The organism is Idiomarina aquatica, from assembly GCF_004362895.1.
Taxonomy (GTDB): Bacteria; Pseudomonadota; Gammaproteobacteria; order Enterobacterales; family Alteromonadaceae; genus Idiomarina.
On sequence record NZ_SNXI01000018.1, the window covers coordinates 1 to 49,311 of the forward strand.

Consider the following 49,311-nt stretch of genomic DNA (forward strand, 5'->3'; position numbering starts at 1 on the left):
TATGCTAAATAACTATGTGCATGAGCCGTATACGAGGCCCGTATGTACGGTTCTGTGAGAGGGATGAGGCGGTGACGCCTCACCCTACTCGATATTTCTCCAGCGAGGTGTTTTTATGGAGTGCCGTGTAGGCTGTGGTGCTTGCTGTATCGCACCTTCGATTAGCTCGCCAATTCCCGGTATGCCAAATGGTAAAAAAGCCGGTGAGCGGTGTGTACAGTTGGACGACAATAATCTCTGTAAACTTTTTGGCGATCCACGCAGACCGGCAGTCTGTGAACAGTTCAGCGCCGACCGAGATGTTTGCGGCACCTCACGCGAGCAAGCGTTACTATTACTCACTAGCCTCGAGCAGTCGACGGGATAGAGGCCTTTTGGAAGGCTTCGCTAACTCACTTGCGAAGACGAGAGTTATCCCCTGAGCTTCGAGCTTGGGTATTTCTTGTTTAAGGAAGGCTAGCGTCTCAGGGTAAGGGTGGCCAATACCAATGGCTTCGCCTGTTGCTAATGCCTGGTCAATGAGTTGCTGCCATTGTTGCTGCAAATAGGTTAGCTCAACGTCATTATCCAAAAATACGTGGCGGTGATTGGTTGCTACCTGTAAGTCTTCTGCTAGTTGTTCGGCCACGCTAAATTCCGAGGTGCGACTGTCAATAAAATACAGTTGCTTATACTGCAGTGTTTCTAACACCGCCCGCATCGAACTCTCAACTTGAGTAAAATAACTACCCATGTGATTGTTTACGCCGACTACATAAGGCACATCGTCGAGTGCGCGTTGTAATTCGAGCTTGATTTCGGCGCTGCTCATCTCGGTAGTGAGAGCTCCCGGGCCCAGGCGATTACCTCTCACCGCCTGCATCGGCGCATGCAACATTATTTGTTTGCCCTGATGATGGGCTCTCAGTGCAAACGAACGTGCGTGAGGGGTAAATGGCAGTACAGCGAAAGTCACATTGCCCGGCAGTAAAGCCGCGTTAAGGTCACTGCGATTATTACCAATATCGTCAATAATTATTGCAACTCTGGCGTTAGCTGATAGCGCCGTTGGGGCGGTTAAAAAAACACTGACGAAGACGAAAATAGTGACGATTAGGGCGCGCATTTAATCTATCCATCGGGTTGGGTTTTGCGCATCGCCCCGATAACGTATTTCGAAATATAAGGCAGCGTCTGAGCGGCCACCGGATTGCCCCATTAGTGCGATTTCTTCGCCCATTTTAACTTCTTCGCCTACGTCTTTTAGTAGTGATTGATTATGACCATAGAGGCTCATGTAACCTTCCCCATGATCGATAACGGTAACTAGCCCGAAGCCTCTCAACCAATCAGCAAAAAGAATACGACCGTCTGCTATCGTCCGCACTGGTTGACCATTTCGGCCTTCAATCATAACACCTTTCCAGCGCAACGGCCCTTCCCGGGACTGACCAAATAACTTTCTTACACGTCCTTCCGCCGGCCAGGTTAGGCGAGACTTTACCGGTGTAAGCCCAATTAACTGTACGTCAGCTTGTAATGCCGATTCAATAGCGCTAATGACTTGCTCCAGCTGCTCGCGGCTTTGCTCCAATGCTTGCAACCGCTGCTGATCAGAACGCTGTCGTTGTTGCAGCTCGGCAATCAGTTCTTCCTGCGCACGTTGCTGCTGAGCGAGTGCATTTTGTTGCTGCTTCTGTTGCGTTGCTAACGCAGCGAGTTCGTCTTGTTGCCTAACAAGCGTCTCTTGTACTTGGGTAAGTTGCGCTGTGGTTTTCTTGAGTGCTTCAATTTCTGCAATTCGGGCTTGGTTAAAGTAATGGTAGTAACTCAGCATGCGTTCTATAGTCGCAGGATCTTGCTGGTTAAGTAATAACTTTAAAAAATCGTGATCGCCATTAGCATAGGCGTTGGCGATTTGCTGCTCCAGCGCTTTGGCTTGCTGTCGCTGTTGTTGTTGCAACTGACGTTGTTGTTGTTCATTACTACTAATCCGTTGCTCGAGTTGCCGGATTTCTGCGCGAGTCGCTTGCAAACGCCCGGCAACACTAGCCGTATCACGTTCCAGCGTTTGCAGTTTCTGCTCGGTATCAGTTAACTTCTGTTGCCGTGATTCTAAAGTCGCTAAACGCGATGCAATTTCCTCCTGTACAGCTTCAAGCTCGGCTTCTTTGCGTGCCTTTTCGGCTTCACTGACGTCAGCTTGCGCAAACGCAAAAGTAGGCGCTATCAGCGTTACAGTCAGGGTCAACAAAAGAGGCGGCATTAGCCGCCGAAAACTGCGCATCATGACTACTTAGTCTTAAGAGTCATCAGCGTCTTACCGGTCATTTCATGTGGCTGCTCCAGCCCCATGAGGTGCAACATGGTCGGTGCAACGTCCGAGAGAATACCATTACGCGGCGATGCGTCACGACCGACATAAATAAAGGGTACTAACTCGCTGGTGTGCGCGGTGTGCGCCTGGCCGGTGCTGGCATCACTCATTTGTTCAGCGTTACCATGATCCGCTGTAATTAACGCCTCACCCCCAATCGCTTGCAACGCCTTTATAACGCGACCGACAGAGTGGTCAACGGCTTCACAGGCTTTAACCGCAGCTTCGAAGTCACCGGTATGCCCAACCATATCGCCGTTTGGATAATTACAAATAATGGCGTCAAATTCGCCGCTTTCTATTGCCGCAATCAACTCATCGGTTAACTGCTCGGAACTCATTTCCGGCTGCAGATCATAGGTTTTAACTTGCGGCGAAGGAATCAATACGCGCTTCTCACCGTCGAACTCTTGTTCGCGCCCCCCGCTAAAGAAGAAGGTGACATGTGCATATTTCTCAGTTTCTGAGATACGTAACTGAGTCTTGCCTTGTTTTGCTAACCATTCGCCAAATACATTATTCAGCGGCTCTGGCGGGAATGCACAAGCGGCATCCAGATCATCTGCATATTGAGTTAGCATGACAAAAGCGCTGAGTGGCTGTTGAGTGCCGCGTTCAAAAGTGTCCAGCTCACTATCAGTAAATGCACGGGTCATTTCACGTGCGCGGTCTGCACGAAAGTTCATAAATACCACGGCATCGTTTGCCGCAATACTAACCGGCTGACCAATAGTCACTGGCGCGACGAATTCATCACTTTGACCACGCTCGTAAGCGGCATCCAGTGCTTCTAACGCATTGACGGCGCTGTGTTGTCCGCGACCGTGATAAATTGCATTATAAGCCTGCTCAATACGTTCCCAACGGTTATCACGATCCATTGCATAAAAGCGACCGCTTAGTGAGGCGAAGCGGCCTACACCAAGGCGCTCAAACAGGGCTTCAAAACGCTCAATGGACGGTTTTGCTGAACGAGGAGGCGTATCACGGCCATCTAAAAATGCGTGTAGGTAAATGTTTTTAGCACCTTTTTGCGCGGCAAGCTCTACCATTGCCACAATATGATCTTCGTGGCTGTGCACGCCGCCCGGGGATAGTAATCCCATGATATGCACGGCGCCGTCTTTATCAACGGCTGCCTGAACGCTGTCACACAGCACCGGATTGTTAAAAAACTCGCCGTCCTGGATGCTTTTTGAGATGCGGGTGAAGTCCTGAAATACGATACGGCCGGCGCCAAGGTTAACATGACCTACCTCGGAGTTACCCATCTGACCTTTTGGCAAGCCCACGGCATCACCCGAGCCATCAACCAATGAATGTGGGTAATTTTCCCAAAGTTCATCCATTACCGGTGTATTTGCCGTTGCGATTGCGTTATCCGGTGCGGCCTCTCGATAACCCCAACCATCTAAAATCATCAAAACTAACGGTTTTTTACCTTGGCTCATGCGCATTGCCTTTTCAGTTGCTGTGCAAAATTAAATATCCCCAGTTTACGTGATTTTGCCTTAGTTCGCATCCATTTGAGATTTTGCTGGCAACTGAATTTTGTACAGGTATACTTTGTGCCCTTAAATACCCAATCACTCGATAATCTAAAGTAGTCAAAACCATGCAAGAGATACTAGAATTCGCGCGTCAAAATGCTTTTATGAGCGGCCTCTGGGTAGTTCTTTTGGTTGCATTGATTGTGACCTGGATCCGTTCGACATCTTCTCCGGTAAAGGATATGTCGACTCATCAAGCGACCGTTTGGGTCAATAAAGAAAATGGCGTTTTTGTTGATATCCGTAACCAGGACGACTTTCGTAAGGCACATATACACGGCGCAAAATCTTTGCCGCTAACACAAATTAAACAAAAAAACGTGTCAGCGATTGAAAAGTATAAAGATGCCCCCATTGTTGTTGTATGCAACTCCGGAGCAACCGCTCGTGGCGCGGCAATGCAATTAACGCAGCAAGGCTTTGCTAACGTTGCGGTATTAGCAGGTGGTATGAACGCCTGGCGTAACGAGAAGCTGCCAGTAGCATCAGGAAAGTAGTTTTTAGTTCAAAAATTCGGTACAGTCGTGCAACGTTTTTACCGACTTTAATTATTAGTTCAATATAAGTAATAGGAAGTATCATTATGGCTGAAGAACAGCAAGCAAATGGCGCAGCTGCCCAAAACGAACAACAATCACAAGTGCAGTTCGCTATTCAACGCATTTTTACTAAAGACGTTTCGTTTGAAGCGCCAAACTCACCAGCGATTTTCCGCAAAGAGTGGAAGCCTGACCTGAAACTGGACTTAAACGTAAAACACGAAAAAATTGAAGACCGCGTATATGAAGTCGTGTTGACGCTGACTGCGACTAACAAAGTCGAAGAGGAAGTGGCGTTTTTATGTGAAGTACATCAAGCCGGTATCTTTACTATTGGTGAAGAAGTACAAGAAGGCCAATTGGCGCATATGTTGGGTTCTTTCTGCCCTAACATTTTGTTCCCGTATGCACGTGAGTGCGTTGCGAGCCTGGTAAACCGTGCAACTTTCCCACAATTGAACCTGGCACCGGTTAACTTTGACGCAATCTTTGCACGTCATATGCAACAGCAAGCGGAACAAGCAGGTCAAACACAGCAGGCAGACGCTTAAGCGTCAACGCTCATCAAACTGATGAAAACTGCAAGTGTTGCAATACTAGGGGCGGGCTCTTACGGGACCGCCCTTGCTATTTGTTTTGCCCGTAAAGGCATAGCCACCACTCTTTGGGGGCGTGACAAAACGCAAGTCGCTGCAATGCGCGAAGCGCACGAAAATGCACACTATTTGCCGGACTGCCCGTTTCCCGAAACATTGCAGGTTACAGACGACTTAGCGGCAGCCGTAAAAGACGTAAAAAACGTGTTGGTGGTAGTGCCCAGCCATGCATTTGCTGACCTACTACGTGCGGTAAAACCAAGCTTGAGCGCAGATGCCCGTGTTGCATGGGCGACCAAAGGTCTGGAACCCGAAACCGGTCGTTTGTTGTACGAAGTTGCTGAAGAAGAACTCGGCAACCAGCACCCGTTAGCCGTGTTGTCAGGCCCAACGTTTGCCATAGAGATGGCAAAAGGTCTGCCAACCGCTATTTCGATGTCGTCGACTGATCAGGCATTTGTCGATGAACTGTCCGAAATGCTTCACTGTGAGCGTTCATTCCGGGTTTATACTAACGATGATTTTATCGGTATTCAGCTAGGCGGGGCGGTTAAAAACGTCATAGCGATTGGTGCCGGAATGGCTGATGGTATCGGCTTTGGCGCAAATGCACGAACTGCATTAATCACCCGGGGGCTGGCAGAGTTAACGCGTTTAGGACTAACGCTGGGTGCGAAGAGCGAAACATTTACCGGCATGGCAGGTCTCGGTGACTTGATCCTGACTTGTACGGATAACCAATCGCGCAATCGGCGTTTCGGTCTGGCATTGGGAGAGGGTAAAGACGTAGAGCAGGCGCTGGCATCAATCGGGCAGGCGGTAGAAGGTTATCGCAATACCCGAGAGGTAGTGGCGTTAGCAAAGCGTAACGGCGTAGAAATGCCCATTTGTGAGCAAATATACGCCGTGCTTTATCAAGGTAAACCACCTCGTCAGGCGGCTATCGACTTACTTAGCCGCAGCCGTAAAACCGAAACCGACTAACTGGCTGATAGTTGGTCAGCAAGCGACTGCCACTGAGTACCGAAGTGCTCGGTGGGCAGGCGTTTGAAATTGGAGCGCACAAACTGAGAAATCTTGCCGTCGGCATAACTCAATAACAAATTGGCTAATATTCCCTCGTCGACCGTAAATTTCTGCTGTTCACGCAACGCCTGTTCACGCAAAACCTGCTTGAGTTGAGCCTCGATGCGGTTAAATAAGTCCTCGATACGAGCGCGTAACCGATCATGTTCGCCCATCAACGCATCGCCGGTAATGACCCGACTAATACCCGGATTGCGTTCAGCAAAGGTTAGAATCAAATGAAGGATCGCCTGACAACGGCCCAACGTTTGTTTTTCTTTTTCTAAGATCAAATTGATACTGGTTAGCAGGGTGTCTTCGACAAACTCGATTAACCCCTCAAACATTCGTGCTTTAGATGGAAAGTGGCGATATAGCGCCGCTTCTGAGACACCTAAGTTGGCGGCTAATTTAGCCGTGGTAATACGTTGGCCGGGACTGGTTTCCAACATTGCGGCAAGCGCCTGTAAGATCTCTTCACGACGATTACGCTTTTGTTGAGCCATGGATTATCCTCTTAATTCAAAATAATGCTGTGCAAACAGCTGATTTAATTCCGATGCAAGCAGCGCTTTTGATTGCGGTGCAAAGTCTTGTTCGCCGTTTTGCCAATACACGGTGACGGCATTGTCATTGCTATTAAAACCAATGCGCGAATCACTCACGTTATTAGCAACAATCAACTTAAGTTGTTTACGCTTCAGTTTATCCAGGGCATGCGCCTTGACGTTCTCTGTTTCTGCTGCAAAGCCAATACAAAACGGCGGTTGAGCGCTAACTGCGATGGTTTTTAAAATATCCGGGTTTTTAACCAATGCTAATTGTGATTCCTCGCCATTGGCTTCTTTTTTTATTTTTTGCTCGGCAACCGTTGCCGGTCGGTAGTCAGCTACAGCAGCACAGCTGATAAAAACATCCATTGAAGAGGCCTGTACCGCGGCCAGCATTTGCTCAGCGGTTACTACGTCAATGCGCGTTACACCAGTGGGGGTAGGCAGGCTTACCGGGCCTGCAATTAGCGTGACTTCGGCACCCATTTTCCGGGCCGCTGCGGCCAGTTCAAACCCCATCTTGCCGGAACTGTGGTTACTAATGTAGCGCACCGGGTCTATAGCCTCTCGTGTCGGGCCTGCAGTAATGGTAATGCGCGTGCCTTGCCAGATATTTTCAGTGCTGGCTTGAGTGGACAGTAAGTCAGCACTTAATTGACGTAATTCAACCGGCTCTAACATTCGTCCCGCCCCAGTGTCCCCGCAAGCCTGCGAACCGCTACCCGGTCCGAAAATAGCCAACCCGCGTTGTTGCAGGCGCGTCATGTTTTCCTGTACTGCCGGTGCCGCCCACATCTGTTGATTCATGGCGGGGGCGATAGCAACGGGGGCGGTACTGGCTAATACTAATGTGGTGAGCAAATCATCAGCCATGCCATTGGCCAAGCGAGCAATAACATTGGCACTGGCGGGCGCGATTAAAATTAGATCAGCCCATTTCGCTAATTCGATATGACCCATAGCGGCTTCCGCAGTAGGATCTAACAGATCCGTACTGACAGGATTTGCAGACACAGCTTGTAAGCTTAATGGCGTCACGAAAGCCTCGCCACCGCGGGTAAGAACAACCCGTACGTTAGCGCCCACTTCTTTTAAACGCCGCACTAAATCGGGTGTTTTGTAAGCCGCGATGCCACCGGAAATACCCAGCAGAATGTTTTTATCCTGTAATGCCTGCATGGTCAAAAACCACTTAAGTTGTCATACGTAAAGAGTTGTAAAGATAACACGCTCAATGCTAACAGGGTAGATCGGAACTACACTGCGAGATCCGTTAAGTTAAGGAGAGCAGGTGATGGGGATCAAGGAATGGCCGGAAATGGAACGACCACGGGAGAAGTTACAACAGCAGGGCGCGGCTGCGCTGAGTGACGCAGAGTTGTTGGCGATACTACTGGGCAGTGGCCAGCGGGGTGTTGATGTCGTTGCGTTCTCGCGTAATTTACTGCAGTCCTTTGAGGGTATTGGCCCGCTACTTAGCGCCCCGGCGGACAAGTTATTGCAATACCATGGTATCGGTCCTGCCAGAGTTAACCAGTTGCAAGTAGTGCTGGAACTGTCCCGACGGTACTTAAAATGGCAGTTGCAACGCGAGGATGGATTCACCGAACCGGCAATGGTAAAAGATTACCTAACATCTCAATTACGGCATCAATGTCGGGAAGTTTTCGTGGTTCTCCTGCTCGACAGTCAACACCGGTTGTTGCGCTACGAAGAAATGTTTCACGGCACCATCAACGCCGCCCCCGTGTATCCGCGAGAAGTCCTCAAAATGGTCATGCAACACAACGCCGCAGCCGTAATCCTTGCCCACAATCACCCATCCGGCATCGCCGAACCCAGCCAAGCCGATCAACGCGTCACTGAGCGCTTAAAAAAAGCCCTTAACCTCGTCGACGTCGCCCTCCTCGATCACTTCATCATCGGCGCCGGCGATCCCGTCTCATTCGCCGAACGCGGGCTGTTGTAGGAGATTCAGGCAGTTCGGTTGTGCTTTGTTCTGAACTCTGGGGGCTTTTGTAAAGCGGGGGAATGGGAAAATGCTTTTTGTCGGGCTGTGGGGGTCTGAGGCAGGAATGTGGGAGGGCATGGATGCCCGGACACAAGCCACACGGATGTGCTTGGAGCGGTTCCTGACTCAGACCCCCTTCAAGCTGATAAAAGCGTTACTGCTCCACCACCGTGGTTAAACAATAACAAAAGAAAGCGCTGGAAGATTGAGCGGATTTAGCGTAGAATTCGCCGCGAATGATCGGAAAGGATCAAAAAACCGCCGTTTAAGCTTGATTAGCGGGCCTGTTTGCTGTATAAAATGCGCCCTCGGATTTCTAGGCAAGGTCAAATTGGGCGACAGGCGAGCTTGCAGCAATTTTGGAGTAAAGACATGTCACAAGTATGCCAAGTTACAGGTAAGCGTCCGGTAGTCGGTAACAACCGCTCGCACGCACGCAATGCGACTAAGCGTCGCTTTTTACCAAACTTACAATCTCACCGCTTCTGGGTTGAAAGCGAGAAGCGTTGGGTTAAATTGCGTATTTCTACTAAAGGTATGCGCATCATCGATAAAAACGGTATCGACTCGGTATTAGCGGATCTCCGCGGCCGTGGTATCAAGGTGTAAGGAAAAGATATTATGCGCGATAAGATTCGTTTGGTGTCGTCTGCGGGTACTGGTTACTTCTACACCACAGACAAAAATAAACGCACCATGCCAGAAAAAATGGAAATCAAAAAGTTCGATCCAGTGGTTCGTAAACACGTGATTTTCAAAGAAGCTAAAATCAAGTAATTGATTTAGAGCTTAAAAAAACCCAGCTTCGGCTGGGTTTTTTATTGTCTGTGATTTAATTAACCCTTAACGGGGTGGATCGACGATACCAGAAACGCTGGCATTAATGCGGAACCAACCGGTTATACTAAGCCGGTCGCGGTTGGAGCGCAGGACTTCGTGGACAAACTTTTCGCTTAAAAAGACCACTAACGTGCCGCGCTCAGGTTTGACGGTCTCTAACACCTTACCGCGTTCGCCATAAATGACTAACTGCCCGCCATCACTATCAGTCCAGTTTTCGTTCAAATACATGACGGTTGTCAGTCGACGGTTACTACGACCTTTAAACGCATCCAGATGCTTTTTATAGAATGCACCTTTGGGGTAGTGGGCAAAGTGGCATTCGTAATCGAATAGACCCAAAAACAGATCGCGATTAATAGCAACCCGCAACTCATCCATCAGCTTAAGGTAGTCATGCTCGGGTTGTGGCTCTTTGCGTAACCACAAGATTCGGTCGGTGCGTACCAGAGTATTAATTGTCTGCTGCTCTGCCCGGCCAATTGCAGCCGTGTTCCAGTGTTGCGCGGGTATGGCGTTAGCGTGATCAAACAATTGCCCGGCCATCTCTTTAGGCAGGAAGTTTGGTACGATGCAGTAGCCTTTATCGCTCAAACTATCGAGAATATGATCAATATGCGTTAACGCGGTCACTGCAATTTTATCCAGACGGAGTTATAACGGGAGCGAAATATAGGTTATTCTAAAGTCATCGACAAGCGCTTTGTGAGCCTGCTATGAAATACAACCAAAAGCGGACTATTTTCGGTATTACCTTAACTAAACGGGCCTGGAATAACATCCTCATTTATGCGGTTCTGTTACTAATGTTCTTACTTTATTATGCATCGCCTCGCGATAACGGTAGTACATCGGAACAGACCAACACCGAGGTTATGGGGTTGATACCCGGACACCTGGATTTGCAGCAAATTATTATTGATGATCAGACGTTAGAGCACAGCAATAACGATTGGCGTTGTCGCCAGCCATGCTCGCTATCTAAACAGCAGTCCGAAAATGTGGCGCGTACCTGGCTTTCACTGCGGATGCAGCCGACTGAGCTGGAGCCTGCGGCAAAAGTGGTCGATGTGTATTTGTATTTTGGGGGCGATCAAACGGCAACTGTGGAGATCTATACGGAGCCGCGTCTGTTGCTACGCTTGCCTCAACAGCAGCGGGTGTTTGAGCCGATGGATGTTACGATAGAGTCGTTGTTAGGTCGATAGTGGTACGAAAAATGAGGGAAGGAAGTACTGATGCCTGAATTACCAGAAGTCGAAGTAAGTCGGTTGGGGATTAGCCCTCATATCGAAAACAAGTTAATCACGGCAATCAGAGTGCATGACGCGCGTTTACGCTGGCCCGTGCCTGAAGCGGTGCAGCAAGTGACGCAACAACGACTCATCAGCGTTAAACGACGGGCGAAATACCTGCTGCTGGAAACTGCCGCAGGGACGTTAATTCTGCATTTGGGGATGTCGGGTAAATTGCGCGTGGTACCGGCTTCAACGACATTGAAAAAACATGACCACATCGAAATTGAGTTTGAACATGGCCAGGTATTGCGACTGAACGATCCGCGCCGCTTTGGGGCACTACTGTTTCATGACCAGAGCCAATCGCCAATAAATGCCCATGAGCTGTTAGCTCGTTTAGGGCCGGAGCCGTTAACTGACGAATTTACGGCTAATTATCTGTTTAATTGCTCACGAGGCCGTAAGCAAGCCATAAAGACGTTTATTATGGATAACCATGTGGTAGTGGGGGTTGGTAATATTTATGCCAATGAGGCGCTATTTAAAGCCGGCATTAACCCAAAACGTCAGGCTGGCAAGGTCAGCAAGGCACGCTATCAGCAATTAGTCCCGTTGATAAAGCAAACATTGCAAGAAGCCATCGCACAAGGGGGGACCACCCTGCGAGACTTTACCAATGTCGACGGCAGCCCCGGCTATTTTGCCCAGCAGCTTATGGTTTATGGTCGTGGCGGCAAACGATGCATGCAGTGTCAAAGTGAGTTAAAGGAAATTCGGCTCGGTCAACGCAGCACTGTTTACTGTACTCAATGTCAACGCTGATGCTGGTTATACAGCAGACAAGAACCTCCGATAACGATTGGCGAAGTCGTGGGGTTGCGAGATAAACGGCATGTGTGCGCAATGAGCGAATACTTCACACTCCGAGTTGGGGGCAAGTTCATCAATCAAGTTAATGGCGGCTGCCGGCACAAGTGAGTCGAGTCGTCCATAAAAACGTATGAATGGTTGATTTATTTCACCTAGTTTGGCTCGAAAATCGGTCTCTTCCAGTAATTTAAGCCCTGCCAACAGGCTTTGTTGGTTTGCCATAGGCTTGGCAAACACCCATTCCCGAACTTGTTTAATCAGCGCTTTGGCATGCGGACTACCCATTGCCTGTACGGCCATGAAGCGCTCGATGGTTTTGCCGAAGTCCTGATCCAATTGTTGGTAAAACTGTTGCATCAACGAGGCTTTAATGCCGGGCCAACTGGACTCTTCAATAAAAAAGGGTGATGAGCCAACTGTAGCGAGTGACAGAACGCGTTGCTGCTGGCTTAATGCAAGCTCTGTTGCAATTAAGCCACCCATAGACCAGCCCAAAATATGAAATGACTCAGGTAGCGCCGGTAAAAGTTGTTCGCATACGGCGGCTACTGAGTCGGCCAATTGTTGGTCATTGCTATCGCCAAAACCTGGCAAATCGACCGAGGTAACGCGAAACGAGTCGCTTAACTCGGGGATTAAGGTTTGCCAGACATTACTATTCATCCCCCAGCCGTGGATTACAACAATATCAGCGCCGGCGCCGTGTACGGATTTGCTAATGGTCACTACAGTTCTCTTTTTTGGCCCTTTGAAAGATGCCTATGCTAGCTTTAATTAAGACACTCGCCAATAGAGTGGGAGCCAATAGTTGTTTGGTGTGCGGCCTTGTAAAAGTCTCAGAATATGGACTCTGCGGTGATTGTGAATGGGTTATCTCGCGCTGGTATCCGCGATGTCTTAAACACCTTGCAGAGCAACCCCCAACCAGCACGCTGACAACGGCTGATTACTGGTTTGCGGCGCTGCGCTGGACACCGATAACGCAACAACTCATTCATCGCTATAAAACCTCCGGGCAGCAATACCTGGCAAGGCCGATGGGACTATGGCTGGCAGCACATCTTGTCCATTGTTACTCGAATCAAGGCATAGCTTGGCCGGACTTAATTATTGCTATGCCGACAACGCAGGCAACCTGGCGGGACAGAGGCTTTCACCATACCGGGCTTTTGATGTTAGAGGTATCAAAACATCTGCAGCTAGCAAATCAACCCGGATTACTGCGGGTTATCCGCAATGTTCCCAAACAAAAGCAGTTGAACCGTGTCGCACGTTGGCAAGAAGCACGTGGTAGTCAGTTCTGTACGGCAGATGTGTCAGGAAAAACGATAGCGGTGATTGATGATTTGATTAGTTCAGGAGCAACGCTGTCGGCAGCGGCTCAAGCGCTTAGGAAGCAGGGGGCTAAACAGGTACATGGCTGGGCGCTAATCTACAACGCCGGTGACTAGCCAGCGGCTTGCTATTACGATAAACTATACCCTAGTAAATTACTCAGGTATAGAAGAGGCGAGCAGTATGATTCGTATTACCGAAGCGGCGCAAAAACATTTTGGCAAACTCCTTTCCGAACAGCCCGATGGCACCGGAATTCGTGTTTTTGTGGTTAATCCGGGCTCACCTAACGCTGAATGTGGCGTATCCTATTGCCCGCCGGATTCAGTCGAAGCAGATGACGAACGTTTGCCGTTTAATGGGTTCGATGCAATAGTCGACTCAGGAAGTGCACCCTTTTTGGAAGATGCGGTGATTGACTTTGAAGAACAAGAACTAGGTTCGCAGTTAACGCTTAAAGCGCCCAACGCAAAAGCGCGCAAAGTTGCAGATGACGCGCCATTAATTGAACGCGTGGAATATGTTATCCAGGCCGAAATTAACCCGCAGTTAGCCAATCATGGTGGCCATGTCATGGTCAATGATATTACCGATGACGGCTTGGCAATTTTGCAGTTTGGTGGCGGTTGTAACGGTTGTAGCATGATCGACGTAACGGTTAAAAATGGCATCGAAAAAGAGCTTAAAGAACGCTTCCCTGAGGAGATAACCGGGGTTCGTGACATTACTGAACATGAGCGTGGAGAACACTCTTACTACTAGGGTAAGGGGTTATACAAGTTGAAAGAAATTAGCAGGAATCGTTCGATTTTTTAATGTTAAGATAATGTGATCCCTCGCGAGTGTACCTAGCGTAGTGATATTTGCCCTAATCATTACGAGGAAATCACTATGCGAGGAATCACTAAACTCAGTGTACTCTCTTTATCCCTTGTTGTCTTGTCCGGTTGTTGGCTGGATGACGATGATAGTGACCAAACCACGGTTACTCCACCACCTGAACCCGAAGTGCAATCAACTTATGTGCGGGTTCACCACACTTCGGCTGATGCGCCCAACGTTAATGTGTTAGCTGACGGTTCGGCTGTACTTGAAGATGTTCCTTATCATGCCTCTTCAAACGTACTTGAACTAGACGAAGGAACCTACTCAATCACTGTCCAGGGTATTTTACCTGACGGCACTACTGCCGACGTTATCGGACCGGCTGATCTGGAATTTTCCGGAGAAACGCGTTACGAGGTATTTGCCCTGGGTCAGGTCGCAGATGAATCATTGGAACCGTTGATCTTGTCGAACCCGGTATCTGCGGTCGCTGACGGTGAAAGCAGAATTCAGGTTGTTCACGCTGCCTACGGAGCACCAACGGTTGACGTTTATTTAACCGCGCCAGAGGACGAGCTAGCCAGCGCATCGCCGGCGGTAACTCTGGAATATGCAGCAGACAGTGGTCAGGTAGAGGTTCCTGCCGGTGACTATCGTGTGCGTTTAACACCAGCGGGCGAAACTACCGTCGTTTATGACTCAGGTACGTTACCGTTGGCTGACGGTGGTGACTATATTGTCGCGGCAACCAACAATGTAACTACAGGTGAATCACCAGTCACGTTACAGATTTCGACAACAGCCACCGGCACCAAAGATGCGGCTATCGGTCCGGTAGCGCTAACATTAGACGCCTTGGGTATTTATACCATTGTGGCAACCGATAGCGATGGCGGTGGTTTACCACCTCAGGTCATTCTGTTAGACGACTTGGCGCCAGCGCAACCTTAACCATAGCGCTTGAAACAGACCGCGCATAAGCAAAAAGCCGCTCAGAGCCAGCCATAAACCATGGTTCTGTAGCGGCATCCCGGCCCACCACAAGGGTAAAAAGCCAAATCCGGCCGCAAGTATCATGGTATTGCGCATGCCCTTGCTCAACGATAAGCCGATATAAACCCCATCAAACCAGTAACTCCAGTGACCGACCAGTGGTAATAGGATTATCCAGGGTAAGTAATTCTCGGCTTTATTGATGATTTCGGGTAAATCAGTAATCAGACCTATGATTTGCGCACCGAAAAGCCAGAATATCAGGCTGTAAAATACGGCGAAGATACAGGACCAAACCAAGGTAAGCTTACACCAGTAACGGATACGTTCAGGTTGTTGTTGTCCTTTGGCGGCGCCCGCCAGAGCCTCAACCGAATAGGCAATGCCATCGAGACCGAGCGAAATTAGCATCAAAAACTGCATCAGTACCGCGTTTACAGCAACGATATCCGAACCATAGCGCGCCGCATAGCCGGTCATTGTCGCCATACATAACTGCAATACCAGACTGCGAATGAAAATATTACCGTTTACATTGAGGTATTGGCTTAGTTTATCGGGGATTATTTTTAATAATGCAGGTGTCCAGTTCAATGCTTTTGCACACCAATAAATACCCACTAACGCAGTGACGTAATCAGCAATCAGGGACGCCCAGGCGGCGCCGGCAACGTTTAAGTCCAGGCCTATGATCAGTACCAGATCCATCATCACGTTAACGGCATTGGTAATAATCGCCAACCACATAGCGCGGCCACTTTGCTGCCGGCCTAACAAAACACCTAATGCGATTAAGATGGTAAGTGCTGCCGGCGCTGACCATAGGCGGATGCCAATATAAGTGCTGGCATAGGGAATAAGTGCGGCGTCCGGCTGTACGACCCACAGTGAGAAGTCAATAATCCATGGGGAAGCTATAGCGATAGCGATACCTAAGCCGATGGCAAGCGTCAAACCATGGTTAAAATGCTGCCGTTGCTCAGCCAGATTATCAGCACCAAAGGACTGTGCAATATAACCCGTTGTGGCCATGCGTAAAAATACGGCTAACAAATAAATAAAGCTAACCACCATGGCACCAATAGCGACCGCTGATAAGTAGATAGCATCGGGTAAATGCCCTATGATGGCGGTATCAACTAAGCCCAGCATGGGGGCTGCGATATTGGATAAGATCATCGGCAGCGCAATCGCAAAGACTTTTTTGTGGTCAGTGATGGTAAAACCAAATAAAGTCGATGGCACGATGTTGTCCTTAGCGTTGTCCAATGTCAGAAAAAGTGGCTATCTGCAGAAAATGGGAGTGTAGCATGAAACTGAAATCACTGGGGCTCGCGTCAATACTGCTGGTGGCCTGCGGCGACAGTAGTTCGCAGGAAGCCTCGTCTGTGGAAACGGCTAAAAAGCAGCCAGACAACAGTATCGCTGTCTTGCAATACCACCATGTGTCGGAGACGACCCCGGCAGTTACATCCATTACGCCAAAGCAGTTTAAACAACATCTCGATTACCTCGAAGAAAACGAGTTTTCGGTATTGTCTATTGAGCAAGCGCATCAACGCATAGAGAACGACGAAGGCTTTCCGGATAAAGCGGTGGTAATCACTTTTGACGACGGTTACGACAATGTCTTCGAACATGCTGCTCCGTTATTGGCTGACTACGATATGCCTTACGCGGTATTTGTTAACCCTGATTTGATGAAAGAGAGTCCATCTGCCTATATGAGCTGGGAACAACTCAAACAAATACAGCAGCAGGGCGCAACTATTGTTAACCATGGTCAAACGCATGCGCACTTAATCCGCCGTCGGGCAAGCGAAACCGAGGAACAATGGCGGGAGCGGATGCATTATGACGTTATATCTGCCCAGCAGGCTATCGATGCAAAACTCGGCGAGCAACCTAAGTATTTTGCTTATCCTTATGGCGAATATGATGCAGAGCTACAGAATTTGCTCGATGAGTGGGGCTTTTTAGGTTTTGCCCAACACAGCGGTCCATGGAGTCCTTACAGTGATAAAACGGCCATTACGCGGTTCCCCGCGTCGGGTATTTATGCCAATTTAAAAACGCTGGATGCTAAGTTGAAGAGTCGGGCTTTACCGGTAGCCGATTACAAACCCAGTGAGCCATTGATCGCTTATGACGATGAACGACCAACCCTGCGGGTGACGCTTGCGCATACGGACGGTCTGCAACAAAAGGCCTTGAGATGTTTTCAGGGGACAGATGTGTTACAGCCTACCTGGCAGGATGAACTCACGTTTAGCGTTAAACCTAAAGAAAACTTACCGATAGGGCGTTCACGGATTAACTGCACAGCGCCGGCAGATGCCGGCACTCCTTACTACTGGTTTTCAGCAGCATTTATTCGTCCGGATGCCGAGGGAAGCTGGCCGGATTAGCCGGCTATAATCGCAAAATCACGTTTAAGTTGTTCCATGTCGACCACCGGAATTTTACCTGCCTGGTGGTCGGCATTAAATATCGCAATGCGGTTGCCATCAGGATTAACCAAAATAATAGCCGCGCTGTGATTCACCAGATAATTTTCCTCGCCTTCTTCCGGAACCGAGTACATCAATCCTAAATCCCTGACAAACGGAAATAACTGCGGATGTTCTGCACGGATACCGACAAATGCATCGCCAAAATAGCCGGTATACTCTTTTAAACGCTCCATTGAGTCGCGTTTAGGATCAACCGAAATCATCCACACTTTTACCGGTGTGTCAGTATGCTGCTGTAAGTTGGGTAGCGCGTTTTTCAAATCGGACATGGTAGTTGGGCATATATCCGGGCAAAACGTGTAGCCGGTAAAGAGTAACGTCCACTGGCCTTTAAGAGCCTGGTTATTGATGGCGTCAGGACTCTCTGTTGACTGCAGCTGGAAGGGGGCAGGTGCCCTTGGCGGTTGATAGACCAAGGCCTCAGGCTCGGCCTTTGGCCAAAGCTGATAACTGGCAACGCCGATAGCAGCCGCAATAACGGCGGCTAACACGATCATTAACTTTTGCATCGATTGTTACCTCAGGCCTTATACGTAATGATCGACCAGTAATATGACGAACAGCAACATCAGGTGCCAAATTGAAAACGCAAACATGTTAAACGCGGTTTTTTTCTTGGGCGCATATTTGAGCTTCCAGGCATAGGCCAGGAAAATGGCATTCAATACCGTAACACCGACAAGATAGATTGCGCCTGACATGCCCACCAGGTAGGGCAAAAAGCAAACTACCGTCAATAACACCGTGTAAAGCAGAATACAGGTTTTGGTAAAGTCGATACCGTGTGTAACCGGTAACATGGGTACTTTGGCGCGCGCGTAGTCTTTTTCGCGGTGTACTGCCAACGCCCAAAAATGGGGTGGTGTCCAGGTGAATATAATCATCACCAATAAAATGGCATGGGCGTGAATATCGTTAGTGACAGCAGTCCATCCTAACAGTGGCGGTGCTGCCCCAGCCAGACCGCCAATGACGATGTTTTGTGGCGTCGCGCGTTTTAGAAACATGGTATAAACCACCGCATAACCGACCATACTGGCGAAAGTTAGCCATGCCGTTAGTGCATTGACCCATACATACAATGTCGCAAAGCCTAACAGACCAATTGTAGCCGCAAAGGTACTGACCTTTAACGGCGATAAATTGCCTTGCGGCAGGGGGCGACGCAGCGTACGTGCCATTTTTGCATCGATATGACGATCGACCAGGTGGTTAATGGCGGCAGCGGCAGCCGACATTAAGCCAATGCCGGCCAGAGCAGGTATTAACACATCAAGCGCTACCCACTCCGTTTGTGCTAATGCCATGCCGACAACGGCTGTAAGCAATAGCAAGGCAACCACGCGAGGCTTAGTTAATTCGAGATAATCCCGCCAGTGAGCGCTGCGTTGTTGTAATTTTTTTGATGCAACGGTAGTTGGCATATCAAACTCCTTTATGCCTTTCTGGACAAGTTATAGTTTAAGGCGACCAGAGACAGCAGTAATAATGCTCCCACAGCATTATGGGAGACTGCGACCCATAACGGCAGGCCAAAGACTACGTTACTAATACCGAGTGCAATTTGCAAAACTAATAACAAGCCTATAACAAATAGCGAGCTACGGAAAAAGCCGGATACGGCTTTGCGCCAGCACTTAAATAAAAGCCAGCCGACCACCAGCGTGGTAATAATTGCGCCAACACGATGAACAATATGCATAGTCATGCGGTCGTTGTAGTCGTGAGCGCCGTATTGATAGGTTTCGGCTTCTGGAATGCTAAAGGCACCAGCGAAATCGAGGTTAGCAGTCCAGTTCCCTTCACAAAACGGGAGTTCAGTACAGGCAACAGCAGCATAGTTAGCAGCAACCCAACCACCAAGGGCAATTTGGAAGAGTACTGTTAACAACGCAAATAATGCCAGCCCCCGGTAACGCCGCAATTCCGGATCGCCGCCGCCAACCCGATAAGGCGCCAAGCGCAGATTGAGTAGTAATAACAGTGATATGATCGAAAACCCACCCAATAAGTGCCCCATCACAATAAGCGGCTGTAGGTTTAGGGTAACGGTCCACATCCCCAATGCAGCCTGGAAAATAACAAGAGCTAAAATAAAAGTGGGTAACTTAATCGGCGTTGGCTTTTGGCTTGGCTGGCGCTTCTTAAACCATGCGCTAACAGCAATAGCTAAAATTAACAGTCCCAGAGTCCCTGCGAAATAACGGTGAATCATCTCATACCAGGCTTTATCGGCTTCAACGGGCGCACCGGGGAATAATGCCTCAGCTTGCGCAATATGATCAGCTTTTGACGGAACGGTTAAAAAACCATAACAGCCCGGCCAGTCGGGGCAACCTAATCCGGCTTCTGTTAGACGCGTAAAAGCGCCCAGGACGATAACGCAAAACGCCAGCACAATACTAATTTTAACGAGAGTACGCATTGCCTTATCCTATTCTTGATAATTTAAGTAGCTTACGCAGATCAGCCAGCACGTTTTTACCCTCCAACACCATGGCTTCTTTATCTGCATGGGTGGGGTAGTAAAGCATGACATTATTCAGCGGGTCGATAATGAAGAGTGTATTAATCGGTAACTCATCAAGCTGTGCCAAAAGGTCTGCGGAGACAACATCCTGGAAGTCAAATTGTTGATGGTATTGCGCAATATCCTGACGCTGAGCTGCCGTCAATACAATGGGAGTTACCCGGTCCGTATCTTTGCCAACAGCAACATCAATTTGATTCATAACGAACAAAGCGTTTTGACATGCCTGTTGGCACTCCTTTGGGGGGACGTAGGCAAGCTTCCAACCTTCCGGTAGTGCTTCGGCTTGCTCTAATGCCACTGGATTAGCCATTAAGGTACCCTTGTTAGTACCTGCCTGGTACCAATGTTGATCGAGGATGACCCAGGCAATGATGACCGGTAGTAAAAAGGCGATTAGAACAATGATCAATGTACGTCGTGAGCGATTGAGGGAGCTCATCGTTACTCCTCTTGTTTTTGTTTATTTATTTTTATAACAGCAAAAGCAAAAATCACCAATGCCGCAATTGCCAACGAAAACCACTGCAATGCATAGGCCTGATGTTTTTCGGGTGGCATGACGTTCGGTTGCCATTGGCGAGAGTAGCCAAATGCTGCTTGTTCAGATAGCAGCGCAACATAGGGAAGCATGGGTATTTGATAAACATCGGCAATTTTTCCTGGTAAAAACTCGGGTACACGCTGAGGCCATATTCCGACTTGTTGTTCCTGCTCACTGCTAATAAAAACATTTTCTTCGGGGTGTTGAATGAGCCCGGTCAATGTCACCTCTTCTTCTGGTAGTTCTATTTGAGGCAGCTCGCTACGTAATCTGGGGGCCTTGATCCAGCCAAGGTTAACCGGCAAATAGCGCTGCTTTATGCTGAGCTTAAGTAAACCGACAACGTGATAACCAGGGGAACCATCTTGAATTTGGTTATCGATAAAAAAGAATCGTTGCTGGTCGAAGGTGCCGGATGCAGTAATGGCTTCGAAACGTTCAGGTTGTCGCTTAATAAGATTAAGATTCACTGGGTTGTTAGTGGACTCGTTGGCATGCTGTTGATAGTCATCGAATAAGGCTTGTTTTTGGGCGGCGCGATCGAGCTGCCAAAATCCTAACTTGACCATCACCACGACAGCGAGCAAAGTAATAATACCAGCCACAATCGGTATTTTTATGTTAGTTATTTTTAAGCTCATTATTGTCGCGTTACTACTCTATATGGTGTTTAACCTGTTCCGGGCACTTTTTGTGATGCTACGAAACGACCCCAACAAACCACCAATGACACGCTATCTTGGAAAACGCGTGGGAATTGCTGCCCTGGTTTTGTTAATGCTAATTATTGCAGCTTCCAGCGGATTTATGCCGCTCAATCCGCGCCCCTACTAAGAGGCGCGGCCTTTTCGGTTTAAAGGATGTAGACAACCACAAACAAGCAAATCCAAACCACATCGACAAAGTGCCAATACCAACTGGTCGCCTGAAAGGCAAAATGATTATCTGGTGTAAAATGACCTTTTACTACGCGCAGAAACATGATGATGAGCATCAGCGTACCCAGCGTAACATGCATGCCATGGAAGCCGGTCAGCATGTAAAAGGTATTGCCGTAGATGCCTGAGTCAAGCGTTAAGCCCAATTGCTCGTACGCATGAATGTACTCAGCGCCTTGCAGGTAAAGGAAAATACAACCCAGGATAATGGTAAGACCTAACCAAGCAGTCAATTGCTTGCGGTTATCTTTTTCCAGCCCTACGTGGGCAAAATGACAGGTAACCGAACTAACCACCAGAATCACGGTGTTCACTAAGGGAAGTCCATACCAGCCCATGGCTTGAGTCTCGGTTCCACCCGGAGTTTTGGTCAACGGCCACTGCGCAACAAACTCAGGCCACAATACTTCTGCGGTCATTACATTGTTGCTGGCACCGTCAAGCCAGGGAACAGCGATAACCCGGGCGTAAAACAAGGCGCCAAAGAATGCTGCGAAGAACATGACTTCCGAAAAGATAAACCAACTCATGCCTTGTTTGTAAGAGTTACCGAGCTGGTCATTGTACAAGCCCTGCATGGATTCGTTGATTTGGTCGCGGAACCAACCAAACAGCATAACGGCCATTACGATGATACCGATAGTTAATACGGTACTGCCATAACCGTCCTGATTGTTAGTCATGTCTATTACTGTGTTACCGGCTCCCCAGGCGATCAGGCCCAAACCGATGGCACCGATAATAGGCCAAGGGCTGGAAGCAGGAACGTAATAACTTTGATTCTCTGCCATGACGACGTTTTCCTTATTCTGTAGTTTGTAGCTGAGCTAATGTCTCAGCCGTCGCATTGGCTGTCATATCGTACAGCGTGTATGACAGTGTCAGTGTAGTAATATGATCCGGTATTTCCGGATCTAAATAGAACTGCATCGGCATTTCGGTATTATCACCGGCTTTTAACGGTTGCTGATTAAAACAAAAGCATTCCACCTTGTTTAAATAAAGCGAGGCTTCAGCTGGAGCAACCGACGGAATTGCCTGCGCGACCATATCGCCCGACGTTGGATTCCCGGCTAAAAAGTTAACCACTCGCACTTCGCCGGGATGCACCTGAACCTGCTTAACCGATGGCTCGAATTTCCAGGGAATCCCTTTTGCGTTGCGGGTGATAAACTGAACGTTAACGGTACGCGACTTATCAACCGTCTGATGAGTCGCTGCTACCGCTTCGTTCTTGGTTCTGCCGTTAAAGCCGGTGACCTCGCAAAACACGTCGTACAAAGGTACCAGGGCAAAACCGAAAGCAAACATACCAGCGACTGTTAATAGCAGTCGCTTAACGATTTTACTGTTATCTGGCCGTTGTGATTGTTGCGAGTCAGCCATGACGTTACTCCACTTTAGGTGGTTTTTCGAAGGTGTGGTATGGCGCCGGCGACGGCACGGTCCACTCTAAACCTTCAGCACCTTCCCACGGTTTGGCAGCAGCTTTTTCGCCACCGCGTACACATTTAATGCATAGCCATAAGAAGATCAGTTGTGATAAGCCGAACGCAAAGCCACCAATACTGGTAATTTGGTTAACATCAGCGAACTGGATCGAGTAGTCAGGTATGCGTCGTGGCATGCCCGCAAGGCCGGCAAAGTGCATGGGGAAGAACAACACGTTGACCGAAATTAACGAGGTCCAGAAATGTAATTTAGCCAGCGTCTCGTCATACATATGGCCTGTCCATTTGGGCAGCCAATAATAAGCTGCAGCCATAATTGAGAAGACTGCGCCGGTCACCAATACATAGTGGAAGTGGGCAACCACAAAGTAGGTATCATGATATTGGAAGTCGACGGGGGTTATTGCCAGCATCAGGCCGGAAAAACCACCGATAGTAAACAAAATCACAAATGCCAGTGCGAATAACATCGGTGTTTCGAATGTCATTGCGCCACGCCACATGGTTGCAACCCAGTTAAAGACTTTTACCCCGGTAGGCACCGCAATCAGCATGGTGCAGTACATAAAGAAGAGTTCTGCAAATACCGGCATACCCGTAGTAAACATGTGGTGTGCCCATACCAGGAACGACAGGATGGCAATGGATGCCGTGGCATAAACCATCGATGCATAACCAAACAACTGTTTACGTGTAAATGCCGGAATAATTGCCGAGATAATACCAAACGACGGTAAAATCATGATGTACACTTCGGGGTGTCCAAAGAACCAGAAAATATGCTGGAACATGACGGGGTCACCACCACCTGCTGCGTCAAAGAAGCTGGTGCCAAAGTACTTATCAGTCAATACCATGGTTACAGCACCTGCTAACACCGGCATAACCGCAATGAGCAAGAAAGCGGTAATTAGCCATGTCCACACAAACAATGGCATTTTCATGTAATTCATGCCCGGAGCACGCATGTTCATAATGGTTACGATGACGTTAATCGCACCCATAATCGACGAAATACCCAAGATATGCATGGAGAACACAAACAGTGCTGTGGAGTCGTTACTGTAAGTTGTTGATAGCGGCGCATAGAATGTCCAGCCGAAGTTAGGGCCACCGCCTTCGAGGAACAACGATGAGAGCAAAATGGCAAAGCCGAACGGCAAAATCCAGAAGCTCCAGTTATTCATTCGTGGCAGAGCCATGTCCGGCGCGCCGATCATCATCGGTATCATCCAGTTGGCTAAACCGGTAAAGGCGGGCATAACCGCACCGAAAACCATGATTAGACCATGTACGGTCGTCATCTGGTTAAAGAAGTTAGGCTCTACTAACTGTAAGCCAGGCTGAAATAACTCGGCGCGGATGACCATTGCCATCGCACCACCGATAAAAAACATAATCAAACTAAACCATAGATAAAGCGAGCCAATATCTTTATGGTTTGTCGTGAACAACCAACGGGTAATGCCTGACGGCTTGTGATCGTGGTGTTCTTCGTGATGGATATCGTCCACAACTGTACTCATCACCGTCTCCTTATTGATTCATTACTGCGTTGATGTCCGCGGCTTGCACGGTATCACCGGTATCATTACCCCAGGCATTTCGCTCGTAGGTTATCACTGCGGCGATCTCCTGCATGGTAAGTTGAGCACCAAAGGCCTGCATGGCCGTACCCTGAACACCATTAACGACAATATCGATATGCTGGTCGCGCGCTTCAGGGTCAATTGATACACCTTCTCCTGCTAATGCAGGGAATGTACCCGGAATACCTTGACCACTTGCCTGGTGACACGCTGCACAAGTACTGTTGTAGATTTTTTCACCCATCGCCATGAGCTCGTCCATCGACATTTCCATGTCGAGAAGTTCTTGCTCGCGTTCGCGCGCAGCAATTTGCTCGGCCTCAGTGTCTTCTATCCATTTTTGATAGTCGGCAGGCTCTTTGGCAATGACCACGATAGGCATAAACCCATGGTCTTTACCACAGAGTTCTGCGCACTGACCGCGATAGATACCGGGCTCTTCAACACGGGTCCAGGCTTCGTTTATAAAACCCGGGTTAGCGTCTTTCTTAACAGCGAAGTCGGGTACCCACCAGCTGTGAATGACATCATCAGAGGTGACGAGAAAACGAACTTTTTGTCCGGTAGGGATAACTAACGGGTTATCGACTTCCAACAAATAGTTTTCGCTCTTTTCAAACTTGTTCTGTATTTGTTCTTGTTGGGTAGCTAAGCGGCTGAAAAACTCAACTTCGTGCTCGAAGTATTTGTAATGCCACTTCCATTGCGACCCGGTAACCTGCACGGTTACGTCGGCATCACTGGTGTCTTCCATCGCAATAAGTGTCGAAGTAGCAGGGATCGCCATACCAACAAGAATTAGAAAGGGGATAATGGTCCAGGCAACTTCCACTTTGACGCTCTCGTGGAACTTGGCCGGCTCGCGACCCTTAGATTTTCGGTGTCGGATCATAGAAATGAACATCAGGCCGAACACAACAACCCCGATAACACAACAGATATAAAATATCGTCATGTGGAGGTCATAGACACGGTTACTGACGTCAGTGACACCTTGCGTCAGGTTAAGGCGGTTTTGGGCTTGCGCAGAAAACCCAAATAAAGCCATAAGTGCCAACAGCGGCTTCATTTTCACGTGACTTCTCCTCTTATTCTTCTACTCGCCAGATTTCTATTTCGCACCTACGCGAAACCAAAACCTGATCGTATGTTGAAGAACAAAGAGGTAAGCAGAAAAAGGAACTACATCTCCCCAGAAATCACTTTCTCTACCAACTCTTTGTTGTAGTTTCGTTGTTATATTAATTTATATAGTTGGGTAGTATCATTTATTAACGAATTTATGCACAAAGATCCAGATCAAATGTGCTGTTTGCTGGAAAAATAACCAAAAGTGTTAAAAAAAGGGCTGCACTAGCAGCCCAGACACATTATTAGATTGTGGGGTACTGAGGTAGGGGCTCAGTGGAGGTGAGATAATAATGTGTCTTCTTCAAACAAAAAGCATTGCGTTTGGCTTAAGCGGCTCGCCATCTTTACCCGCTGATTAAAGCGACTGTCGAGTGAACCTAACCAGCCAATGATCACGCCGCTGGTTCCCGTCAAAAGTGCTTGTTCTAATGCCCATTCGCGCTGCGCCTGGCTTTGTGTCCGTAGCCAACGAATTCTTTGGCTGGGCACGCCTGCGGCGACCAGCTGCGCTACAAACTCCCTTTGCCCGCCAACAACCGTAATCCATTGCTCCGACGCACAATCTGCTGCAGCAGCAAGCGCTTGTGTCACTGATGTATCAGCTGCAACACTCTGAGATGACTGAGTGATACCCGAGTTGCTTTGCCATAAACCGGGGTGAGATTGTTTGGTTGATTGCTGAAACTTCATAATGATGCTCCGTTACGAATAACACCGACGGCTAAGCCTTCGATGGCAAATACTTGTTCTGATAAGTCCACCACAATGGTAGAAAACTCTTCGTTTTCAGGATGAAGCAGCACCTTGCGGCCTTTTTGTTCAAACCGTTTTACCGTTACTTCATCTTCGACCCGGGCGACAACCACCTGCCCGTTTCGTGCCTGTTCAGTTTTGTGTACAGCGAGAAGGTCACCATCTAAGATGCCGATATCACGCATACTCATACCATTAACCTTCAATAAAAAGCTCGCCGCAGGATAAAAAAGGCCCTCATCAACTTTGAAATGTCCTTCAATATGCTCTTGAGCTAGAATGGGTGAACCCGCTGCAACCTGACCTATCAGCGGTAAACCTTCTTCTATGTCAAAGTCATCGCCAATCAGCCGAATACCACGTGACATACCCGGGAGAATTTCAATCATGCCTTTTCTGGCCAGTGCTTTTAAATGTTCTTCTGCGGCATTGGCAGACCGAAACCCTAATTTACTGGCTATTTCGGCGCGCGTGGGCGGCATGCCGGTCACCTGCAGATTATCTTTAATCAGTGCTAAAATTTCTGATTGTCTTGGAGTTAACGGTCGCATGAGTTTTCCTGTTTATTTATACAGTAACTGTGAGTATATACAGGTATTTTGCATTCGCAAGTATTTTTTGTCGCAACTTAATATCCTGTATACTGTCGACTAAGTAATTGTTTTAAACGCATTCTGTGCAGGGTTCTAATGGCAAGTCAGGGTTGGTTTTATTCGGTAATTAAGCATCCGCTACGTTGGTTGACGCGTTTTATTGCGATAGCCGATGATGCAGAGTCAGGTGACGCAAGTGTTGCCGACAAGCCGGTCGTGTACGTTATGCGTTCAACGTCGCGTGCCGATTATTCCATATTACAGCGGGCAGCCCGGCAAAAACAGTTGCCGGATCCGTCGATGCCACTGGTCATAAATGGGAAATCGTTCACGCGGGTTATGTATCTGGAACAAGCAGAATCCGATTCTTCTCAGCAAGCGATAGAAGACTTTCATCAGCTGCTTGAGGCCCATCATGCTGACCAGCAGTTGGACATTCAACTGCTGCCTGTTGGCGTATTCTGGGGCAGAAAGCCTGGTCAGGAAGCGCGCGACGGCGCCACCATGACAGGTGACCTGGATAATCCAGGTCATTTGCGTAAGTTCTGGCTGGTACTTTTTTCGGGTCGGCAGGTGCTGTGTCGTTTTTCGCGGCCGGTTAGCTTAGGCACGATGGCACGACAAAGCGGCAGTGACATAAAAATCGCGCATAAACTAGCGCGGGTTGCACGGGTACACTTTGTTCGTATGCGTCACGCAGTGGCGGGACCGAAGTTAAGCGACCGCAACGAGCTGATGCACGGGTTAATCAGTTCACCGGCATTAAAAAAAGCGATAGCCGATGAACAGCGCAGTAATAAAGTGTCTGAACAGGAAGCCCGCAAAAAGGCGCTTAGCTACGTTAACGAAATTGCAGCCAATTATAGCGAGACGCTGGTAAGGGTTCTGGATCGCTTTATGACCTGGATGTGGAGTCGAATCTATAATGGCATAGACGTGCGCGGAGGCGACAGGATTCGTAAGCTCGCGCAACAAGGGCATGAAATTATCTACGTTCCCTGCCATCGCAGCCACATGGATTACCTGTTGTTGAGCTACGTGATATACAAGCAAGGCCTTGTACCGCCGCATATTGCGGCCGGCGTGAACCTTAACTTTTTCCCGGTGGGCTCAATTTTTCGCCGCGGTGGAGCGTTTTTTATTCGTCGCAGTTTTCGCGGCAATAAACTGTATTCGGCCGTGTTTCGCGAATATCTTTGTTGGTTATTTCAGAAAGGCTATCCGGTAGAGTATTTTAGCGAAGGTGGTCGCTCCCGAACCGGGCGTTTGCTACCGCCGAAAACGGGAATGTTAGCGATGACAGTGCAAGGTATGTTGCGCGGCCAGCAGCGTCCTATCTCGTTGGTACCGGTTTACCTTGGCTACGAGCATATAATGGAAGTAGCGACCTACCTGAAAGAACTAAAAGGTAAGAACAAAGAAAAAGAATCGATGTGGCAGGTGCTGGGTAGCATCCGCAAGTTAAAAAACTTCGGTCAGGGTTACGTTACTTTTGGTAAGCCAATTAACCTTAAAGACTTTCTCGATCGTCAGGTAGATGACTGGCAGTCATCGGTTACCCGCGGTGCTGAAGAGCCCGAACGGCCGCAGTGGCTAACACCTGCCGTTAACCGGTTAGCAGAAACGGTCATGCGTGGCATTAATGACGCTGCTGCAGCCAACAGTGTTAATTTAACCGCCTTGGCTATTCTGAGCTCAGAGCATCATGCGTTAACGCGGGAAGAGTTACTGTCGCAGTTACGCGTTTATCAGGGGTTACTAAAAGAAGTCCCCTATACGCAGGACGTTAATGTACCGACCGCGACGGCTGAAGAGCTCTGGAACCAAGCCAAACGTACGGATAAATTTACCATCAACGAAGATACCATGGGTCAGGTCATTGGCTTAGAGAATGCTAATGCAATAGCCATGACTTACTATCGTAATAACATTTTGCACCTGATGATTGTTCCGGGGATTGTTGCCACTGCGTTGGTCGCTAAAAAGCAGCAAACCCTGAGTCAGCTGATTGAACAGGTTCAGCAAGTCTATCCCATGTTGCAAGCCGAGCTATTTCTCTCGCACGAAGTTGACGAAGTCCCGCTTTGGGTTGAGGCGATCGTTGAAGAACTGCAACGACAAGGCTTAGTTAGCTTTAGCGGCGGCGTCTATCACATGGTGTCACGGGAGTCGGCGCAGTGGTTACAACTGCAACTACTAGCCCGTAGTGCCAGCGAAACCCTGCAGCGTTATAGTATTGTATTAGAGCTTTTGCAGCAGGCTCAGCCAATTCAGCGAGCCGAGTTGGAGAGGCACTCAATTACGCTGGCAGAGCGATTAAGTGCGATTCACGGTATTAACGCACCAGAGTTTTACGATAAAAAAGTCATGTCGACGTTTATTGCAAGCTTAAAAAGTCAGGACTTATTAAACGTCAACGATGACGGCCAGCAAATTGCGGCCCCGGCAATTGGCGCATTAAGTGACCGTATTGATGCGTTGATCGATCCACCGGTACTGCAAACAATCCGCCAATCGGTGCAACAGCTGTTAGTCGAAATGCAGAAGAAGGCCGACAACTCAGGTTAAAGAAACCAGTAATGCCAGGCCAGGCCAGTGGCAAATGTCATCCCCACATAGTGATTGTGAAGGAAGGCTTTAAAGCATTGGCTTGGCTCACGTTCACGAATTAATAATTGCTGGTATACAAATAATCCCACAATAGCCGCGAGCGCCAATAGCAGAGGCCAGCTCCAGTCAAACCAATAGGCTACATAAGTCAGCAAGGCGACCGTGATAAGCTGCAGTAAACCAATGATAAGCCGATCATGTCGGCCAAATAAAATCGCGGTACTGCGGATACCAACTTGTAAGTCATCTTCGCGGTCAGCCATGGCATACTCGGTGTCATACATCACTGTCCAGATAACGTTAGTGACAAATAACACGCCGGCAATAAACCACTGAGTTGAGTTTTGTGCGCTAAAGGCCATCAGAATACCGAAGCTAAACGCGACCCCCAAAACCACTTGTGGCAAATGTGTCCAGCGTTTGCAAAAAGGGTAGAGTGCCGCAACACCGGCGGCGGCGAAGCTTAACATCACGGTCTGGGTATTGAACTGCAGTACCACAATGAAGGCGGCAAACAATAACAGCCCAAATACCACTACCGCTTCGGTGGCTGTAACCTCACCCGCCGGCATAGGCCGTTGATGAGTGCGGCTGACGTGGCCATCAAGGTTGCGGTCGGCAAAGTCGTTGATCACACAACCGGCAGAACGCATTAAGAACGTCCCCAACATAAACAGCACAAACAGTTTTAACGAGGGCTCGCCGTTGCCGCCTATGAGCAGAGCCCAAATGGTAGGCCAGGCTAATAGGTAAGTGCCAATAGGCCGATCGGCACGCATTAAGCGCCAGTACGCGTTAAGCTTACTCATGACCGCTCTCCTCAGGGTTAAGCGAATGTGATGCACGGGATTCATAAAAGGGTAGTGGCGAAAGGAATATTTCGCTAACTAGAACGCGCTGTCCGCCGGTTAAAAATAAGCTACGACGCCCCCACAAATTTTGTGAATGCCCAAAAAGCTGATGGTTTAGCCTGGCAACAGCATGATTGTCGGGTAATTGTGCGACCTCAAAAGGGCTGCGCAATAAGTCAGGCTGATCAAATAGTGATTGCCCCAAAGATGAGTCACCGAGGCCAGATAAATTCAGGTTTTTATGCCGTAGTGCCGATAACGGGAATAAGCTGCGTGCAAAAACCCAGGGCTTGTCGTCACAATACAGCAATACTTCCCGCACGCTGGCTTCAAATGGAACGCGGGTATGATGGCGTTTAAACAGGTCGAATTCGCTGTCAAAAATCGGCGCGGGTCGCTGACCAATCAGTTGTACACGGAATTGACGGCAATGTTGTTTTAATTTTTTTGTTAATGACCCTTCAGCTAATAGCCAGTCGCGCTGGAATGATGTAAGCGAATAATGTTCAGGCGGTTGCCATTGGCAAGGTTCAGAAACAGGAAAATTTAGTTGCATATCAACTTTCGGCTAACGGCTACTGTCGTTATCATAGCAAAGCGAGTAGCGCTTGGCAGTAAATCGGGAACAACAGATGAAGATAATAACGTTAAAAAGTATGCTGGTTATTGCGTTGCTGGTATTAGCCATGCCGGCTAAAACCATGCAAAGCTCGGTTTCTTATTATGGCTTTGAACCAGACATAACCACTAACTTCATTAAAGATGGCAACGACTACCGACTAGGGTTTATTCGGGTGGCTATCGAAGTGATGGTGCCAAACCCTCAATATGTGGGGGTGGTCGAGCATCACGCACCGTTGTTACGTGATGCATTTATTCATATTCTGAGTTCTGCCCCGGAGCGTCAAATTAAGACCATGACAGGACGTGATCAGTTGCGAATGAAATGCCTGGAAACGGCGCAGGAATTAATGCGACAGGAAACCGGTAATCCCGTCATCCAGGAAGTTTTATTTACCAAATATATTTATCAATAAGGTAGTCAGCGCAGGTTTGTGCGTGGTGTTGGGTTTAGCAGCCGTACCAGAACGCCGGCAAGACAACCCGAAAGCAGACCAGCCAAGTGGGCTTCGTTGGCAATATTAACCCAAAGTACACCGGTGTAACCTAAAATTAACCAGCCGACCATAAATACGATGAGGCCGGGAGGCAACCACAATGGCGTGCGCCGGCCAAAGCTATAAAGCCAGCAAAAGCCTAACAAGCCGTAAACAACACCCGATAAACCACCAAAGTTAGGTCCACTGACGACGTATTGTGCGACATTAGCGGTGATGCCGCTGAATAAAAAGACGGCAATTAACCATGAGCCGCCCAGATAACGTTCAATTCGTCCGCCCAGATACCACCACCAGAACACATTAAACACCAGATGCATGACGGAAAAATGCAGTACTACCGGCGAGATAAATCGCCAGGGCTGAGCAACTGGGTAGCTATCGTAGTAGTTACTGATCCTAAGCGCGCCAAGTATTGATTCGGGCGCCATTTGCAGCAGCAAGTAAACAAGCACGGCAATAACTGCAATGATACGGGTAAGCCATCCGGTATTGCGCAGCAGGTCGTTTAGTAATGACGAGCGTGCGCTTCGGTTTGGCTTGGTATCTATGACTTGAGGATTATTTTTAAAATCCTGAATGAGCTGTTTGGCCGCCGCCTCGTAACTGCTTTGGTGCAACCAGAGCTCGAGGTTGTTGCCTTGTTCGGTAACGCTAACCGGAATACCATGCTGACGCAGATACTGATAAACTTGACCTATGAAGTCACTATCGGTGCTAGTCAGTAATCTGCGCATGATGATTAATTGGCCTCGACATCGTCCGGAAACTGCATTTGCCAGGCGGTGAAACCGCCTTGCATGCTAACCGCGTTAGTTAATCCATTTTGTTGTAACACGCTGGCGGCTTGCTGACTACTGATACCGTGATAACAAACAACGATAACTTGAGCACCACCGTCAGTGTTGCTAATAAATTCAGCGACATTGTCGTTGTTTAACTGCAGCGAACCGGGGATATGGCCCTGTGCAAACGACTGCGCATCACGAATATCGACAATGATGGGAGCAGCGTCAGACGCCCATTGCTGATGGGCGTCCAGAAGCGTAATTTCCTGAGTCACGTGATTAATCCCAGTTTAAAATGACTTTACCGGACTGACCACTGATCATGGTCTCAAAGCCCTGTTCATAGTCATCGACATGCATTTGGTGTGTCAGGATTGGAGATATATCTAGCCCTGATTGCAGTAAACTTGCCATCTTATACCAAGTCTCGAACATCTCGCGTCCATAAATGCCTTTGATGACCAGACCTTTAAAGATAACTTCATTCCAGTCAATGGCTACATTCTCGGGAGGAATGCCTAACATGGCGATTTTACCGCCGTGATTCATTGTCGCCAGCATTTGCGAAAAGGCTGACGGCACGCCGGACATTTCCAGCCCGACATCGAAGCCTTCCTTCATGCCAAGTTCGGCCATGACGTCGGTAAGCTTTTGCTCAGCCACGTTAACGGCGCGGGTCACACCCATTTTACGGGCTAAATCCAAACGAAACTCATTGACGTCGGTGATCACCACGTGTCGCGCACCAACGTGCCGAGCAACGGCTGCTGCCATAATACCAATAGGCCCTGCGCCGGTAATCAGTACGTCTTCACCAACCAGATCAAAGGCCAGGGCGGTGTGAACGGCATTACCGAAAGGGTCCATAATCGATGCCATGTCATCACTGACGTCGTCAGGTAATTTGAATGCGTTATCTGCGGGTATCGCCAGATACTCAGCAAATGCGCCGGGCCGATTTACACCCACGCCGTAGGTATTACGGCAAAGATGGCGGCGGCCGGCACGACAATTACGGCAGTGACCACAAGTGATATGACCCTCACCAGAAACGCGGTCGCCAATTTCAAAGCCGCGAACACCGTCACCCATGGCGGCAACTTCACCGACATATTCATGGCCTACAACCATGGGTACCGGGATAGTTTTCTGAGACCATTCGTCCCACTTATAAATATGCACATCGGTGCCGCAAATAGCGGTCTTTTTAATTTTAATTAAGATGTCGTTGTAGCCGTATTCGGGCTGTTCGACATCGGTCATCCAAATGCCGGGCTTACTATGTAGCTTAGCTAATGCTTTCATGCTTCTCTCCCTAATCCTGGGCGCTTATATAATGCCAAGATCTTTGCCGATTCGTGTAAAGGCTTCGATGGTGCGATCCAACTGTTCACGTGTGTGAGCGGCGGACATTTGTGTGCGGATACGCGCTTTGCCTTTAGGTACTACCGGGAATGAGAAGCCGATCACATAAATGCCTTCCTGTAACAAACGATCAGCCATTTCAGAGGCCATGCGGGCATCGCCAATCATCACCGGAATAATCGCGTGATCGGCGCCGCTTAAGGTAAAGCCGGCGGCGGTCATTTGCTCACGGAAGTACTTAGCGTTATCCCACAGTTGCTGGCGTAATTCATGGCCATCACTCAGCATATCTAACACCTTGATGGACGCCTGCACGATAGCAGGGGCAACGGAGTTAGAGAACAAATAGGGGCGCGAACGTTGGCGTAACCAGTCGATCACTTCTTTCTTACCGGAGGTATAACCACCTGAAGCACCGCCAAGCGCTTTACCCAGGGTACCGGTAATGATGTCGACGCGGCCAAGCACATCACAGTATTCGTGGGTGCCTTTGCCATTTTCGCCCAGGAAGCCGGTCGCGTGACAATCGTCCATCATCACTAAGGCGTCATATTTATCGGCTAAGTCGCAAATACCTTTTAGATCAGCGATTACACCGTCCATCGAGAACACCCCGTCGGTAGCAATTAGCTTGAAGCGCGCGCCATCGGCGTCGGCTTGTTTTAATTGCTCTTCGAGGCTGCCCAGGTCATTATTTTTATAACGATAACGTTTAGATTTACTCAGACGGATGCCATCGATGATACTGGCGTGGTTAAGCTCATCACTAATAATCGCATCTTCGGGGCCCATGATAGTCTCAAATAAGCCGCCATTGGCATCAAAGCAAGAGGAGTACAAAATGGTGTCTTCGGTGCCCAGGAAGTCACTCAGTTTTTGCTCCAGCTCTTTGTGAATATCCTGCGTACCACAAATAAAACGTACCGAGGCGGTACCAAAGCCATGCTCGTCCAGGCCTTTTTTTGCCGCTGCAATTAGATCAGGGTGGTTAGCCAGGCCCAGGTAGTTATTGGCACAAAAGTTAAGTACTTGCTGGCCATTAACGGTGATTTCCGAACTTTGATCAGAAGTAATAATCCGTTCTTTTTTGTATAAACCTTCGCTGCGTGTAGTTTCGAGTTGTTCGCCCAGTTGCTTGTAAAATGCAGAATTCATGGCTGCTCCATCTTGTTTGATAGTGGCAAATTTATGCGCCATTTTACTGATGTTATAGTCGCTTCGCACCCTTAATTTTGATTTAGCGTTTGAGTCAGCCGTTCAATAAGGTGTACTCTTTAGCAAAATTTAGCGAAACGAGGCCGCCATGCATAGTAAAGCAATTTATCCGGGTACCTTCGATCCCATTACTAACGGTCATTATGACCTGATTGAACGTGCTGCAAACTTATTTCAGCAGGTCGTTGTGGGAATTGCTGAAAGTCCGAGTAAGAAACCTTTGTTTTCATTGCAGGAACGCGTGATCCTGGCGCAACAGGTCACTGAGAATTTGCCGAACGTATCGGTGGTTGGTTTTTCCGGTTTACTGGTTAACTTTGCTAAAGAGCATGATGCGACTGTACTGGTGCGGGGGCTGCGTGCAGTGTCAGATTTTGAATACGAGTTTCAGCTGGCAAACATGAACCGCCGTTTGTTCCCCGAGTTAGAAAGCGTATTTTTGACACCGGCCGAAGAAAACTCATTTATTTCCTCGACCTTAGTCAAAGAAGTCGCGCTACACGGCGGTGATGTAACCGGCTTTGTCGACAACCGAGTCGCCGACGCGCTACAACAGAAGTTTGCTAATCGCAGTTAAAAAGCCGTGTTTATAAACACCAGCGTCATCAAAACAGGGCAGATATAGCGCAAATGCCAGCGCAATGCTGTGAGCCAGAAGCTGCCCTGTGCGATAGTATGTAAGTGATTACTTTTATGCCATAACCAGCCCACAACCAGCAAGTAAAATATGCCTGAAATTGGCAACTGGAACTGCGTGACGGCGGTGACAACCCAGCCAAACAGGGGCTCAAAGAAGATCACCAGACTGAAAGCCAGAATTGCAATAGTGGCCAGTGCTAACAGCGTGGCCTTTTTGCGGTTCAGGTTCTTTTCTTCGATAAGGTAAGAAACCGGCACTTCGGCCTGCGCTATGGTAGAAGTAAGCGCGGCGATACTCAGTAGCGTAAAGAAGGCAAAGCCAACAAAAGGACCGACCGCACCCATACTGGCGAAAAGTTGTGGCAGCACCGCAAAAATCAGTTGGCCTTCTCCGATCAGCTCATCACCGTTAGTGACGTTAACCCCCAGTTCGATGCCGGCATATAAGGCCGGGATGATCAACAAACCTGCCAGGAATGCGATAAGCGTATCTAAACCGGCAACGGAAAGACTGAGTTTTCCTAACTTTGCGCCAGGCAGCAAATAAGAGCCGTAGATCATCATGCCGCCCAGACCAATAGATAATGAGAAAAACGCCTGCCCCATGGCGGCAAGGTAGATCGCCGGGTCGGTCAGTTGGCTGAAGTCTGGTACCAGATATACCTGAAAGCCATCACTAGCACCTGCCAGTGTGCCCATATAAATAATTAAGCCAACCAATAGTACAACCAATGTTGGCATTAAACGCTTAGACCAACGCTCAATACCATTCTCGATGCCTTGTAGCACCACCCACCCGGTTGTACATAAGAACAGCGCAGTAAATAGTAAGTCGCGGGTCAGTGAGCCCGTCATTAAAAAGTCGGCAACGACGTTAAGGCCTAACCAGCTGGCAACATAGCCAAGCGCATGAACGACCATCCAACCTGCTACGATATGATAAAAACTCAGCATCAAACACGAGCCGATGACGTTCAGGAAGCCCATGGTGGCGCCAACGGGCTGAGCCTTGCCTTCACTAAGCTTGGCGAGTGAGCGCACCGGGTTGGCGCGGCCGTGGTGACCAATTAGCATTTCACTATACAAGGCGGGTATGGCGAGCACAAAAATGACGACCAGGTAGACCAGTAAAAACGCTCCGCCCCCGTGGTTAGCAACTTGGGTAGGAAATCCCCAAATATTGCCAAGGCCAACTGCCGAGCCGGCAGCGGCTAAAATAAAACCTAAACGGGTGTGGAAGGATTCGCGCATAGTGCTCACTTACAACTTGTATAAAAATTTAAAGTTAGAGCGCGCATTCTAACGAACTGAGAAAATTTTGCCCTATCTTTTTTGACCAATAAACGGTAACATTCGCGACCAATTCTGTAACTCATGCAGTTCTGCCAGGACGGCACGCTGCAACGCCAGTTAACGTTAATGCAAAGACCGTAATTCTCAGGAGCCTTACGTCATGCCGAATTTGGATTTGAGCCGCTATGGCATCACCAACGTCCAGGAAATTGTCCACAACCCATCGTATGATGTGTTATTTGCTGAAGAAACACGCGATGACCTGCACGGTTTTGAAAAAGGAACCGTGACCAATTTGGGCGCAGTTGCTGTTGATACCGGAATCTTCACCGGACGCTCACCTAAAGACAAATATATTGTGCGTGATGATACGACCCGCGATACGGTGTGGTGGTCTGATCAAGGCAAAAACGACAACAAACCGATGTCGCAGGAAACCTGGGATAGCCTGAAAAGCCTGGTAACCGAGCAGTTATCGAGTAAGCGCCTATTCGTAGTTGATACCTATTGCGGTGCTAACGAAGATACCCGCTTGGCTGTTCGTTTTATTACTGAAGTCGCGTGGCAGGCTCACTTCGTCAAGAACATGTTTATTCGCCCAAGTGGTGAAGAACTGGAGACGTTCGAACCCGACTTTGTGGTCATGAACGGTGCAAAATGCATTAATCCTGACTGGCAAGAGCAAGAACTCAATTCAGAAAACTTTGTTGCTTTTAACCTAACCGAGAAAATTCAGCTGATCGGTGGTACCTGGTACGGTGGCGAAATGAAGAAGGGCATGTTCTCGATGATGAACTACTTCTTGCCATTGCAGGGTATCGCGTCAATGCATTGCTCGGCGAACGTTGGTAAAGACGGCGATGTAGCGGTTTTCTTCGGTCTTTCAGGTACGGGTAAAACGACATTGTCTACCGATCCTAAGCGCGCGTTAATTGGTGATGACGAGCATGGCTGGGACGACGATGGTGTCTTTAACTTTGAAGGTGGTTGTTATGCCAAAACCATCAACTTGTCGAAAGAAGCAGAACCTGATATTTACAATGCCATTCGCCGCGACGCTTTATTAGAAAACGTGACAGTGCGCGAAGATGGTACAGTCGACTTTGACGACAATTCAAAAACTGAGAATACCCGCGTTTCGTACCCCATTTATCACATCGATAACATCGTTAAGCCTGTTTCAAAAGCCGGCCATGCGAAAAAAGTTATCTTTTTGACCGCGGATGCATTCGGTGTATTGCCGCCGGTCTCTAAGTTGACCAAAGAACAGGCACAGTATCACTTTTTATCTGGCTTTACCGCCAAGCTGGCAGGCACCGAGCGTGGTGTAACCGAGCCAACGCCGACGTTCTCTAGTTGTTTTGGTGCGGCGTTCCTGAGCCTTCACCCAACGCAATACGCGGAAGTGTTAGTTAAGCGTATGGAAGCTGCCGGTGCCGAAGCTTATCTGGTCAACACCGGCTGGAATGGCACCGGTAAACGTATTTCGATAAAAGCGACTCGTGCGATTATTGACGCGATACTGGATGGCTCTATCGAAGACGCAGAGTTTAGCCAGTTGCCTTATTTTAATCTTGCTATGCCTACAACCTTACCGGGCGTTGAAGACAGTAATATTCTGGACCCGCGCAATACCTACGAAGACAAGCAAGAGTGGGATATTCGGGCGCAGGATTTGGCCAAGCGTTTTGTCGCTAACTTTGAGAAATTTACTGACACCGAAAATGGCCAGGCGTTGGTCGCAGCTGGCCCTAAATTATAAGCGTCAGAACAACTCCTAACATTTTGAAACAATTAAAAGGCCTGTAACAGACTGTTACAGGCCTTTTTCGTTGCTATCATAGCGCCAGGCTTACTAACAGACTGGTAACATGAATATAACAATAGATACGGTAACCAAGCGCTATAAGACTGTGACCGCGGTCGATGCGATTTCTCTTAACGTTCAATCGGGCCAAATTTACGCGTTACTCGGTCCTAATGGTGCGGGGAAATCGTCGTTGGTACGGATGTTGGTTGGGTTAACCGAGCCTGACAGCGGCACCATCACCATTAGTGACAATGAGGGAGCAGCAGTGGATCTGCAACCTGGCCATTTTGCTTACCTTCCGGAAGATCGTGGTCTTTATCAGGATCGCACGATACTCGACAACCTAACCTATGTGGCAAAGCTGCGGGGACTGGATAAGTCAGTTTATCAGCCACGCATCGACGATTGGCTGGAGCACTTCGAACTAACCGATCGAAAGAGCGAGCCCATGCGTCAATTATCCAAGGGTAATCAGCAGAAGGTTCAGTTAATCTCTACGTTACTGCACGATCCGGATTTAGTGATTCTGGATGAGCCCTTTTCTGGATTAGATCCCGTTAATCAAGAGCACGTGCTTAACGTGCTTAGCGACTTAAAGGCTAAGGGTAAAACAGTTTTATTGAGTGCTCACCAAATGGCACTGGTCGAACGATTAGCTGACAAAATGCTATTGATGTCACACGGTAAAGCGCTGGCCCAGGGTACATTGGAGCAAATTCGTGACGCGCTGCAGCCAGAACGACTTTATCGCGTTAGTTGTGATGCAATGTCGGCACAAACTGCGTGGGCAGACTTTGATGCAATTGAGCATTTACTGCCGATAAGCGCGGACCAGGTTGAGCTGACGATAAAACCAGAGGTTGATGTCAGTGAGCTTTGGCCACAACTGGCAGCGAGTTGCGCTATCGAGTCTTTTGCCGCGCGCAAGCCGGGTTTGCATGAACTCTATCTTGATACGATTGGACGTTCAAAAGGTCAGTCGCAGGGAGACGCTAATGAGCACGTCTAAGCAGCAGTTAAAAACCATCGCATGGTGGGAATTCAAACGCTTTTTTAAATGGAAGCAGGAACTTATTTCGATAGCTCTACTGGCGATAATTTTTATTGTCAGCGCCGGCTGGGGTGTAATCACCGAAATTTTTTCGGAGCAGCACCAGGGCGCGATTTATTATGAAAATAAAGCCGAGCAGAACTGGCGCTTTGACGAGAGTGATAAAGTCCCACTGCGCGATGCGGGTTCAATGGAAGTACAACAGTGGCAGCAACAGTTACCTGAAGACCTCGATGTTCTGGTTGTTATTTCATCAAATTTAGACGCTGAAATTGTCGTGCGCGAGAAGGACGATTGGCAGGCTGACTTGATCGATGAGTTGCAACAACAGCTGCAGCAGGAACGTATCGCTCGGCTCTCTTTGAGCGAAGAACAACGCACGATTATCGATCAACCGCCCGAGATAGCACGCACCATTCAAAATACTGATGTCGAAGTGAGCTCAGCGGAAGAGGATGACGGCTTTAAAGAAGCGCTACCGATGTTGGTGACGATTTCGATTACCGTCGGTGTGTTTACTGGCTTTGGGTTGATGATGATGTCCATTACCGCCGAAAAGCAACAGCGGGTAACCGAGCAGTTATTAACCATCATCAGCCCGCGGCAATGGATGGATGGAAAAATTCTCGGTATAACGCTGCATAGTATTAAATCGATGGTGTTTTTGGGCTTATTCTTTACCGGTATCGGACTGGTCGCCTCAATGTTTGCCGGAGAAAGTGGTGGTGGAGCAAGTTTTGATCGCTATTATGGTGCGGTTTTATCGCTGATTTTTGTGGTGCTGGGATTGATTCTGATTAATGCCATGCTGGCAGGGTTTTCCGCAACCATCGATGATCCTAACCATTCGTCGCGAAGTTCGGTAATGCTGTTGCCGTTATTGCCGGTGTTTTTATCATTCAGCATCATTGATAACCCCGATGGCGGATTGGCTCAGGTGATGAGTATTTTACCGATTTCGTCCTTTGTGATGATGCCTGTGCGATTACTGCAAACGGATGTAAGCTGGTGGCAGCAGTTATTAAGCCTCGCGTTGCTTATTGTATTTGTTATCTGGATGCGCAATGTCGCTGCTCGTTTGTTTGCGATGGGTATTCAGTTTTACGGTAAAGAGCCGACCTGGAAGGATATTTGGAACGCTATTAAAGGTTAATCAAAGCTTATAAAAAAGCCGGCCAGCATGGTTTTGCAGGCCGGCTTTTTTGTTTAGCCGATTACTCTTCGCTCATGTTCTCGGCATGAGGAAGCTCAAACGGTGGTTTTGTTTCTGCTTTTTCTACCAGGAAGGTATTCATCCAGCGCATCATGCGCATACCATAATCTAACTGTGCTGCCATTTTACGGTTGCCATGACCTTCACCGGGATAAAGAACTAACCGGACCGGAACTTTGCCGTGTGTTTTAAGATAGCGGTACAATTCCATCGATTGTGAAGGATGCACGCGAGTATCTTCTTTACCATGCATAATTAAGATTGGCGTGCGCGCCTGTTCAGCATAATAAATAGGGCTGCGCTCTAAATACCATTGCCACTTTTCCCATGGGTAGCTGCGTGCATGTACCGCGTGCATTTCTTTGGCGATGTCAGTAGTACCAAACTTAGAGATGTTGTCGCTGATACCGACAAACATGACACTGGCTGCAAAATGCTCGGTTTGTTTGGTGGCGCCCCAGGCCGATGCATAGCCGCCATATGAGCCACCTGTAATACCCACGCGCCCAGCGTCAGTAATGCCCATTTCGACTAAATGCTGTTTAGCATCAACAATGTCGTCGAATTCTTTACCCGCGTAGTCGTTCTGGCTCAGCATCGAGAATTCAACACCGCGACCGGTACTACCCCGGTAGTTTGGAAAGAACAACGCATAACCATTAGCGGCGGCATGTTTAACCGGCGCCGAATAGCGATCTAACCAGCCGTTACTGTAATGCGACTCCGGTCCACCATGAACGACCATGACGGTCGGGTAGCTTTGCCCTTCCTGGTAATCGGTTGGATAAACTAAAATACCTTCTAACTCCAGCCCGTCGCGAGCCTCATAGGTAATCGTTTGTTGACGCGGCATGGTGATATCATCTAACCAAGGGTTAGACACTGTCAGGCGTTCGAGACCCTGGTTATCGAGTAAAAATGCTTCGTTAGGGTGCTCAGGTCGGTTACCGCGAAGAGCGATTTGACCGATACCGGCTTCACCATCGAGACTGGTAAAGATGGCCTCGCCGGGTTCAACCAGCACACGATTTTCAAGGAACTTGAGCGTCAACGCCTGTACTTCAGATTCGGTGCCGCGATGACCTAACCAGACTAACTCTTCGTCAGTGCGCCAGGCGAAGTCGCGAATTGAACCCTCGTAATCGGGCAGAACATTACGCATTTCTTCGTTCTGAGTATCCCATACAAACAGTGTGCCTGCTGACGGGTCGTTGTAATTTGCTGCCGATATCATGGCTAAGTAACGGCCGTTTGGCGAGAAGCTGGCCTGACCGAGTTTTCCGGCAGTCTCGAAGCTTTGTTGAACATTACCTTCAGTGTTAAGTAACTGATATTGGCTACTCATATAATTATCATCAATGAGCGGCGTTGGCGCGCTGCGCACCAAAATATGGGTATTGTCCGGATGAAACTCTGCCGACAGGATGTGCTGCTCGGCGCCAGAAATTTGGGTCGCTTCTGACTGTTCTGCGGTTAAGTCAACATGGTACAGGTGAGTGTAGTTGAAGTCCTCTTCGTAAACCTCCGCTTTAAAGCCCTTTTTCGCAAGCTTTTTGTCGTCTGCATCGGGCTTACCGCGCGACGTGAAAATTAACGACTCGCCGTCATCACTCAGATCATAGGAGCCGATGTTTCCCTCAAACTCATAAAACGGTTGTACGGCACCGCCGCTAATCGGCATGCGATAAAGCTCGTTATACTCGTCATCACCGCGCTTAGCAGTAAAGTATAAATACTGACTATTCGGGCCAAATGACACCCGAGATAATTTGTCGTCACGGTTAAAATAGGTGGTCTCGTTACCCTGCGCATCGATTAATACGAGCTCGGTATAGCCGCTACCGTCATCATCTTTATAGGGTGTCCGGGGAATATACTTTAGTACTGCGGTGTATTGCCCGTTGGGCGATAAATCGACGCTGGCAACGGATTGTGCAGTAACCGTCTCCATTAGCGTCATTTCACGCGCCTGACCGGTTACCGCTAATGTTAGCAGGCTAACGGTGCCAAGGGTTCTGAATAACATCATAATCTCCTGGTTTTATTGTGTTTATAATTAGTTAGTTTGGATTAGCCGGCGTGTTGCTTCAGCACCACGGGCAACAAGTCTCACCTGTTGAATTGTTGCTTCGGTAATATGCGAACGTTGTTCGTCATTAACATCAAAGCAATCAGCACCTGCGCTAAATACGATTTTTACTATGGCATCGGATTGCAATGCCGCCAATTGTGATGAGAAGCCTTGTTCGACGACCAGATATTCTTCCAGCTCAGCTTTGAAGTGTTCAAGCTCTCTTTCTACGGCATTGCGGAATTCTCGTGAACAGCCGGTTCGTTCCTGCAGCAGCAAACGAAAAATAGCGGTATTACTGGCGACATATTGCATAAAGGTTTCGATAGAAACGCGTATAATCGAGCCGCCCTTATCGATACGTTGGCGCGCTTGGCGTAATAACTGACGTAAGGTTAAACCACACTCATCGACCAAGGTCAGGCCGAGTTCATCCATATTACGGAAATGGCGATAAAAGGAGGTAGGGGCGATACTTGCTTCGCGAGCAACTTCGCGCAGGCTCAAGCTGGAAAAGCCAGTCTCCGCGCTTAATTGATTCATGGCGGCCGCAATTAATGCTCGCCGGGTTTTTTCTTTCTGCTGGGCTCTTATCCCGCGGACAGGGCTGTCGCTAGACGCTGTATTTGCCACGCTATACTCTCAGGTTCTGGTCTTGCTTTTGTTTACTAACCGAACATCTTAACACAGGAATTTACACAAATATCGCTTGTATTTTTGGGCAAAAACACGTAGATTCAGCGAACACGTGTACGCTATTTTATAGCCGACACTTTGTCGACGTACTTTCGATGTACTCTCGATGTATTTTCGAAGCAATAATGGCAAGACGCTTAATGAATGAAATGACAGAAAAACCCCCGATTATCTGGCTTAATGCCACGGTATTTCTCACCACTTTTTTAATTGCGGCCGTCGGCGTACCTTTATACGCATATCATGTCGGTATTGACTCGTCGCTTTGGTGGATAATGCTGGCAACGCTTTGTTACGCCGGCATTTCGATCACTGCGGGCTATCACCGCTTGTGGTCGCATAAAACCTACGATGCGCATCCGGTAGTGCGTTTTATCTTTGCTATTGGCGGAGCGCTGGCGCTGCAAAATAGTGCCTTGCATTGGTCATCTGATCACCGCGTGCACCATACTCACGTGGATGACAACGACAAAGACCCGTATTCGGCAAAACGTGGTTTCTGGTACTCGCATATCGGCTGGATGCTGCGTGAATATCAAGCCAGTCGTTATTCAGATTACGATAACGTTAAGGATCTACAAAAAGATCCGATTGTTATGTGGCAGCATCGTCACTACTTGGCGTTGACGCTGGGTATTAATTTTGGCTGGCCGATTGTGGTCGGCTTGATTACCGGCGACGTTTGGGCAGCACTGTTGGTTGTGGGCGTTTTACGATTGGTATTGAACCACCACACCACGTTCTTCATTAACTCGCTAGCGCACGTCTGGGGCAAGCAGCCCTACACCGATAAGAATACGGCGCGCGATAACGGTGTGCTGGCATTCCTGACGTTTGGTGAAGGCTACCATAATTACCACCATATCTTTTCAGCCGATTATCGCAATGGCATTCGTTGGTATCAGTTTGATCCGACCAAATGGCTGATTCGTGCATTTTCTTGGGTGGGCTTAGCCTCAGGCCTTAAACGTAGCTCAGGTTACCAGGTGGAAAAGGCGCGTTTGCAAATGCAGTTGCAACGCATGCAACAAAAAGCTCAAGCTGCGCCAAAAACATTGCTGGAAACTGCGCAACAACACTATGACGAAATGGCAGTGCAGTTGCGTCACTATTATCAGGCGCGTAAAAAGCTGTTAGACACGAAAGCGAAAAAGTTGCGCGAGCAGGTGAATATGGATGCACTGCATGCGCAAGTCGACGAGCTTAAGCAGGCGGTTGAAGATCAGCGCCGTCACTGGAAGCAGCTGATGAACCAATTAAAACAGCACGCTTAAGTTGACCTCTGCGTCGCAGAACTAACTTGCAACTGCGTGCTTTTTATACAATACTGGTGGCAAGTTTTTGCCGCAGTCATTGGAGGCACGTATGGAAATTAACGGAGCAATGAACGCTGGTTTGCAGGGCTTACAGCGCGCCAGCCAGCAAGTTAACGAAGCGAGTGCAGAAATTGCTAATGCCGGCGCTCGTAACGAGGTGCAACAGCAGGGCAACGCACAAGCTAATGGCGTTAACGCTGCAACCGAATCTGCCAGCGAAACCGGCCAATCGGTAAGCGCAAATAACGCAACTGATGGGCTAGTATCGCTACAGCAGGGCGAGACAAATTTTGAAGCCAATACGCGCACTGTCGAAACTGCCGATGAAATGCTCGGCACGATGATCGACACAAGTGCATAGGTTTCTCAGTTAACTCGCGTATGTAACAGGCATGAATATAACAACCGCACTTCCGACGATTCCTCCGGCTCCCATGCCTGCGTCGGATGGTGTTGGCCGCGAAAACCTTCAACGTACGGCAATCAAAGAGCCCGCATCTTCTCCGCAAAACGGCACAGCTACTGACGCACCAGCAAGCCAGCAAGCGCGTAAATCCGGTGATAATACCGATAAAAGTAAATCGAGAGATGAAAGTTCGCGCTCAGAGGAAGCGAAGTCTGATGGCCGCAAAGCCGAAGATAAACGCGAATCCGAGCGCACCCCCGAAGAACAACGCGAAGTTCAACAGGAAGTTCAGGAGCTCAAGAATCGTGATGCCGAGGTGCGAACACACGAGCAGGCACACGCCGCCGTAGGCGGACAGTATGCCGGTAGCCCCAGTTACGAATACGAGCGCGGACCCGACGGTAAATCCTATGCTGTTGGTGGCGAAGTGCCTATTGACGTGAGTGTGGTTCCTGGTGACCCACAAGCGACAATCCAAAAAATGCAGGTTGTCCGCCGCGCGGCATTAGCCCCGGCAGAACCGTCATCTGCAGATCGGTCGATTGCCGCAGAAGCGTCTGTTAAAGCAGCCGAGGCACGTGCCGAGTTGGCTCAGACGAACTCGCCAAATGCTACCGGTAAGTCGAGTGAAACTGAGGGCGGCAACAAGGTTAACGCCAATAGTGAGGCGACTGGCGAAGCGAGTAATGATGGCCGCATCCAGGGCCCGGTGCGTAAGTCGTTAGAGGGTGAAGCCGCTGGTCGTTCCGAAACTGAAAGTACTGCTAACCCATACGCCGCTGAAGCAAGCAAAACACTGTCGTCGGCTGAACGCGGCAATATGATAGCTGACTTTTACAGTCGCCGCGTCAGCCCGTCAGAGACAGGCTTCAGCGCGACAGCTTAACTGCTTTAAGCTATTTCTTTTTGGCTTTAGCAAAGGCGTCCGCCAGCGCGTTGCCCATCGCCGAGTTACCCGGCTGAGGGCGCGGATTTGATTTTCCTCCACCCGATTTAGCCTTAGGTTTGTTACTCTTAGTTGAGTTCGATGGTTTAGCCTTGGTGGTTGTTGCGCTCACTTCGTCATCCAGCCGCATGGTTAAGCCGATACGGTTACGCTCCAGATCCACTTCAACGACTTTTACCTTTACAATCTGACCGGCTTTTACAACCTCGCGCGGGTCACTGACAAAGCTATTAGATAGCGCCGAGATATGTACCAAACCATCTTGATGTACTCCGACATCGACGAACGCACCAAAGTTAGCCACATTGGTGACCACGCCTTCCAGCGTCATTCCCGGTTTAAGATCACTGACTTTATCTACACCTTCTTTAAAGTTAGCGGTTTTAAACTCAGGACGAGGGTCACGACCCGGCTTCTCAAGCTCAGACAAAATATCCGTTACTGTTGGCAAACCAAAGCGCTCGTCGGTGTAGTTGGCAGCGTTCAGGCTTTTAACCAATGAGTGGTTGCCAATAAGCTCTTGTACCGGCAAATCATTCGCTTTTGCCATGCGCTCGACCACTGAATAAGCTTCCGGGTGAACCGCTGAAGCATCTAACGGTTGCTCGCCATTGTTAATACGCAGGAAGCCCGCTGCCTGTTCAAAAGCTTTCGGCCCCATGCGTGGCACATCGAGTAACTGCTTACGGTTAGCAAAGGCACCGTTGGCGTCGCGGTAGTCGACAATGTTTTTCGCCAGAGTTTTCGACAAACCCGACACGCGCTGAAGCAATGCCGCTGAGGCCATGTTGGCATCCACACCCACGGCGTTTACACAGTCCTCGACTACTGCGTCCAGGCTTTGGGCCAGTTGTGACTGGCTAACGTCGTGCTGATACTGGCCAACACCAATAGACTTAGGCTCAATTTTAACCAATTCGGCGAGTGGATCCTGCAAGCGGCGGGCGATAGATACCGCGCCACGCAGTGACACGTCCATATCCGGAAACTCCTGCGCTGCCTGCTCAGAAGCGGAGTAAACCGATGCACCGGCCTCGTTGACTATAACCTTGGTTACTTTAATTTCGCTGTGCTGCTTGAGCATGTCACCGACCATTTTGTCGGTCTCGCGCGAGTGAGTGCCGTTGCCAATGCTGATAAGCTCAACCTTGTACTGTTTGCACAAAGTCGCTAGCGTACGCATGGCTTTATCCATTTGGTTCTGCGGCTGAAACGGGAATACCGTGTTGGTGGCAACCGCTTTACCGGTTTCATCCACTACCGCAACTTTAACACCGGTACGAACGCCCGGGTCTAACCCCATAGTGGTTTTAGCACCTGCGGGCGCCGCCATCAGCAAGTCTTTTAAGTTGCTGGCAAACACCTGAATGGCGGCTTCTTCGGCGCGCTCACGCACGCGCGCCATAAGTTCAGTTTCCATATGTAGTGATAACTTCACCCGCCAGGTCCACTGAATAACCTGACGCAGCCAGTCATCGGCAGCGCGGGCTTTATGCTCGAAATTCAGGAAGTCGGCAATAATGACTTCGCAGTGCGAGCCGGAGGTTTTGTCTTCACTACCCGGGTCAGCGTCCATAGACAGCTGCAAAAAGCCTTCGTTACGGCCACGCAGCAACGCCAACGTGCGGTGCGACGGAATGGTCTTAAACAGTTCAGAAAACTCAAAGTAGTCGCGGAACTTAGCGCCTTCTTTTTCTTTACCCGGCGCAACGGTGCTGGTTAAGTGCGCGTTCTGCCACAAGTGAGAACGCAAACGCTTCAGCAACTCCGCCTGCTCGGCAAAGCGCTCCATTAAAATGGCGCGGGCACCGTCTAACACTGCTTTGGCGTCAGCAAAACCCTTGTCAGCGTCAACGTAGTCAGCGGCCGCTTGTTCTGGGTTCTGTGTTGGGTCTTTCCACAACAAATCCGCCAACGGCTCAATGCCCGCTTCAATCGCAATTTGGCCTTTAGTGCGACGCTTAGGCTTGTAGGGCAGGTATAAATCTTCCAGCTCGGTTTTCGAGTCGGCAGCTTTAATGCTCTGAGCCAGTTCGTCAGTTAATTTGCCTTGCTCGTCAATCGACTTGAGTATCACTTTACGGCGGTCGTCCAGCTCGCGCAGGTAGTTCAGGCGCTGATGCAGCTGGCGTAATTGCGTGTCGTCTAAACCGCCGGTTACCTCTTTACGGTAACGGGCAATAAAAGGCACCGTCGAGCCTTCGTCCAGCAACTGGATAACAGCGGCAATCTGACGCTCGTCGACCTTCAGTTCATTAGCAAGTAATTGCGGTATCTGGCTCATAGTACATCTCTTGGTTTTAAAACGTTACGACAAATAATGGGGACGAATACTATCACGAATTGACTACGCGGGCTGTTGGTAACTTATCTTATTAATGAACCAGGTCTTAGTACCCTGTGGCGTGTTAACCTCCGCCTCATCGTCCACCTGCTTTTTCAGCAGAGCGCGCGCCATGGGCGAGTCGATAGACACCGCGTCTTTGCGATCATAAATCTCGTCCGGCCCAACAATTTGAAAGGCGCGAAAGTTCTCGTCCTCGTCCTCAATTTCCACCCAGGCACCAAAAAACACCTTACCGTCCTGCTGTGGCGAATAATACACCACCTTCAACTGCTCCAGACGCTTGGTTAAATAGCGAATACGACCATCAATTTTACGTAGCTTCTGCTTGTTGTATTTATAATCCGCGTTCTCAGACCGGTCGCCCAGGCTCGCTGCCCACGAGACCTTCTCCACGGTTGCGCGGCGCTCCACCCGCCAAAGGTGCTCGAGTTCCTGTTGCAACTTTTCATAACCGCCAAGGGTAATTAAATTGGTTTTCATACGCTGATTCGTTGTGCCTGCGTTGAATGATTAGGGGATTTTACTGGGTTATGAAGGGGAGGGGAACGATAGATTGTCTAACGGGCTAGACGTACCAGCGTAATATTGACTACCGCGTTGGGCGATAAAACAACTGGCAATTGTCTCTGCTTGGTTGCTAGGCTGAAATTTAAATCCCCTAGCGTTATACCCGTTATTCCGCACCAATATTCGGATTTAGAACTGTCCAATAAATGAGCGATTGATCGCCAATTTACCGATTACCTCTTGACGCCGATCCCCGAT

53 protein-coding genes are annotated in these 49,311 nt (G+C 48.9%); 23 read left to right on the forward strand and 30 right to left on the reverse strand.

The features are described 5' to 3' along the window. The first annotated feature begins 115 nt into the window (after positions 1-115). The gene (locus DEU29_RS11285) at positions 116-367 is read left to right on the forward strand and encodes a YkgJ family cysteine cluster protein (RefSeq protein ID WP_133540462.1); all 252 of its coding nucleotides are present in this window, start codon (positions 116-118) and stop codon (positions 365-367) included. Here DEU29_RS11285 and DEU29_RS11290 read toward each other — a convergent pair. Genes DEU29_RS11290 through gpmI form a run of 3 tightly spaced genes read right to left on the reverse strand, consistent with a single transcriptional unit; the run spans position 335 to position 3,807 of the window. Next, positions 335-1,105 (reverse strand): divergent polysaccharide deacetylase family protein, encoded by a 771-nt coding sequence (locus DEU29_RS11290; RefSeq protein ID WP_133540463.1) that lies wholly within the window; start codon positions 1,103-1,105, stop codon positions 335-337. The two genes, DEU29_RS11285 and DEU29_RS11290, sit on opposite strands and share 33 nt — an antisense overlap. Beyond that, positions 1,106-2,269, reverse strand: coding sequence for a murein hydrolase activator EnvC family protein (locus DEU29_RS11295; RefSeq protein ID WP_243734576.1), 1,164 nt, complete (start codon positions 2,267-2,269; stop codon positions 1,106-1,108). It abuts the gene before it with no gap. 2 nt (positions 2,270-2,271) lie between these two features. Next, positions 2,272-3,807, reverse strand: a complete 1,536-nt coding sequence (gene gpmI, locus DEU29_RS11300) for a 2,3-bisphosphoglycerate-independent phosphoglycerate mutase (RefSeq protein ID WP_133540464.1) — start codon at positions 3,805-3,807, stop codon at positions 2,272-2,274. Positions 3,808-3,971: 164 nt separating this feature from the next. Here gpmI and DEU29_RS11305 point away from each other — a divergent pair, with 164 nt between their 5' ends. The 3 genes from DEU29_RS11305 (at position 3,972) to gpsA (ending at position 6,025) form a co-directional block, all read left to right on the forward strand. Next, positions 3,972-4,403 carry a rhodanese-like domain-containing protein gene (locus tag DEU29_RS11305; RefSeq protein WP_133540465.1) on the forward strand — a complete coding sequence of 144 codons (432 nt, stop codon included), beginning with the start codon at positions 3,972-3,974 and terminating at the stop codon, positions 4,401-4,403. 86 nt (positions 4,404-4,489) lie between these two features. Then, on the forward strand, positions 4,490-4,996 hold the full coding sequence (gene secB / locus DEU29_RS11310; RefSeq protein WP_133540466.1) for a protein-export chaperone SecB: 507 nt from the start codon (positions 4,490-4,492) through the stop codon (positions 4,994-4,996). 21 nt (positions 4,997-5,017) lie between these two features. Then, on the forward strand, positions 5,018-6,025 hold the full coding sequence (gene gpsA, locus DEU29_RS11315; protein ID WP_133540467.1) for an NAD(P)H-dependent glycerol-3-phosphate dehydrogenase: 1,008 nt from the start codon (positions 5,018-5,020) through the stop codon (positions 6,023-6,025). Here the strand turns inward: gpsA and slmA are convergent. Both slmA and coaBC read right to left on the reverse strand, forming a co-directional pair. Next, on the reverse strand, positions 6,022-6,612 hold the full coding sequence (slmA, locus tag DEU29_RS11320; RefSeq protein WP_133540468.1) for a nucleoid occlusion factor SlmA: 591 nt from the start codon (positions 6,610-6,612) through the stop codon (positions 6,022-6,024). The two genes, gpsA and slmA, sit on opposite strands and share 4 nt — an antisense overlap. 3 nt (positions 6,613-6,615) lie before the next feature. After that, positions 6,616-7,836, reverse strand: coding sequence for a bifunctional phosphopantothenoylcysteine decarboxylase/phosphopantothenate--cysteine ligase CoaBC (coaBC, locus tag DEU29_RS11325; RefSeq protein ID WP_133540469.1), 1,221 nt, complete (start codon positions 7,834-7,836; stop codon positions 6,616-6,618). 115 nt (positions 7,837-7,951) lie between these two features. Between coaBC and radC the strand changes: the two genes are divergently transcribed. From radC to rpmG, 3 genes are all read left to right on the forward strand, one after another. Then, a complete protein-coding gene (radC, locus tag DEU29_RS11330) occupies positions 7,952-8,626 on the forward strand; it encodes a RadC family protein (RefSeq protein WP_133540507.1) in 675 nt (224 codons plus the stop codon). Between the two features lie 414 nt (positions 8,627-9,040). Next, complete coding sequence (gene rpmB, locus DEU29_RS11335; protein WP_053953199.1) at positions 9,041-9,277, forward strand: 50S ribosomal protein L28; 237 nt, start codon at positions 9,041-9,043, stop codon at positions 9,275-9,277. A gap of 12 nt (positions 9,278-9,289) precedes the next feature. After that, positions 9,290-9,445, forward strand: a complete 156-nt coding sequence (gene rpmG / locus DEU29_RS11340; protein ID WP_006953863.1) for a 50S ribosomal protein L33 — start codon at positions 9,290-9,292, stop codon at positions 9,443-9,445. A gap of 66 nt (positions 9,446-9,511) precedes the next feature. Here the strand turns inward: rpmG and DEU29_RS11345 are convergent, their stop codons facing one another. Further along, positions 9,512-10,141, reverse strand: coding sequence for a 2OG-Fe(II) oxygenase (locus tag DEU29_RS11345; protein WP_243734578.1), 630 nt, complete (start codon positions 10,139-10,141; stop codon positions 9,512-9,514). Positions 10,142-10,224: 83 nt separating this feature from the next. Here DEU29_RS11345 and DEU29_RS11350 point away from each other — a divergent pair, with 83 nt between their 5' ends. Together DEU29_RS11350 and mutM are read left to right on the forward strand one after the other, a co-directional pair. After that, positions 10,225-10,716, forward strand: coding sequence for a hypothetical protein (locus DEU29_RS11350; protein WP_133540470.1), 492 nt, complete (start codon positions 10,225-10,227; stop codon positions 10,714-10,716). A gap of 30 nt (positions 10,717-10,746) precedes the next feature. Next, positions 10,747-11,568: a bifunctional DNA-formamidopyrimidine glycosylase/DNA-(apurinic or apyrimidinic site) lyase gene (gene mutM, locus DEU29_RS11355; RefSeq protein ID WP_133540471.1), complete on the forward strand. Its 822-nt coding sequence runs from the start codon at positions 10,747-10,749 to the stop codon at positions 11,566-11,568. Positions 11,569-11,574: 6 nt separating this feature from the next. On the opposite strand, the gene bioH is transcribed toward mutM, so the two are convergent. Beyond that, positions 11,575-12,342 carry a pimeloyl-ACP methyl ester esterase BioH gene (bioH, locus tag DEU29_RS11360; protein ID WP_133540472.1) on the reverse strand — a complete coding sequence of 256 codons (768 nt, stop codon included), beginning with the start codon at positions 12,340-12,342 and terminating at the stop codon, positions 11,575-11,577. A gap of 35 nt (positions 12,343-12,377) precedes the next feature. Between bioH and DEU29_RS11365 the strand changes: the two genes are divergently transcribed. The 3 genes from DEU29_RS11365 to DEU29_RS11375 all read left to right on the forward strand — a co-directional run bounded on the left by DEU29_RS11365 (position 12,378) and on the right by DEU29_RS11375 (position 14,727). Continuing rightward, positions 12,378-13,067, forward strand: coding sequence for a ComF family protein (locus tag DEU29_RS11365; protein WP_166635914.1), 690 nt, complete (start codon positions 12,378-12,380; stop codon positions 13,065-13,067). Positions 13,068-13,134: 67 nt separating this feature from the next. Continuing rightward, complete coding sequence (gene nfuA, locus DEU29_RS11370; RefSeq protein ID WP_133540474.1) at positions 13,135-13,713, forward strand: Fe-S biogenesis protein NfuA; 579 nt, start codon at positions 13,135-13,137, stop codon at positions 13,711-13,713. Between the two features lie 129 nt (positions 13,714-13,842). Beyond that, a complete protein-coding gene (locus DEU29_RS11375) occupies positions 13,843-14,727 on the forward strand; it encodes a DUF4397 domain-containing protein (protein ID WP_133540475.1) in 885 nt (294 codons plus the stop codon). Here the strand turns inward: DEU29_RS11375 and DEU29_RS11380 are convergent. Continuing rightward, positions 14,698-16,014 (reverse strand): MATE family efflux transporter, encoded by a 1,317-nt coding sequence (locus tag DEU29_RS11380; protein ID WP_243734580.1) that lies wholly within the window; start codon positions 16,012-16,014, stop codon positions 14,698-14,700. The genes DEU29_RS11375 and DEU29_RS11380 overlap by 30 nt on opposite strands. Before the next feature lie 65 nt (positions 16,015-16,079). Here DEU29_RS11380 and DEU29_RS11385 point away from each other — a divergent pair, with 65 nt between their 5' ends. Then, positions 16,080-17,177: a polysaccharide deacetylase family protein gene (locus DEU29_RS11385; protein ID WP_133540476.1), complete on the forward strand. Its 1,098-nt coding sequence runs from the start codon at positions 16,080-16,082 to the stop codon at positions 17,175-17,177. On the opposite strand, the gene DEU29_RS11390 is transcribed toward DEU29_RS11385, so the two are convergent. The 5 genes from DEU29_RS11390 to DEU29_RS11410 are packed head-to-tail and all read right to left on the reverse strand — an operon-like array spanning position 17,174 to position 20,997. Further along, positions 17,174-17,791, reverse strand: coding sequence for an SCO family protein (locus DEU29_RS11390; RefSeq protein ID WP_133540477.1), 618 nt, complete (start codon positions 17,789-17,791; stop codon positions 17,174-17,176). The genes DEU29_RS11385 and DEU29_RS11390 overlap by 4 nt on opposite strands. An 18-nt stretch (positions 17,792-17,809) precedes the next feature. Continuing rightward, positions 17,810-18,706 (reverse strand): heme o synthase, encoded by an 897-nt coding sequence (cyoE, locus tag DEU29_RS11395; RefSeq protein ID WP_133540478.1) that lies wholly within the window; start codon positions 18,704-18,706, stop codon positions 17,810-17,812. 11 nt (positions 18,707-18,717) lie between these two features. After that, positions 18,718-19,707: a COX15/CtaA family protein gene (locus tag DEU29_RS11400; RefSeq protein WP_133540479.1), complete on the reverse strand. Its 990-nt coding sequence runs from the start codon at positions 19,705-19,707 to the stop codon at positions 18,718-18,720. 4 nt (positions 19,708-19,711) lie between these two features. Then, positions 19,712-20,254 carry a hypothetical protein gene (locus DEU29_RS11405; RefSeq protein ID WP_133540480.1) on the reverse strand — a complete coding sequence of 181 codons (543 nt, stop codon included), beginning with the start codon at positions 20,252-20,254 and terminating at the stop codon, positions 19,712-19,714. Between the two features lie 2 nt (positions 20,255-20,256). Beyond that, positions 20,257-20,997, reverse strand: a complete 741-nt coding sequence (locus DEU29_RS11410) for an SURF1 family protein (RefSeq protein ID WP_133540481.1) — start codon at positions 20,995-20,997, stop codon at positions 20,257-20,259. A gap of 22 nt (positions 20,998-21,019) precedes the next feature. Between DEU29_RS11410 and DEU29_RS11415 the strand changes: the two genes are divergently transcribed. Continuing rightward, the gene (locus tag DEU29_RS11415) at positions 21,020-21,190 is read left to right on the forward strand and encodes a DUF2909 domain-containing protein (protein ID WP_347813159.1); all 171 of its coding nucleotides are present in this window, start codon (positions 21,020-21,022) and stop codon (positions 21,188-21,190) included. A gap of 19 nt (positions 21,191-21,209) precedes the next feature. Here DEU29_RS11415 and DEU29_RS11420 read toward each other — a convergent pair whose 3' ends face one another. The 6 genes from DEU29_RS11420 to lexA all read right to left on the reverse strand — a co-directional run bounded on the left by DEU29_RS11420 (position 21,210) and on the right by lexA (position 26,769). After that, positions 21,210-22,085 carry a cytochrome c oxidase subunit 3 gene (locus tag DEU29_RS11420; protein WP_133540483.1) on the reverse strand — a complete coding sequence of 292 codons (876 nt, stop codon included), beginning with the start codon at positions 22,083-22,085 and terminating at the stop codon, positions 21,210-21,212. 13 nt (positions 22,086-22,098) lie between these two features. Continuing rightward, positions 22,099-22,680, reverse strand: coding sequence for a cytochrome c oxidase assembly protein (locus tag DEU29_RS11425; protein ID WP_133540484.1), 582 nt, complete (start codon positions 22,678-22,680; stop codon positions 22,099-22,101). Between the two features lie 4 nt (positions 22,681-22,684). Next, the gene (gene ctaD, locus DEU29_RS11430; RefSeq protein WP_133540485.1) at positions 22,685-24,271 is read right to left on the reverse strand and encodes a cytochrome c oxidase subunit I; all 1,587 of its coding nucleotides are present in this window, start codon (positions 24,269-24,271) and stop codon (positions 22,685-22,687) included. Positions 24,272-24,281: 10 nt separating this feature from the next. Further along, positions 24,282-25,403, reverse strand: a complete 1,122-nt coding sequence (coxB, locus tag DEU29_RS11435; protein ID WP_133540510.1) for a cytochrome c oxidase subunit II — start codon at positions 25,401-25,403, stop codon at positions 24,282-24,284. A 332-nt stretch (positions 25,404-25,735) separates the two neighbouring features. Next, positions 25,736-26,155 (reverse strand): SOS-response cell division inhibitor, encoded by a 420-nt coding sequence (locus DEU29_RS11440; RefSeq protein ID WP_133540486.1) that lies wholly within the window; start codon positions 26,153-26,155, stop codon positions 25,736-25,738. After that, positions 26,152-26,769 (reverse strand): transcriptional repressor LexA, encoded by a 618-nt coding sequence (gene lexA, locus DEU29_RS11445; protein ID WP_133540487.1) that lies wholly within the window; start codon positions 26,767-26,769, stop codon positions 26,152-26,154. The genes DEU29_RS11440 and lexA overlap by 4 nt, the downstream gene beginning before the upstream one ends. Before the next feature lie 138 nt (positions 26,770-26,907). Here lexA and plsB point away from each other — a divergent pair, with 138 nt between their 5' ends. Then, complete coding sequence (plsB, locus tag DEU29_RS11450) at positions 26,908-29,379, forward strand: glycerol-3-phosphate 1-O-acyltransferase PlsB (protein ID WP_133540488.1); 2,472 nt, start codon at positions 26,908-26,910, stop codon at positions 29,377-29,379. Here the strand turns inward: plsB and ubiA are convergent. Both ubiA and DEU29_RS11460 read right to left on the reverse strand, forming a co-directional pair. Then, positions 29,376-30,230 (reverse strand): 4-hydroxybenzoate octaprenyltransferase, encoded by an 855-nt coding sequence (ubiA, locus tag DEU29_RS11455; RefSeq protein WP_133540489.1) that lies wholly within the window; start codon positions 30,228-30,230, stop codon positions 29,376-29,378. The genes plsB and ubiA overlap by 4 nt on opposite strands. Continuing rightward, positions 30,223-30,828 carry a chorismate--pyruvate lyase family protein gene (locus tag DEU29_RS11460; protein WP_133540490.1) on the reverse strand — a complete coding sequence of 202 codons (606 nt, stop codon included), beginning with the start codon at positions 30,826-30,828 and terminating at the stop codon, positions 30,223-30,225. The genes ubiA and DEU29_RS11460 overlap by 8 nt, the downstream gene beginning before the upstream one ends. A 76-nt stretch (positions 30,829-30,904) precedes the next feature. Between DEU29_RS11460 and DEU29_RS11465 the strand changes: the two genes are divergently transcribed. Continuing rightward, positions 30,905-31,309, forward strand: coding sequence for a flagellar basal body-associated protein FliL (locus DEU29_RS11465; protein WP_133540491.1), 405 nt, complete (start codon positions 30,905-30,907; stop codon positions 31,307-31,309). 5 nt (positions 31,310-31,314) lie between these two features. Here DEU29_RS11465 and DEU29_RS11470 read toward each other — a convergent pair whose 3' ends face one another. The 4 genes from DEU29_RS11470 to DEU29_RS11485 are packed head-to-tail and all read right to left on the reverse strand — an operon-like array spanning position 31,315 to position 34,698. After that, on the reverse strand, positions 31,315-32,127 hold the full coding sequence (locus DEU29_RS11470) for a rhomboid family intramembrane serine protease (protein WP_133540492.1): 813 nt from the start codon (positions 32,125-32,127) through the stop codon (positions 31,315-31,317). 5 nt (positions 32,128-32,132) lie between these two features. After that, positions 32,133-32,441 (reverse strand): rhodanese-like domain-containing protein, encoded by a 309-nt coding sequence (locus tag DEU29_RS11475; RefSeq protein ID WP_133540511.1) that lies wholly within the window; start codon positions 32,439-32,441, stop codon positions 32,133-32,135. 16 nt (positions 32,442-32,457) lie between these two features. After that, on the reverse strand, positions 32,458-33,483 hold the full coding sequence (gene tdh / locus DEU29_RS11480) for an L-threonine 3-dehydrogenase (protein ID WP_133540493.1): 1,026 nt from the start codon (positions 33,481-33,483) through the stop codon (positions 32,458-32,460). A gap of 24 nt (positions 33,484-33,507) precedes the next feature. Further along, the gene (locus DEU29_RS11485; protein ID WP_133540494.1) at positions 33,508-34,698 is read right to left on the reverse strand and encodes a glycine C-acetyltransferase; all 1,191 of its coding nucleotides are present in this window, start codon (positions 34,696-34,698) and stop codon (positions 33,508-33,510) included. 148 nt (positions 34,699-34,846) lie between these two features. On the opposite strand from DEU29_RS11485, the gene coaD reads away from it, so the two are divergent. Continuing rightward, entirely contained in the window at positions 34,847-35,335 is a 489-nt protein-coding gene (gene coaD / locus DEU29_RS11490; RefSeq protein ID WP_133540495.1) for a pantetheine-phosphate adenylyltransferase, read from the forward strand. On the opposite strand, the gene DEU29_RS11495 is transcribed toward coaD, so the two are convergent. Beyond that, positions 35,332-36,657 carry a sodium-dependent transporter gene (locus tag DEU29_RS11495; RefSeq protein WP_208107640.1) on the reverse strand — a complete coding sequence of 442 codons (1,326 nt, stop codon included), beginning with the start codon at positions 36,655-36,657 and terminating at the stop codon, positions 35,332-35,334. The genes coaD and DEU29_RS11495 overlap by 4 nt on opposite strands. A gap of 193 nt (positions 36,658-36,850) precedes the next feature. Here DEU29_RS11495 and pckA point away from each other — a divergent pair, with 193 nt between their 5' ends. The 3 genes from pckA to DEU29_RS11510 all read left to right on the forward strand — a co-directional run bounded on the left by pckA (position 36,851) and on the right by DEU29_RS11510 (position 40,704). After that, a complete protein-coding gene (pckA, locus tag DEU29_RS11500) occupies positions 36,851-38,452 on the forward strand; it encodes a phosphoenolpyruvate carboxykinase (ATP) (protein WP_133540497.1) in 1,602 nt (533 codons plus the stop codon). A gap of 109 nt (positions 38,453-38,561) precedes the next feature. Next, complete coding sequence (locus tag DEU29_RS11505) at positions 38,562-39,509, forward strand: ABC transporter ATP-binding protein (RefSeq protein ID WP_133540498.1); 948 nt, start codon at positions 38,562-38,564, stop codon at positions 39,507-39,509. After that, positions 39,496-40,704 carry an ABC transporter permease gene (locus DEU29_RS11510; protein WP_133540499.1) on the forward strand — a complete coding sequence of 403 codons (1,209 nt, stop codon included), beginning with the start codon at positions 39,496-39,498 and terminating at the stop codon, positions 40,702-40,704. Before DEU29_RS11505 ends, DEU29_RS11510 begins: the two co-directional genes overlap by 14 nt. 61 nt (positions 40,705-40,765) lie before the next feature. Here the strand turns inward: DEU29_RS11510 and DEU29_RS11515 are convergent, their stop codons facing one another. Both DEU29_RS11515 and fabR read right to left on the reverse strand, forming a co-directional pair. Next, a complete protein-coding gene (locus DEU29_RS11515; protein WP_243734581.1) occupies positions 40,766-42,793 on the reverse strand; it encodes a S9 family peptidase in 2,028 nt (675 codons plus the stop codon). 27 nt (positions 42,794-42,820) lie between these two features. Beyond that, positions 42,821-43,468 carry an HTH-type transcriptional repressor FabR gene (gene fabR / locus DEU29_RS11520; protein ID WP_133540500.1) on the reverse strand — a complete coding sequence of 216 codons (648 nt, stop codon included), beginning with the start codon at positions 43,466-43,468 and terminating at the stop codon, positions 42,821-42,823. Between the two features lie 203 nt (positions 43,469-43,671). Here fabR and DEU29_RS11525 point away from each other — a divergent pair, with 203 nt between their 5' ends. The 3 genes from DEU29_RS11525 (at position 43,672) to DEU29_RS11535 (ending at position 46,139) form a co-directional block, all read left to right on the forward strand. Next, positions 43,672-44,805 carry an acyl-CoA desaturase gene (locus DEU29_RS11525; RefSeq protein WP_133540501.1) on the forward strand — a complete coding sequence of 378 codons (1,134 nt, stop codon included), beginning with the start codon at positions 43,672-43,674 and terminating at the stop codon, positions 44,803-44,805. 91 nt (positions 44,806-44,896) lie between these two features. After that, positions 44,897-45,208 carry a flagellar basal body rod C-terminal domain-containing protein gene (locus DEU29_RS11530; protein ID WP_133540502.1) on the forward strand — a complete coding sequence of 104 codons (312 nt, stop codon included), beginning with the start codon at positions 44,897-44,899 and terminating at the stop codon, positions 45,206-45,208. 31 nt (positions 45,209-45,239) lie between these two features. Continuing rightward, positions 45,240-46,139, forward strand: coding sequence for a putative metalloprotease CJM1_0395 family protein (locus DEU29_RS11535; protein WP_133540503.1), 900 nt, complete (start codon positions 45,240-45,242; stop codon positions 46,137-46,139). 10 nt (positions 46,140-46,149) lie between these two features. On the opposite strand, the gene DEU29_RS11540 is transcribed toward DEU29_RS11535, so the two are convergent. Both DEU29_RS11540 and greB read right to left on the reverse strand, forming a co-directional pair. Next, the gene (locus DEU29_RS11540; protein WP_133540504.1) at positions 46,150-48,483 is read right to left on the reverse strand and encodes a Tex family protein; all 2,334 of its coding nucleotides are present in this window, start codon (positions 48,481-48,483) and stop codon (positions 46,150-46,152) included. 63 nt (positions 48,484-48,546) lie between these two features. After that, complete coding sequence (gene greB, locus DEU29_RS11545) at positions 48,547-49,026, reverse strand: transcription elongation factor GreB (RefSeq protein ID WP_133540505.1); 480 nt, start codon at positions 49,024-49,026, stop codon at positions 48,547-48,549. Positions 49,027-49,311 lie beyond the last annotated feature (285 nt).

Coding starts and splice junctions, on each gene's coding strand:
- radC (WP_133540507.1), top strand. CDS start 7,952: ATGGGGATCAAGGAATGGCCGGAAATGGAACGACCACGGGAGAAGTTA.
- rpmG (WP_006953863.1), top strand. CDS start 9,290: ATGCGCGATAAGATTCGTTTGGTGTCGTCTGCGGGTACTGGTTACTTC.
- coaD (WP_133540495.1), top strand. CDS start 34,847: ATGCATAGTAAAGCAATTTATCCGGGTACCTTCGATCCCATTACTAAC.
- DEU29_RS11485 (WP_133540494.1), bottom strand. CDS start 34,698: ATGAATTCTGCATTTTACAAGCAACTGGGCGAACAACTCGAAACTACA.
- greB (WP_133540505.1), bottom strand. CDS start 49,026: ATGAAAACCAATTTAATTACCCTTGGCGGTTATGAAAAGTTGCAACAG.
- DEU29_RS11505 (WP_133540498.1), top strand. CDS start 38,562: ATGAATATAACAATAGATACGGTAACCAAGCGCTATAAGACTGTGACC.
- DEU29_RS11410 (WP_133540481.1), bottom strand. CDS start 20,997: ATGAGCTTAAAAATAACTAACATAAAAATACCGATTGTGGCTGGTATT.
- mutM (WP_133540471.1), top strand. CDS start 10,747: ATGCCTGAATTACCAGAAGTCGAAGTAAGTCGGTTGGGGATTAGCCCT.
- DEU29_RS11420 (WP_133540483.1), bottom strand. CDS start 22,085: ATGGCAGAGAATCAAAGTTATTACGTTCCTGCTTCCAGCCCTTGGCCT.
- gpsA (WP_133540467.1), top strand. CDS start 5,018: ATGAAAACTGCAAGTGTTGCAATACTAGGGGCGGGCTCTTACGGGACC.
- cyoE (WP_133540478.1), bottom strand. CDS start 18,706: ATGCCAACTACCGTTGCATCAAAAAAATTACAACAACGCAGCGCTCAC.
- DEU29_RS11405 (WP_133540480.1), bottom strand. CDS start 20,254: ATGAGCTCCCTCAATCGCTCACGACGTACATTGATCATTGTTCTAATC.
- DEU29_RS11525 (WP_133540501.1), top strand. CDS start 43,672: ATGAATGAAATGACAGAAAAACCCCCGATTATCTGGCTTAATGCCACG.
- tdh (WP_133540493.1), bottom strand. CDS start 33,483: ATGAAAGCATTAGCTAAGCTACATAGTAAGCCCGGCATTTGGATGACC.
- DEU29_RS11465 (WP_133540491.1), top strand. CDS start 30,905: ATGAAGATAATAACGTTAAAAAGTATGCTGGTTATTGCGTTGCTGGTA.
- DEU29_RS11350 (WP_133540470.1), top strand. CDS start 10,225: ATGAAATACAACCAAAAGCGGACTATTTTCGGTATTACCTTAACTAAA.
- ubiA (WP_133540489.1), bottom strand. CDS start 30,230: ATGAGTAAGCTTAACGCGTACTGGCGCTTAATGCGTGCCGATCGGCCT.
- rpmB (WP_053953199.1), top strand. CDS start 9,041: ATGTCACAAGTATGCCAAGTTACAGGTAAGCGTCCGGTAGTCGGTAAC.
- DEU29_RS11440 (WP_133540486.1), bottom strand. CDS start 26,155: ATGAAGTTTCAGCAATCAACCAAACAATCTCACCCCGGTTTATGGCAA.
- DEU29_RS11400 (WP_133540479.1), bottom strand. CDS start 19,707: ATGCGTACTCTCGTTAAAATTAGTATTGTGCTGGCGTTTTGCGTTATC.
- ctaD (WP_133540485.1), bottom strand. CDS start 24,271: ATGAGTACAGTTGTGGACGATATCCATCACGAAGAACACCACGATCAC.
- DEU29_RS11510 (WP_133540499.1), top strand. CDS start 39,496: ATGAGCACGTCTAAGCAGCAGTTAAAAACCATCGCATGGTGGGAATTC.
- nfuA (WP_133540474.1), top strand. CDS start 13,135: ATGATTCGTATTACCGAAGCGGCGCAAAAACATTTTGGCAAACTCCTT.
- secB (WP_133540466.1), top strand. CDS start 4,490: ATGGCTGAAGAACAGCAAGCAAATGGCGCAGCTGCCCAAAACGAACAA.
- lexA (WP_133540487.1), bottom strand. CDS start 26,769: ATGCGACCGTTAACTCCAAGACAATCAGAAATTTTAGCACTGATTAAA.
- DEU29_RS11515 (WP_243734581.1), bottom strand. CDS start 42,793: ATGATGTTATTCAGAACCCTTGGCACCGTTAGCCTGCTAACATTAGCG.
- pckA (WP_133540497.1), top strand. CDS start 36,851: ATGCCGAATTTGGATTTGAGCCGCTATGGCATCACCAACGTCCAGGAA.
- DEU29_RS11530 (WP_133540502.1), top strand. CDS start 44,897: ATGGAAATTAACGGAGCAATGAACGCTGGTTTGCAGGGCTTACAGCGC.
- DEU29_RS11460 (WP_133540490.1), bottom strand. CDS start 30,828: ATGCAACTAAATTTTCCTGTTTCTGAACCTTGCCAATGGCAACCGCCT.
- DEU29_RS11285 (WP_133540462.1), top strand. CDS start 116: ATGGAGTGCCGTGTAGGCTGTGGTGCTTGCTGTATCGCACCTTCGATT.
- DEU29_RS11375 (WP_133540475.1), top strand. CDS start 13,843: ATGCGAGGAATCACTAAACTCAGTGTACTCTCTTTATCCCTTGTTGTC.
- DEU29_RS11470 (WP_133540492.1), bottom strand. CDS start 32,127: ATGCGCAGATTACTGACTAGCACCGATAGTGACTTCATAGGTCAAGTT.
- gpmI (WP_133540464.1), bottom strand. CDS start 3,807: ATGAGCCAAGGTAAAAAACCGTTAGTTTTGATGATTTTAGATGGTTGG.
- plsB (WP_133540488.1), top strand. CDS start 26,908: ATGGCAAGTCAGGGTTGGTTTTATTCGGTAATTAAGCATCCGCTACGT.
- DEU29_RS11535 (WP_133540503.1), top strand. CDS start 45,240: ATGAATATAACAACCGCACTTCCGACGATTCCTCCGGCTCCCATGCCT.
- DEU29_RS11305 (WP_133540465.1), top strand. CDS start 3,972: ATGCAAGAGATACTAGAATTCGCGCGTCAAAATGCTTTTATGAGCGGC.
- DEU29_RS11540 (WP_133540504.1), bottom strand. CDS start 48,483: ATGAGCCAGATACCGCAATTACTTGCTAATGAACTGAAGGTCGACGAG.
- coaBC (WP_133540469.1), bottom strand. CDS start 7,836: ATGCAGGCATTACAGGATAAAAACATTCTGCTGGGTATTTCCGGTGGC.
- DEU29_RS11290 (WP_133540463.1), bottom strand. CDS start 1,105: ATGCGCGCCCTAATCGTCACTATTTTCGTCTTCGTCAGTGTTTTTTTA.
- coxB (WP_133540510.1), bottom strand. CDS start 25,403: ATGAAGCCGCTGTTGGCACTTATGGCTTTATTTGGGTTTTCTGCGCAA.
- DEU29_RS11385 (WP_133540476.1), top strand. CDS start 16,080: ATGAAACTGAAATCACTGGGGCTCGCGTCAATACTGCTGGTGGCCTGC.
- slmA (WP_133540468.1), bottom strand. CDS start 6,612: ATGGCTCAACAAAAGCGTAATCGTCGTGAAGAGATCTTACAGGCGCTT.
- DEU29_RS11390 (WP_133540477.1), bottom strand. CDS start 17,791: ATGCAAAAGTTAATGATCGTGTTAGCCGCCGTTATTGCGGCTGCTATC.
- DEU29_RS11365 (WP_166635914.1), top strand. CDS start 12,378: ATGCTAGCTTTAATTAAGACACTCGCCAATAGAGTGGGAGCCAATAGT.
- DEU29_RS11295 (WP_243734576.1), bottom strand. CDS start 2,269: ATGATGCGCAGTTTTCGGCGGCTAATGCCGCCTCTTTTGTTGACCCTG.
- DEU29_RS11415 (WP_347813159.1), top strand. CDS start 21,020: ATGGTGTTTAACCTGTTCCGGGCACTTTTTGTGATGCTACGAAACGAC.
- DEU29_RS11425 (WP_133540484.1), bottom strand. CDS start 22,680: ATGGCTGACTCGCAACAATCACAACGGCCAGATAACAGTAAAATCGTT.